We start from the raw sequence: 55,953 nt of genomic DNA on the forward strand, positions 1-55,953 counted from the left end.
ATCTGGCCCTGATGGGTGCGCATGTTGCGCGCCGAAAAGATGACTATCTCATACCCTCGCGCGCTATAGTCGCGCAGTCTTGCGATCACGTCTGCGCGCGGCAGCTTGGCCGCATAGTCGCTGTGCGAACCGTCATCGGTCAGCGTGTCATCGAGGTCGATGACGATGCGGGGCTTGGGTCCCGAAGGATCGAAGGCGCGCTGGTCCGGCACTGGGTAGGGCGTCCTCTAAATCATTGACTGTGCCGCGCTCTAGCCATGGGGGGCGAGGCGCGCAACCGCAGAGGGCAGGGCGCCTGGCGTGAGCCCCGGTCAGAGGCCGAGCTGATCGATCAGGCTGGCGTTGACCTTGTCCACCGCATATTTGCTCTCGGCCACACCCCGCGCTGCCGCGCCCATCGACGCACGCAAGCCAGGGTCGCGCGCGAGGCGGAGCATGGCATCGGCAAGTGGCGCTGCCTGTCCCACCGGCACCAGCAGCCCGTTGTGGCCATTCATTACAGTCTCCCGGCACCCCGGTGCATCGGTGGTGACGATCGGTCGACCCATGGCCATCGCCTCCAGCACCGTGCGCGGCGTCCCCTCGCGGTAGGAGGGAAGGACGTAGATGCTGCACGCCGACAGGGCAGGGCGCACGTCGCTGAGGCTTCCGAGATATTCGATGCCCTCGGCAATCCACGCGTCGAGATCGGCCTGGCTTGCGCCATCGGGGCCATCGTCGAGATAGCCGGCAATCTGCACGCGCGCGCCGGGCACGGCAGCGCGCACGGCGCGGGCCGCCTCGACATATTCGGCGATACCTTTCGTCCACAGCAGGCGTGCGATGAGCAGGAAGACCGGCGCGTCGGGCAAAGGGGCGGGTGCGTAGTGGCCGACATCCACGCCCGAGCCGTCGACCATCACCACCTTCGACGGATCGCCAAGACAGCCCCCGGCGATGAAATCGTCCCGGTCATCGGGGTTCTGGAAAACGATGTTGCCGTTGCAGCCGGTCGCCAGACGATAAAGGCTGCGGGCGATGCGCTGGACGATCCGTCGTTTCCAGCCTTCTCCGGGGATGAACGTATAGCCGAGCCCGGTGACCATCGAGGCCGAATCGATGCCCGCCGTGCGCGCGGCGAAGCTGCCCCAGATGTTGGGCTGGATCGTGTAGCCCAGCACATAATCGATGCGGTTGGCCTTGATGATGCGGTGGATGGAACGGGCGTAGGCGATGTTGCCGGCGATGCCCGTCTGCGCGCGGGCGAGCGGGACGTCGTGCGGCGTGGCGCCCAGCGCGCGCACCTTGTCCGCCCATTCGCCGGTGAGACCAGGAGAGGACGCATGGACAATATGCCCCCGCGCGACCAGCGCGGCGATCAACGGTCCCCTGAAAGCGATGACCGAGGAGGCGAGTGAGCCGTTGAGCAGGATGGTGCGGGGCATGGGGTTTCCCCAAGCTGTTTGCTGCCTCTGATACAAGTGAAATCCCGCACAATGTCATTCCCGCGAACGCGGGAATCCAGAGGCGGCGGGCGCTGTGCCATGACGCTCTGGATTCCCGCTTTCGCGGGAATGACAGACGTCGGCTTTGCCGCTATCGCCCGTCGCTCCCCCAATCGATTGAGACGGACACCGCCGATCATGCTCAACACCCAGCTCGCCCCCTGGCCCAGCTTCACCGAGGAGGAAGTGTCAGCGGTCGCCGATGTTGTGCGGTCGGGGCGGGTCAATTACTGGACCGGCCAGGAGTGTCGCCACTTCGAAAAGGAGTTCGCTACGCACTTCGGCTCGGCCTATGCCATTGCGCTGGCCAACGGCACCCTTGCCCTCGATCTCGCGCTCAAAGCGCTGGGTATCGGCCCGGGGGACGAGGTGATCGTGACGCCGCGCAGCTTCATCGCCTCGGTATCCAGCGTCATCACGGCGGGCGCCACGCCGGTGTTTGCCGATGTCGACCATGAATCAGGCAACATCTCCCCCGCCACCATCGCGGCGGCCATGACGGACAAGACCCGCGCGATCATCCCGGTGCATCTCGCCGGCTGGCCATGCGACATGGTGGGGATCATGGCACTTGCCGACGCGCACGGCATCAAGGTGATCGAGGATTGCGCGCAGGCGCATGGCGCGGACATCGGCGGCAAGCCTGTGGGAAGTTTCGGTCAGGTCGGGGCATGGTCCTTCTGCCAGGACAAGATCATGACCACCGGGGGCGAAGGCGGGATGGTCACCACCGACGATCATGCGCTGTGGTCGGCGATGTGGAGCTACAAGGACCATGGCAAAAGCTGGGAGGCGGTGTACGAACGCCAGCACCCGCCAGGCTTCCGCTGGCTGCACGAGAGTTTCGGCACCAATTGGCGGATGCTGGAGGTGCAGGCGGTGATCGGGCGCATCCAGTTGAAGCGCATGGCCGAATGGACGGCGCGGCGGACAGCGATTGCCGATGCTTATCGTGTGACGCTGGCGCAGTTTCCGGATGCGGTGCGCGTGCCGGTGCCCGGCCAGGGCATGACCCACGCCTATTACCGCCAATATGCGTATGTCCGGCCCGATGGCCTGCGCGATGGTTGGGACCGCGACCGCATTGTTGCCGATGTGACGGCCAAAGGCGTGCCGTTGCTGCAGGGAAGCTGCTCCGAAATCTGGCGGGAGAAGGCGTTCGACGGCACCGGGCTGCGCCCTGCCGAGCCGTTTCCCGTCGCGCGCGAGCTGGGCGAAACGAGTCTGATGATGCTGACACACCCGACGCTGACCGATTCCGACGTTGCGAGGGTATGCGCCGCACTGACTGAGGTGATGGGCGAGGCGGCCCGCTGACGGATCCAGTCCGCAGCGGCGACTTCAGCGGTTGCTGGTCAGCATCCGCGCCGGATTGCCAACCACCGTTGCGCCGTCGGGGACGTCTCCGAGCACCACCGCGCCCATGCCGATCACCGCGCCCGCGCCGATGCGCACGGGGCGTGCCGCAGTCCCCTGCCGTATTGCCGCACCGGCGCCGATATAGGCACCATCGCCGATGTGGATGGCGCCATTGCAGCGTACGCCCGGCGCAAAGGTGACGAAATCGCCGATCACGCAGTCATGTTCGACGATGCTGTGGATGTTTCCATGGAAATGGGCGCCGATGCGGATGTTGCTGGTGATGACCACGCCGGGGGAGAGCAGGGCGCCGGGGCCGATCTCCACATCGTCCATGATGACCACGCCGCTTGCGGTCACCGACAAAGGCGCCAACCCCGCATCGCCGCACTTGCCTGCAAGACGGCGCCGCGTCGCCGGGTCGGCCACGGCGACCGCGATTGCCTTTTCGGTAGCAGGCTCAGCGCAAAAGGCGTCGAACGGCAGGGTGGCGTGGCCGTTGACGATTTGGCCGGCCTTGCCGTCATCGACGAAAACCAGACGTATGTCGCGCCCGTCGAGCGCTGCCTGCGCGCGCGCCAGCGGCATGATGCCGCGACCGCAGCCGCCCGCGCCGAATATGCCCCACAGGATGCTCAGGATGGGTCACTCCCGGGGACAGGCGTGCCGGTGAAGCGGGGCATGGTGACATCGCCGGCATGGGCGATGTCCGCGCGGCGCAGCACCTTGAACACGGTCATGAACAGGATGCGGATGTCGAGCCACAGGCTGCGATTATCGACATACCACACATCGAGTGCAAATTTTTCCTCCCAGCTCAACGCGTTGCGGCCGTTGACCTGGGCCCAGCCAGTGATGCCCGGGCGCACATCGTGACGGCGCATCTGTTCGGGAGTGTAGAGGGGGAGGTAGGCCGGCAGCAGCGGGCGGGGCCCGACCAGGCTCATCTCGCCGCGCACGACATTGATCAGGCATGGCAGTTCGTCGAGGCTGGAAGCGCGCAGGAACTTGCCGAAGCCGGTAAGCCGCTCGGCATCGGGCAGCAGCGTGCCGGCTGCGTCACGCTCGTCGGTCATGCTGCGAAACTTGTATATGTTGAAGATTTGGCCACCGAGTCCCGGTCGTGCCTGTCTGAAAAGCACCGGGCTGCCGAGGCGCAGCCGGACCGCAATGGCAACCAGCGCCATCACGGGCAGGATCAGCGGCGCACTGATGGTGCAGAGGGCAAGGTCGAACAGTCGCTGCAATGGGTAAGCCTTCACTCTTTCGCTGCATTGCCCCCGCTGGCGCGCATACGCAACTCCTGCGGCCCGCGCGACAATCGTGGGCGCAGCGTTATCAGCCCAGGCTTCGGCACCCGGCCCGATCTTTGTCCCTTGCCATCGCGCTGTAGCGCCTGTTGACGGAACTCCTGGCCCATCGCGAGCATGATGCCGATCAGCACCCAGAAGAAGCTGAAGCGCAGGCCTTGGTGCGTTATTCCATAGAGGAGCGAGGGCACCAGATACCAGGACAAGGCCAGCGGCAGGCTGCGCAGCACATTCCACACAAACGTGCAAAAGAGCAGCAGGCCGATCACGCCGTAGCTGAACAGCATCGTTCCGAAAGAGCTGTGAATCTCGACTGCCAATACGTTAGCGGGCTCGAAACGCGTATAATATCCCTCGCCAGCGCCGAACAATGTATATTCGTAATATTCGACGATCCGGTCATAGTTGCGTTCTTCGAATGTGCTTGTGTCATGGTCGATACGATTGCGAAACTCGAAATCTTCCACCGTTGCGCTTTGGCTCAGAAAATTCTCGATATAGCCGGTTTGCGTTGCAACCAGCATGATCATCAGGCCGACCAGAGCGCCGAGCGCGCGCTTCATCGGCGTTTTCAAAATTATCCAGAACCACAGCGTCAGCAGCAGGAGCACGGCAATCGCGCCTGCGCGCGAAAGAGATGCGATCACGCAATAGGCGAGGATCAGCAGAAACGGCAGGTCCAGCCAATAGCTCTGGTTGCGCCGGATCAGCAGATACAGGCTGAGAATGACGATCCCCCAATAGGCAAGCTGGTTCGGATTCTGGAATGTGCCGAGGGGACGAAAATTGTCGTCGAGCATCAATGCGCCGAGCTGGAAAACGGCTGCGGCGCGGATGGCAAAGATTACATACCGGTCGAAAAGCTCTGCGTTGCGTGGGCGGACAGCATAAACAACCATCGCTACGACAGCATTGAACACATAATATAGTATCGGCGTTGCGATATTGAGTTTGCCGGTCAAGGCTACCCAGACGATGTTGACTGTCGCAATCCAGCCGAGCAGCACGAACAATATGATGTTGCGCTTGATGAAATCGAGAATCATGCGCGGCTTGGCGATCAGCAAACCGATTGCCGCCAGTCCGATGTCGGCGGGTTGGGCCAGCCCTTCATTGAAGACGTAGAACATCTTGAAGAAGACGTAATTGGCAACGACGAATGCGGACAGATGGCCGATGTCGAGCCCAGAGATATTCGACCAGACCGGGCGCTTGGCGATAGCGATGCCCTGTTTTTCGCGCTCCGGATGTGGAGACTGGTCAGGTACCACGCTCGCCAACGGTCGATTCCCTTCCCCAAGTCGGGAGGTTCCACCGACCATGGCCAAACTTATAGTGCACCGAACTGCAGTCTGCCAATTTAGAACAGCGCCTGACTAACGGCAATCGTCGATTGCTATGGTGGCGGCAGCAATCAGTCATGGGGCCAATCATCGCGTCGGCTTGTGTCTATGCATCAGGATGCGCAGATCCGGCCAGACGATATTCTTCATTCTCGCCCGGCTCCGACGCTACCTGCATACATGCGCAGCTCCTCAGGACCCCGCGCTGTCCGCGGGCGCAGAGGTGTGGCGCCCGGCCGGCGGGCTCCGCTGGTCTTGCCTGCATGCGTCAGTTTCAACCGATCCCGGTACTGAAGCTGCTCTCCCATCGCCAGCATCACGCCAATCAGCACCCAGAAGAAGCTGAAGCGCAAGCCTTGGTGTGTGATGCCATAAACCAGCGACGGTATAAGGTACCAACCAAGCGCCAGGGGCAGATTGCGGACTACGCGCCAAAGGAAGGCGCAAAACAGGGTAAAGCCAACGATACCGTAACTGAACAGCATCGTCCCGAACGAGCTGTGGATCTCGATGGCCGTGACGTTGCTCGGTTCGAACCGCGAATAATAGCCTTCGCCTGCTCCCAGCAGCGTATATTCGTAAAATTCGACGATCCGGTCATAGTTACGCTCTTCGGCCAGCGATGTATTGTCGCCTGCCTCACGTTGCTGGAAATTTTCTGCAGTGGCGGTGTTGCGCAGATAAGTCTCGACATAGCTGGATTGCGATCCGGCAATAATCAAAAGCAGGCCCACGAACACACCGACCGACCGCCGGAACGGCGTCTTGAGGATCATCCAGAACCAGACGCCAAGCAGCAGCAGCGCGGCGACCGACCCGGCCCGGGAGAGCGAGGCAACCACACAGTAGGTCAGAATGACGAGGAAGGGCAGGTCGCTCCAGTACGACTGGTTGCGCCTGATGACCAGATACAGACTGAGAACGACGATGCCCCAATAGGCGAGCTGATTAGGGTTCTGGAAGGTTCCGAGCGGACGGAAGCTGGGATCCAGCACCACGGCCACCAGCTGGACGACAGCTGCGATGCGGATGGCAAAAATCACGTACCGATCAAAGAGATCGGGGTTTCGCAAGCGAACCGCATAGGCCGTGATCGTAACCACGATGTTGAACAGATAATAGCTGATCGGAACCGCCATGTTCAGCTTGGCGGTAATGAGGGCCCAGGTAAAATTGACCGCTGCAATCCAGATCAGCAGCGCGAACAGCACCATATTGCTGCGTACGAACGACATTATGAGTTTCGGCGATGCAATCAGGGCGCCGATTGCCGCCAGCATGATGTCGGCAGGCTGCGCCAGGCCTTCGTTGAAGATGTAGAACATCTTGAAGAAGACGTAGAAGGCCATGACCAGCGCTGCGAACTGCCCGATATCGGCGATCGGCTTGCGGCGCGCAGGGCGTTGCATCCCATATTGGGTGCGCCGGGCGCCGACTGGCGATGCAGTCTGGTCAGGCAGGACGGTTGCCAAAATCTGGCTCCTTCAATTCTTTAGCGGCATCAGCCAGTCGCACTGCTGGCCGGATGCGGCTGTATAGCAGCTTTGCCGAACGTGTCAGCGCCCGACTTCGAGAAGCCAGCGGGCTTCGCTTTCGAGGCCGATGGCACTCAATTTCCCATCGGCTTGATAGGCCCCGGTGTCGATACCGATGCGGTTGGGCTGCTCGTCCACCTCGGCAGAGATGGTGTGACCATGCACCACCATCATGCCGTGATCGACGGAGGACTCGATGAATTCGCGGCGGATCCATGTAAAGTCGCGCGGATCCTGCGCCGACAGCGCCACGCCCGGGCGGATGCCGGCATGGACAAACAGATAATCGCCGATCTGCACATAATCCTGCAACCCGCGCAGGAATGCGATATGGCTTTCGGGAATCTTCTCTCGCAGCTCGGCCCGGAAAAAGGGGCCGCCCATCGCCACCGCCTTGTCGCCGATTGCATAGCTGGCCAGCGTCTCGCGGCCGCCGAACTTGCGCCATCCGGGCAAGTCTGTCTCGTCACCGTCGATTACCGCGAGAAAGGCATCCTCGTGATTGCCACGCAGAAAATGGCAGGTGGCAAAGGCCGGTGGATCGGTGGCCAGCCAGTCGACCACGTCCTTGGAGCGCGGCCCGCGGTCGATGAAATCGCCGAGGAATATCAGGTGGACCGCCGTTGCTGGCGGGCGCGATACCGTGTCCGCGGCAATGCGGTCGACCAGCGCGCGCGCCATCGCATATTCGCCATGAATGTCGCCTATGGCGTACACGCGCTCGCCAAGCGGGATTGCAGGTGGCTGCTGCGGCTGGGCAGCGGGGGCACCGAACCAGCGTTTAAGCATCGAAATCATGGTGGGCCCATGCAACAGACCGGTCGCGCTGCCAAGCTTTACCGCTTGAAACCGTTATGCATCTGCGGCAAATGGAGAAAAGTCCGAAGCCATAACTGTAACGAAACGAGCTTAATGTCCGGCGAGTGATACCGCCGATATGCACTTTGCCGCTCCTCCTACCAAAGGTCAGCCTACGAATATGCGCCGCTTTCTGTCGAAGAAGCTGACCAATCTGGCAGCGCGCGTTGCAGGACCATCGCCAGTCAGAGACGAAATTCCCGAAGTCGCCGATTGGCAGCGCCAGATGATCGACACGGTCCGACCCTATACCATGACCAGCTTGCCGGCGCTGTGGGCGACGATGCAGGCCGTCGATCATGTTGTGCGGCACGGTATCGATGGCGATTTTGTCGAGTGCGGCGTGTGGCGCGGCGGCAATGTAGTGCTGGCCGGCCTGATGCGGCAGCATCTGGGCGCGAAGTTTACCATCCGTGCCTATGACACATTCGCGGGCATGACCGCACCGACCGAGTTCGATGCAAAGCCCCTGACCGAACTCGATGTGCAGGCAAAGTTCGACCGGCTCGCGGCCGGCGACCATAACGAATGGTGCTATGCCAGCCTGGACGACGTGCTCGCTAACTACGCTCGTCATGTCGGGGACAATGCGCTGATTGCGATCAAGGGTTCGGTCCTCGATACGCTGCGTGAGCCCGCCAACCTGCCGGAGCGCATCTCGGTCCTGCGGCTGGACACCGACTTTTACGACAGCACGCTGGTCGAGCTAGAAGTATTGTGGCCGCGTCTTGTCACCGGCGGCATATTGATGATCGACGATTTCGGCGAATGGGCAGGGGCGCGCAAAGCTACCGAGGAATATTTTGCCGGGCGCAAGCTGTGGATGCACCGCGTGGACCGCTCGGTCCGTCTGGTCATCAAGGGCGACTGAGCCGGTCTGCCGGCTCCGCAGATAATGCGTTCTATCGCAGCGGCGCGAACAGCGCAGCGAGATCGGCGTGCAGCTTGTCCCGCGCTTTCCCGACGATTGCTTGTTGGCGCGATGCCTCACCCTGCTTGTCGGCGACGATGGTGCGGAGCCGATCTACGAGCGGACCTTCCCACCCTGGCGCGGGTTGTTCAGGGCGATCGATCAGACCGATCTGGTTAAACAGGCCGGTCAGCTTGAATGTGCCGGTTTCCACCGGAATGACGGGCGTGCCTGCTTCGATAGCCAGCACACAGGTGTGCAGCCGGCCGCTGACAACAGCATCGAAGCCACCGAGAAACCCGACATAATCCTCGATATCGAGGTTTTCGCCCTCCGCGGTAAAGCCATCGCTGGCTAGCCACGGGCTCCAGACCATCGCATCGTTGAACCATTCGTTGCTGATGAACACCGGCTCCAGCCCGGCCGCGCGGATGGCGCGGGCGAGGTCGAGCCAGTGGCCGGCCAGATTGGCCTTGGTGGTAGCCGGTCCGTTGAACGACAGGGCAATCCGGCCGGTAGCGGCTTGCGGCGCGCGAAGGGTGCCGTGGAGCATCGCCGCATCGGGCAGGACAACCGGGTCCACCTTGCCGCCGCCAGCACGATAATTGGCAGCACTGGCATGATCGCGGAACAACAGTATGTCTGCCTTGTCGAGCACATGCGCCGCAATTTTCCGAACCAGCGGATGTTCGACTTCGAAACTGGTGTTGACGAAGGCCGTGGGGATTCCGAGCAACTGTGCCGCCCGCATGTCGAGCAGATACTGGAGGGGTGTGTCGGTCAGCTTGGGCAGGAACTCGCCGGCGGCGTTCATCACATAGAGGCTGGCGGTGGCAACCTTGGCTTGGCGGCGCGCGCGCATGGCATCGAAGATGCCGAGCGCAGACAAGCGCTGGCGCAGTTGCAGCTTGTGCCTGAGGCCGGCAAAGCGGATGGGTTTCGTCGCGCTGCGATCGAGCACGATAGAATCGCCGCACCAATCGCTTGGCGGGGCGTTCCTGCCAGCCTCCGCCAAATCCTGCGCGGCAGCGTCAAACGCGGCGATCGGATCGGCTGCCTGGTCGAACTGGGCGAGGGTGTAGCGCTTTATGAATGGCGGAATGCGTTCCAGCACCGTCACTTGCCGGTCGGGGAACATCTCGGCCAGCAAATCGCGCCACACCCGCGACAGGGTAACATTGCCCTGATTACGCGTGGATGCGCGGGTAACCAGCACGACGGACCGTGCGGCGCTCACCGAAGAGTAGTCGCTAGGTGTCATTAGTAGGTGATTCCGCCTTGGCTGGTCTGCTTTGCGCAAACCAACGTTGCTACGGCATAGGAAGCGGTTGCTGTTTTGGCCAGCCGAAAATGGCTGATTTCAAACGCTTGATCGCGGCCGGCATTCAATTTGGCACACCCGGCCTCTGCCAGATGCGCGCGCGCCGTCGCGCCAGAGGTTCTCCGAGCCAGGCGGCCGGCAGCAGCACCGCGAGCAGCAGCAGGGCGCCGGCGCAGAGCAGGATGTTTGCGGCAGCCAGTATCATTGGTTCGGCTGCGAGCCAGGGGCGCAGAACAAGTTCGCCCACCGCCACGACCGACGCGCCTGTGCCGAGGCCGGGCAGCATTGCCATCAGGAAATGACGCGCCGGCCCAGCGGCTTCGCGCTCCTTGCGGCCCATGGCGAACAGCAACGACAGGTAGAGCGGCACCACGGTGCACAGGGCGACGGCCGATACCCCGCGTGCGGCAAAAAGGGCGAGCGCAGCCGCGATGAGGACCAGCAACAGGCCGTGACGCAACGCCATGCCGCGCACATCGCCAACCACGACCGCAACGCCATCAAAATAGAGCCGGGCGACGCGGGCAGGCAGGCCGGCGGCAAGGATCGCCATCGGAAGCGCAACCGCCGTCCACTGCGCGCCGAGCAGGATCGCGACGACCCATTCGCGCAGCAGGATGATGCCTGCTGCGACCAGCGCGGACAGGATGGTGAGGATGCGCAGGGCCATGATCATGTGCGGGCCTACGCCGCCGACCTGTCCCTTCGCGGTGGCGAATACCTGGCGCATGGTCTGGTCGATGGCGAGGAAGGGCTCCTTCGCCTGCACGCTGATATTGTAGGCGCGGCTGTAGATACCGGTCGCAAAAGCGCCGAGCGTGATGCTGACAGCCAGCGTATCGACATTGGTCCAGCCCCAGTTGAGCAGGCGGGAAAGGACGCCATAACCGCCAAGCTTCAACTGGCCGATCACCAGAGACAGGCGACGTGGCGGAGCGACGGGCAGACGCGCGAGGATGGCGAGAATGACGGCCGTGACAACATTGGATACGACCAGGCCGGAGATGACGGCGAACAGGTCGAAACCGGCCAGAGCAAGGCTGACCGACAGGCCCATGTAGAGCAGCACGGTGAACAACGACATGGCCGACGCCGCGGCGAAGCGGTGCTCGCGCCGCAGGATGCCCAGACCGGCGACGAAAAAGACCTGCGAGAGGAGAACGGGAATGATCGCGATCAGCGCGGTTCCCAGCCGGTTGAAATCCAGCGCCTGCTCGATCCACGGCGCCGCAATCGCTAGCAGCGCCGACATGACGACACTGAGCAGCAGACCCGCCCAGATCAGCCCGCGCAGCCGCTCGCGAGTCAGGTCGTCATCGCGGATAATCGGATAATCGATCACGGCTTCGAGCAGCACCAGCGACAAGACGGTAGGAATGGTGGCGAGCGCGAGTACGCCAAAATCCACCGGGGTCAGCAGGCGCGCCAGCACGATCATCCCGACGATCGTGACCGCCGTGCGCCCGACCCGACCGAGTATCAGCAGGCTGCTGCCGCGCACGATCGAGCGCCCGACGTCCGTGCCGCTGCCACGCGAGATGATCGGGCTGTCGTCCATCTTGGTGCCCCGGGGCGCCGGTTCAGGCGCCGTGATAGTCTTTGTACCAGCGCACGAAGTTGGGCACGCCGACGTCGATGCTGGTCGATGGCTGGTAGCCGAGATCGGACTGGATGGCGTCGATATCCGCGAAGGTTTCCTTCACGTCGCCTGCCTGCATCGGCAGCATGATCTTTTCCGCCTTGCGACCGCACTCGTCCTCGAGGATCTCGATGACCCGCATCAGGTCCTCGCTGCGGTGGTTGCCGATATTGTAGAGGCGGTGCGGCTTGATGCTGCCGCCGGCCTTGGGCAGGCCATCATCGGCGGGCGGATTGTCGACGCAGGCGACGATGCCGGAGACGATATCCTCCACATAGGTGAAGTCGCGGCGCATATCGCCATGGTTGAAGACCTGAATGGGTTCGCCCGCCAGAATCGCCTTGGTGAACAGCCACATCGCCATATCGGGACGGCCCCACGGGCCATAAACGGTAAAAAAGCGCAGGCCCGTCTGCGGCAGGCGGTAGAGATGCGCGTAAGTTTCGCTCATCAGCTCGTCGGCCTTTTTGGTGGCGGCGTAGAGCGAGAGCGGATGGTCGACACGGTCGGCGACGCTGAACGGCAGTGTCTGGTTGCCGCCATAGACCGAAGAGCTGGAGGCATAGACCAGATGTTCGCTCTGCCGATGGCGGGCGATTTCCATCATGTTGAGATGGCCGACCAGGTTCGACTGGACATATGCATGCGGGTTTTCGATCGAATAGCGGACCCCGGCCTGCGCACCGAGATGGACAATGCGCTGGAATTCCTTGCCCTTCAGCGCCGCGTCGAGGGCGGGAAAGTCCGCGAAGTCGACGTGGATGAACTCGAAATTATCGCCGCCCAGCTCCTTCAGCCGAGCGAGCCGGTCCTGCTTGAGCTGCACCGAATAATAGTCGTTGAGATTGTCGATGCCGATCACCCGGTCACCGCGTGCGAGCAGGCGGGTGGCCAGCGTCATGCCGATGAAGCCTGCAATGCCGGTGATGAGGATGTTCATGGGTTGGAGCTTTCGGGTAGAAAAAGAATAGGAAACAGAATCAGCGTCATTCCGGCGAAAGCGGGAATCCAGGGCGGCACAGCGCGGTGTCTGCCGCCCCTGGATTCCCGCTTTCGCGGGAATGACAAAGCGGAGGGAGCATCACAGTCGCCACAGCGCGACCGGGAATGACGCAGCCTTGTCGCCCAGGCCGTTCTTGAGATCGGCGAACAGGCCGCCATCGGCGACAAGCGCGGCGAGCGCGTCACTGCCCATTGCCAGATACTCCCGGTGTGCCACGGCGAGCAGGACGAGATCGTAGCGGCGTTCGAGCGCGTCTGCAGTCAGCGTCACACCATATTCGTGGGTCGCTTCTTCGCTGTCGGCATGCGGGTCGTGGATGGTGACGTCGTGGCCCTTGGCGGCCAGCGCCTTGATGACGTCAGCGACCTTGCTGTTCCTGAGATCGGGCACGTCTTCCTTGAAGGTCAGCCCCATCACCAGCACGCTGCCTGCCTTGCCGGCGCGGGCGCTGTGCAGGCGCTCGGCGACCCAGTCGGCCATGCCGTCGTTGATCGCTCGCCCGGCCAGAATGACGCGCGGGTCATGTCCCAGCTCCTCGGCGCGGTGGCTGAGGTAATAGGGGTCGACACCGATGCAGTGCCCACCGACCAGGCCGGGCGTGAAACGCAGGAAATTCCACTTGGTGTTGGCTGCCGCCAGCACATCCCACACGCTCAAGTCCATGCGGCCGAAAATCTGTGCAATCTCGTTCATGAACGCGATGTTGATGTCGCGCTGCGCATTTTCGATGACCTTGGCGGCCTCGGCTGCCCGGATCGACGCAGCGCGGAACACGCCGCCACTGGTGATGCTGTTGTAGAGGTCGGCGACCTGCTCCAGCACCTCGGGCGTCTGTCCGGAGACGACCTTGGTAATCTTGTCGATGGTATGTTCGCGGTCGCCCGGATTGATCCGCTCGGGGCTGTAGCCGAGGAAGAAATCGCTGCCACAAGCGAGGCCGGAGGCCTGTTCAAGCACAGGCGCGCAGATATCCTCGGTAACGCCGGGATAGACGGTGCTTTCGAAGACGACGATCGGCTTGCGCGACGCATCGAGCATGGTGCCGACGGTCTTCGATGCCTTCACCACCAGCGACAGATCGGGCCGGTTGGCTTCGTCGATCGGCGTCGGCACGGTGACAATGTAGAAATCCGCCGGCGGACAGGCGGCAGGATCGGCGGTCAGCTGCAGCGTCGAGGCGGCCAGGCGGTCAACATCGATTTCGCCAGTGCGATCGTGGTTCGCCTCCAGCTCGGCAATGCGCGCGGCGTTGACGTCGACGCCCCAGGTGTCGAATTGTTTTGCCAGTGCAACGGCCAGCGGCAAACCGACATATCCCAGTCCGATGACAACGACGCGGGGCTGGGGGGGCATGATTTTCCTCTGGCGCTTGGGGTAGGCGGTTTCGCGTCCTCATAGCGCCAAAGCGCGCCGGTTCAACCGGTTGTTGGTTGGTTCCTCCCCGGCACGGGGAGGGGGACCATTCGAAGAATGGTGGAGGGGCAGGTGCGGCGTAACGTGAGCTCACCGAACAACCGCGTGCCCCTCCACCACTTCGTGGTCCCCCTCCCCGTGCCGGGGAGGACCTTAATCACAGCACATATTTGCTGAGATCGGTGTTCCGCGCGATGCTCGAGAGCTGGCTTTCGACATAGGCAGCGTCAATGGTGATCTGCTCGCCCTTGCGGTCTTCCGCCTCGAAGCTGATCGTCTCCAGCAGCCGTTCCATAACCGTCTGCAGGCGCCGCGCGCCGATATTCTCGACGCTGGCGTTCACCTCCGCTGCGATTTTGGCGAGCGCGGCGATTGCCTCGGCGGTGATGTCGATGGTCACTTCCTCGGTCGCCAGCAGCGCGACATATTGCTGCGGCAGCGACGCCTTGGTGTCGGTAAGGATGCGGACGAAATCCTCTTCGGTCAGGCCCTTCAGCTCGACGCGAATGGGCAGGCGGCCCTGCAATTCGGGCAAGAGGTCGCTGGGCTTGGCGACATGGAATGCGCCCGAGGCGATGAACAGTATATGGTCGGTTTTGAGCGGGCCATATTTGGTTGCAACTGTCGTCCCTTCGATCAGCGGCAGCAGATCGCGCTGCACGCCTTCGCGGCTCACCGAACCGCCGCGCACATCGCTGACCGCGATCTTGTCGATCTCGTCGAGGAAGACGATGCCATTGGCCTCGGCATCGGCGAGCGCCACGCGCGCGACATCGTCCTGGTCGAGGCGCTTGTCCTGCTCCTCTTCGATCAGCCGGTTCCACGCCTCGCGCACCTTGAGCTTGCGGCGCTTCTTGGGCGGGCCATTGCCCATCGCCTTGCCGAACATCTCGGTGAGATTGATCATGCCGACGCTGCCGGGCTGGCCGGGCAGTTCGAACGGCATGGAGGGAGCCTCGCTGACCTCGATCTCGATTTCGGTCTGCTCCAGCGCCCCTTCCTCGAAGCGCTGGCGGAAGCTGGCGCGCGTCGCTTCGGACGATTCCTTGCCGGTCAGCGCGTCGAGCAGCCTTTCCATGGCGGCGGCGGTGGCGGCCTCGCGCACCGCCTCGCGGCGGCGCTCCTTTTCCAGCCGGACGGCTTCCTCGACGAGATCGCGGGCAATCTGCTCGACATCGCGACCGACATAGCCGACCTCGGTGAACTTGGTCGCCTCTACCTTGACGAAGGGCGCGTCGGCCAGCTTCGCCAGACGGCGGCTGATCTCGGTCTTGCCGCAGCCGGTGGGGCCGATCATCAGGATATTCTTGGGCGTGACCTCGTCGCGCAGATCGAGGCCGAGCTGCTGGCGACGCCAGCGGTTGCGCAATGCCACGGCAACCGCGCGCTTGGCGTCGGCCTGGCCGATGATGTGCTCGTCGAGCGCGGCCACGATGGTTTTGGGGGTGAGGGTGGGGTGCATGTTTTTTCCTTCTCCCCTCCGGCTTGCGGGAGGGGTCGGGGGTGGGTGCGTGAGAGGGCGGTGCTTGCGGACCGGCCCACCCTTAACCCCTCCCGCGAGCGGGAGGGGGATTAGGTCAGTTCGATGGTTTCCATCGTCAACTGATCGTTGGTGAAAACGCAGATGCTGCCGGCAATCGCCATCGCCCGCCTCGCCAGCTTCTCCGCATCCGGTTCATAATCGATCAGCGCCAGACCTGCTGAGAGCGCGAAGTTGCCGCCGGAACCGATGGCGGTGACGCCGTGCGCGGGCTCGAGCACGTCGCCGTTGCCGGTCAGCACTAGGGTGACATCCTTGTCAGCGACGATCATCATCGCTTCGAGGTTGCGCAGAAATTTGTCAGTGCGCCAATCCTTGGCCAGTTCGACAGCCGCACGCATCAACTGGCCGTTGTGTGCCTCGAGCTTCCTTTCGAGCCGCTCGAACAAAGTGAAGGCATCGGCCGTCGCACCGGCGAAGCCGGCGATGACACTGCCGTCATGCAGACGGCGCACCTTGCGCGCGTTTGGCTTCATGATGGTGTTGCCCATCGACACCTGCCCGTCGCCGACGATGACGACGCGGGTGGGGGTGCGAACGGAAAGGATGGTGGTGCCGTGCCAGGGTGACCCGGCATGCGCGGCGGAGCTGTGGTCGGTCATTGCCGGGGATATGGGAGGAGGCGGGGGAGGGTGCAAGATAGTCCTCTTTCGCCATTGCGAGCGCAGCGAAGCATTCCATTGCGGCGCTGCACTGCCCTGGATTGCTTCGCTGCGCTTGAAATGACGGAGTCGGCTATTTCAGCCGATCCACCAGCGCCTTGATGTCCTGCGCACGGTCACGCGGTATGACCAGCACGTCGCTGCCGGTGGCGATGACGATCAGGTCGTGGATACCGAGGGCGGCGATGCGCACGCCGGGCGCGGCGTGGAGCAGGGTGCCGCTGCTGTCGATGGCCAGCGTCTCGCCAAGGCTTGCGTTGTCGGCCCCGTCCTTTTCCGCAAGCTCGTGCAGCGCCGACCAGCTGCCGACGTCCGACCAGCCCGGATCGACGGGGACAGTGACGACATTGTCCGCTTTTTCCATCACCGCATAGTCGATCGACTCCGAAGGGGAGGCGGTGAAGGCGGCGGTGTCCGGACACAATGTGTCGCGCTCGCGCTGTGGGGCGGCCATTGCGGCCGCGCAGGCGTCAGCAATGGCGGGGGCGTTCGAGGCGAGCGCGGCGAGATAGGCGTCGGCGCGCATCAGGAAGATGCCGGCGTTCCAGACGTGCCCGCCTTGCGCCAGCATCGCGGTGGCGCGCGCCGCGTCAGGCTTCTCGACAAAGCGGTCGACACTGTAGACACCCACGGCACGCTGCTTTCCGCAGGCGATATAGCCATAGCCGGTGTGCGGGGAGGCAGGCGTGATGCCGAACGTGGCGAGCGCGCCCTGCGCGACCTCGGGAAGCGCCTTGTCGATGGCCGCGAGGAAGGCGGGCAAATCGGCGATGACGTGATCCGACGGCATGACCAGCAGCGTCGCACCGGGCCCGGCGGCATGCGCAGCGAGCGCAATGGCGGGCGCGGTGTTGCGTGCGGCGGGTTCGACGATGATCGTCGCGTCGTCCACGCTTGCGGCGGCGAGATCGGCGCGGACATGCACGACGTGGCCCGGGCCGCACACGATGATCGGCGCAGCGAAGCGGGCGCGATCTGCGGCGCGGGCGAGGGTCTGCGCGAACATCGAGGCGGTGCCGGTCAGTGCATGAAACTGCTTGGGGCGCTCAGCCGTCGAAAGCGGCCACAGTCGTGTTCCGGAGCCGCCGGAGAGGATGACGGGGGTGATCATGACGGCCAGGCTATCAGCGCGCGCGCACCCGGCGCCAGCGCAATTGCGGCGGCGTCTTGCGTCACGGCGCATTCCCCGAACGCAATCGCCTCGCCATCGACGCAGCAGCCCGCACCGAGGGGCGTAACCGTCAGCTCGATGGCGGGATAATCGGCGGGGTCGAGCGGACCTTGCGCGCGCACAAGATGGAATTTCGGTCCAGCGACCAGTGTCACCGACCCGTCCCCTGGCACGCGGCGATCGCGTTGATCGTCGTGCGGTTCCATCCGCGCAACCGCCAGCCCGGCATCGAGATGCAATTCGCGCGGGCGGCCATAGTCGAAAAGGCGGAAGGTGCAGTCGACATTTTGCTGCACCTCGATCACCGTCAGCCCCGGCCCGATGGCATGGATGGTGCCGGCGCTATTGTAGACGAAATCACCGACCTGCGCTGGACGCCAGTCGATCAACCGCTCGATGGTTCCGGCTTCGGCGGCGGTGCGCAGTTCATCGGCGCTGCTGGCGCACTTCAGGCCAACGCCGAGCTCGGCGTCCGGAGAGGCATCGAGCACCAGCCAGCATTCCTCCTTGCCCCGCGGATAGCCGAGCGCCTGCGCGGCGGCATCATCGGGGTGGACCTGGATGGACAGGCGTTCGGACGTGAACAGGAATTTGACCATCAGTGGCGCATCTTCGCCGGCTGGATGCTCGAACCATATCTCGCCGATCCGCCGCCCGCCGAAATCGCCGAAGGCGACGGGGATGTCTGTGCGGCCCCATGGCTTTTCGACAATGCGGGTGGGGAGTTTCATCGGTGGTGGGAACCGGCGGGTCAGGCCGTCAGGCCGCCCGCCGGACGCGGTTTCCCGCCGGGTCGGCTTTCGGCTGATCCGGCCACAGGCCGCGCGTGTCATAGACGAGCTTGTCCTCACGCTCCTCCAGCGGGATCGAGCGGAACATGTCGTGGTCGACGAGCACGATCAGCATCGTGCAATCGTTCAGTGCATCGTCGAGCTCGACCAGCTCGGCACCGGTTCCGGCGAACTCCATGGGCAGGGCACTGGCATAGGGCTCGACGAGCTGCACCACGCGACAGAACCGGCGAGCAAGCGCGGCGGCGACGGCGACGGCGGGGCTTTCGCGGAAATCGTCGATATTGGGTTTGAAGGCGAGGCCGAGACAGGCGACTTTTGCGGTTGGATCGGCTTCCAGCAGCGCCTCGACCTGGCGGATGGCGCGGCCGATGACGAAGTCGGTCTTGGCTTCGTTGACCTCGCGCGCGGTGCGGATGATGTGCGCGGTATCGGGCGCTCCGGCGACGAGGAACCAGGGATCGACGGCGATGCAATGGCCGCCGACACCGGGGCCGGGCTGGAGAATGTTGACGCGCGGGTGGCGGTTGGCGAGGCGGATCACCTCCCACACATCGACGCCCATCTCCTCGGCGATCATGCTGAGTTCGTTGGCAAAAGCGATGTTGACGTCGCGGTAGCTATTCTCGACCAGCTTGACCATTTCTGCGGCGCGCGCGGTGGTGGTCAGGCAGGCACCGCGCACGAAGCTGCGGTAAAAACCCATCGCCTTGCGCGCGCACCGCGGGGTAATGCCGCCGATGACGCGGTCGTTGTCGACCAGCTCGATGAGGATGCGGCCGGGCAGCACCCGCTCCGGGCAGTAGGCGATGTAGAGATCGGGCGTGCCGCTGCTATGGCCTGGTACTTTGAGATCGGGACGGGCGCTGGCAAGAAGCGCCGCGACCTGATCGGTCGTGCCGACTGGCGAGGTCGATTCGAGGATCACGAGATCGCCGCTCTTGAGCACCGGCGCGATGGTGCGGGCGGCGTCGAGCACGTAGCTCACGTCCGGGGCGTTGCCCTCGCGGATCGGCGTCGGCACGGCGATGACGAAGGCATCGGCCGTCTCAGGCGTCACGCTGGCGCGCAGACGGCCACGATCGACCACGCCCTGCACCAGCCCGTGCAGATCGACTTCCTCGATATGTACCCGGCCTTCGTTGACAGTATCCACGACATGCTGGTTGATGTCGAGCCCCAGCACGTGCGCGCCCGCGCGCGCAATCACTGCGGCGGTGGGCAGGCCGATGTAGCCGAGGCCGACGACGACGACCTTGAGTTCATTGTCCATGGGCATCGGCGACTATCCTTGCGATTCTCCTGGCCGCTTGTCCATCGCCATAAGGATTATGGGCGCGGGCCATCGCGGCATAGGCGGTGCTATCGTCGAGCAGGGTGAAGATTCCGGAAACGATGGTTTCCTCGTCGGTACCGACGAGGCGCGCGGTGCCCGCTGCGACGCCTTCCGGCCGCTCCGTGGCGTCGCGCATGACGAGCACCGGTTTGCCAAGGCTCGGGGCCTCTTCCTGCACGCCGCCGCTGTCGGTCAACACCAGCTCGCTCATCGCCATCAGGCGGACGAAGTGGGGATAGTCGAGCGGATCGATCAGCGCGACATTGGGCAGGGCGCCGAGCATCGCCTCCATCACCGGGCGGACGTTGGGATTGGGGTGGACAGGGAAAATCACGGCGACATCGGGTCGTGCGGCAATTCGCGCAATTGCTCGCGCAATGCTCGCCATGCCCTCGCCGAAATTCTCGCGGCGGTGACTGGTGACGGCGATGATGCGCCTGCCGTCGAAGCGCGCGGCGAGCGGGTCGAGGCTGGATGCGAGCGCGGGTTGGGCGTCGATGCGGGCGCGGGTGGCAAGCAGCGCGTCGATGACGGTGTTGCCGGTAATGTGGATACTGCTGCCAAGGACATTCTCGCGCGCCAGCGCAGCGGCGGCCGCCTCGGTCGGGGCGAAATGCAAGTCGGCGACTGCACCGGTGACCTTGCGGTTCACCTCCTCCGGCCAGGGCGAATAGATGTTGCCGCTGCGCAGGCCTGCTTCGACATGCCCGACGGGGATCTGGCGGAAATAGGCGCTGAGCGTTGCCATCATCGTCGTCAGCGTGTCGCCGTGGACAAGGATGCGGTCGGGCTTCTCATCGTCCAGCGCCGCACCGAACTGGGTGAGGATACGGGCAGACAGGGCATCGAGCGACTGGCCAGCCTGCATCAGGTCGAGATCGATGTCGGGCACGATGCCGGCGATGTCGAGCACCTGGTCGAGCAGCGCGCGATGCTGCGCCGTCACCGCCACGCGCGTCTCAAGCGCCGGATTGGCGCGCAGCGCGTGGACCACCGGGAACATCTTGATCGCCTCCGGCCGGGTACCGAAGACGACGAGGATGCGGGGTTTGCGGGGAGCGGGCAAAGTCATCGGCGCGCGCTATAGCATGCGCGGGTTAAGGGCAGGGAAATGGAAAAAGAGACCCCACTCCCGCCTGCGGGAGAGGGGGATTTCACCGCTTCCTAGTCAATTCCCGCATCGCATCGTCCAGCCCAGCCAGCGTCAGCGGGAACATGCGATTGTTCATCGCCTGCTGGATGATCTTGGTCGATTGCGAATAGCCCCAGTGGTTTTCCGGTACCGGATTGAGCCAGGCGGCAGCGGGATAGGTGTTGGTCAGGCGTTGCAGCCAGACGATCCCCGCTTCCTCGTTGAAATGCTCTACCGATCCGCCCGGATGCGTGATCTCGTAGGGGCTCATTGCCGCATCGCCGACGAAGATCAGCTTATAGTCGTGCCCATATTTGTGCAGCACGTCCCACATCGGCGTGCGCTCCGAAAAGCGGCGCTTGTTGTCCTTCCAAACGCCTTCGTAGGGGCAATTGTGGAAGTAGAAAAACTCCAGGTTTTTGAACTCGCTGGAGGCCGCACTGAACAATTCTTCGCAGAGCTTGATGAACGGATCCATCGATCCGCCGACGTCCAGGAACAGCAGCACCTTGATGGCATTGCGGCGCTCTGCGCGCATGTGGATGTCGAGCCAGCCCTGCTTCGCCGTGCCACGGATCGTCGCGTCGATATCGAGCTCGTCCTGCGCGCCTTCGCGGGCGAAGCGGCGCAGACGGCGGAGCGCAATCTTGATGTTGCGGGTGCCAAGTTCCTTGGTGTTGTCGAGATTGCGGAACTCGCGCTTGTCCCACACCTTCAACGCGCGCTTGTGCTTCGATTCTCCGCCGATGCGGACGCCTTCGGGATTATAGCCCGAATTGCCATAGGGGCTGGTGCCGCCGGTACCGATCCACTTGTTGCCGCCCTGATGGCGCTTTTCCTGCTCCTCCAGACGCTTCTTCAGCGTCTCCATGATCTCGTCCCAGCTGCCCAGCGACTTGATTTCTTCCATCTCTTCGGGCGTCAGGAATTTCTCGGCCACCGCCTTCAGCCAGTCGGAAGGTATCTCGGCATTCTGTTCGGCCCAGGTTTTTTCCAGCCCCTTGAACACCTTGGCAAAGACCTGGTCGAACCGGTCGAGCAGCCCTTCGTCCTTCACATAGGTGGCGCGGGCGAGATAGTAGAATTCCTCGGGCTTGCGCTCGATCACCTCGGCATCGAGCGCTTCGAGCATCAGCAGATGCTCCTTCAGGCTGGCGGGGATGCCGGCGCTGCGCATTTCGTCGAGAAACTGGAAAAACATGGCGCGGCTCCGCACAGGTGACGTTAACGTAAAGCATGAAGCGACGGGTATGCGCAAGCCCTTCACCCCAACCGCAGCCGGCCAAGGCGTTGACGCCACATTAACCGGTTTCTGTCACGAAGCGGTGAGGATCGGGCGCGTCCAAGCCCCAATGGCATTGCGTGGAGCAGAAGATGAAGCAGGATAGTCTGGCGGCAGAGCAGGCCGTAATCGACCCCCGGCTCGCGGCAGATACCGGCGAACTGGCGATCGGCTGCGCCGATGTCGGCGGGCGGATCGAGGAGGTCGCCAGCGAGCTTGAGCAGCAGGTCGACATGCTGTCCCGCCTCGAACGGGTTACTGCCGATCTCGAAGCCGACCAGGCGCAGGTGGCGCGCGCCACCGAGGAAGCCAAGGTTTTGTCGGCCAAGGCAGCGGAAAAGATCACCGCCAGCGCCAGCCATATCTCCGGCACGATCGCCGAATTCGGCCAGCTGACCAACCTCATCGAGCGGCTGGGCACCCATGTCACCAACTTTGCCGCGGCGATGGAGCAGGTGAAGGGCGTGTCGGCCAGCATCGAATCGATCGCCAAAACCACCAACATGCTCGCGCTCAATGCTGCCATCGAGGCCGAGCGGGCAGGGGACGCCGGCCGGACCTTTGCTGTCGTCGCGTCCGAAGTGAAGAAGTTGGCCAGCCATACCCGCGCTGCAACCGACGAGATCCGGCGTACGGTCGGCAGCCTGTCGAGCGAGGCGGAAGGTCTGGTGCGCGAGATCAAGGCGGGGGTCGAAGAGAGCCACCGCGCCGAGAAGGGCTTCGAAACCATTGCCGATGCGCTCGGCCGCGCGATCGATCTGGTTGGCCTGGTCGACGGGCAGAGCGATCAGATCGCGCGCAGTGCCTCGCTGATCCACGGGAACAGCCAGCAGGTGCGTGGAGCCCTGGAAGATTTCGGTCGCCGCGTGCGTGCCAGCACCGATCGGCTGACGGAGGCGCATGCCCATGTCGACCGGCTCGAGGGCCTGTCCAATCAGCTATTCCATGGCCTGGTCGTCTCGGGTGCATCGCCGGAGGACTGGAAGTTCGTCGCTTACGCGACCGAGCGGCGCGACGCGGTGCTGCGCGTTACCGAACGTGCTCTGGCCGACGGCTCGCTGACCATGGCCCAGCTGTTCGACACCGATTACCAGCTGATCCCCGGCAGCAAGCCCGAGCGGTTCCGCACCAGCCTGTGGGACTGGGCGCATGCCCATTGGCAACCGATGCTGGACGAGATCGGCCGCTTCGACGAGCGGGTGATCAGCACCGCCTGCACCAGCCGCGATGGCTATCTGCCGACCCACCTCTCCGCTTACTCGCGGCCACCGACCGGCGACGTGGCGCACGACACCCGCTTCTGCCGCAATGGCCGGCGGTTCTTCGATGCGATGGATGCCAAGGCCAAGGCGTCCGAAGAGCCCTTCTTCATGGCGGTCTATCGGCGCGAAGGCGACGGCAGCTATTATGACGTCGTGCGCAACGTCTATGTGCCGCTGCACTTCCGCGGGCAGCGCTGGGGCGACCTCGAAATCAGCTACATGCTGTAAGGCGGATCAGGCGGCGAGCGGGAGCAATTCGTCCTCGTCCGCGCGCGCTTCCTCGGATTCGACGGTTTGGGTGGCCTCCACCTGCTCCGACGGTGCAGCATCCACGCTGCCTGCAATTGCCAGTGCAGTCGGCGCCGGGAACAACCAGCGCGATACCGCGACGAGCACGCCCATCGCCAGATAGGCGACGATCACGGGCACGGGTGCAAAGAACAGCGCACCGGCCATCCCCAGCCGCAGCCAGTTGGCGTGAATGCCGAAATCTTCGCCCAGCGCCTCACAGACGCCAAGGAACGTATCGTCGCGGGTGAAGAGGTTGGGGGAGGCGGTGGTCATGGTCTCGATATCCTGTCTTGCCGGGGAGGGGAGGGCCGGCTCGTTTTTGGTTAAGCAGGAGGCGTGCCAATTGCTGAAATTGGCGCATTTGCGGGGATTGAGGCACGGTTGAGAGGGCGCCTGCCGGCGCCCATGCCGGACAATCTGCCAACAATTGGTATAATCCGTCCACAACAGGCGATGGGGCGAGCAGCTTGTGCCGCCCGCCCCATCACGCGGTGAAGGAATGTCAGGCCAGGCCTATTGGTCGAGGAACGAGCGCATCTTGCGCGACCGGCTCGGGTGCTTCAGCTTCCGCAGGGCCTTCGCCTCGATCTGCCGGATGCGTTCGCGGGTCACGCTGAACTGCTGGCCGACTTCCTCGAGCGTGTGATCGGTGTTCATGCCGATGCCGAAGCGCATGCGCAGCACGCGCTCCTCACGCGGGGTGAGCGAGGCGAGCACGCGGGTCACGGTTTCCTTGAGGTTGGCCTGCACCGCGGCGTCGACCGGGATGATGGCGTTCTTGTCCTCGATGAAATCGCCGAGGTGGCTGTCTTCCTCGTCGCCGATCGGCGTTTCGAGGGAGATCGGCTCCTTGGCGATCTTCATCACCTTGCGCACCTTTTCGAGCGGCATCGAAAGGCGTTCGGCCATTTCTTCCGGCGTCGGCTCGCGGCCCTGCTCGTGCAGGAACTGGCGGCTGCAGCGCACCAGCTTGTTGATCGTCTCGATCATGTGCACGGGGATGCGGATGGTGCGCGCCTGATCGGCGATCGACCGGGTAATCGCCTGGCGGATCCACCAGGTGGCATAGGTGCTGAACTTGTAACCGCGGCGATACTCGAACTTGTCGACCGCCTTCATCAAGCCGATGTTGCCTTCCTGGATCAGGTCGAGGAACTGCAGGCCGCGGTTGGTGTATTTCTTGGCGATGGAGATGACGAGGCGCAGGTTGGCCTCGACCATTTCTTTCTTGGCGATGCGCGCTTCACGCTCGCCCTTCTGCACCATGTTGACGACACGGCGGAACTCGCCCAGCGCCATGCCGGTCGACTGCGAGATTTCCGAGATTTCGGTGCGCACGCGATCGACCGCGCCGGCCTCGCGCTCGGCAAAGGCGGCCCACTTCTTGTCGAGGGTCGCAACGCTCTCCAGCCAGTTCTCGTCGAGCTCGGAGCCGATATAGCGATCGAGGAAGTCCTTGCGCGGCACCTTGTGGCGCTCGGCCAGGCGCAGCATCTGTCCGCCGAGTGCGGTCAGGCGCCGGTTGTAGCTGTAGAGCTGGTCGACCAGATATTCGATCTTGGCGTTGTGGAACTGGACACTCTCGACCTCGGCGGTCAGCTCGTCGCCCAGCTTCTGATACTTCTTTTCCTGCGCCGGCGGAAAATCATTGCCGACCGACAGCGCCGCAAGCCGGGCGCCCTGAAGCTTGGAATATTCCTTGTACAGCCGGGTGATCGCGGCGAACTTCTCGATCGCCTCGGGCTTCAGCTGCTCTTCCATCTGGGCGAGGCTGAGGGTGTTGTCTTCCTCTTCCTCCTCGAACGCCGGGCGCGCGCGGCGCTCGGTCATCGACTCCTCGTCGTCGTCGGAATCGGCCGATGCCTCTTCGGGCTCCTCCTCGTCCTTGAACGAGGGGCCGGCCGATTTTTCGGAAATTTCCCCGTCCTCGCCTTCGCCTTCCTCATCGAGGTTTTCGGGCACCGGGTCCTTGTTGAGCATCGCCTCGAGATCGAGAATCTCGCGCAGCTGCATCTCGCCGGCGTTGAGCGCGTTCGCCCATTCGATGATCGCGTGGAAGGTGATCGGGCTCTCGCACAGCCCCATGATCATCGTGTCGCGGCCGGCCTCGATGCGCTTGGCGATGGCGATTTCGCCCTCGCGGCTGAGCAGCTCGACCGCGCCCATCTCGCGCAGATACATGCGCACCGGGTCATCGGTGCGGTCGGCGACTTCCCGCTTCTTTTCGGGCGCAGCAGCCAGTGCCGAGGTGGCGCCGACCGGCTCCAGCTCGTCGTCTGCCTCGTCGGCCTCCGCTTCTTCCTCGGCGTCCTCGTCCTTTTCGACGATGTTGACGCCCATTTCGGAGATGGCGGACATGATGTCCTCGATCTGCTCGGAGGACATCTGGTCCTGCGGCAGGGCCTCGTTCAGCTCGTCATACGTCAGGTAACCGCGCTTCTTGGCCCGCGCGAGCAGCTTCTTCACCTTCGCGTCATTGAGGTCGATCAGCGGCTCGTCTCCGCCGGTCACTTCGATATCGTCGTCGCTCATGCTTGTTCCCGATGCCCTATGTGGGGCCAGATAAGATGTGCCGGCCGGTTTCTCAACCGGATGATTCGTTATTCTTCCACCCTATGGGCGGCTGCTTTCCCCCAGTCCGGCGAGCCTTTCGGCCAGTTCGGACCTTGTCCGCATCAGTCGCTGCTGATGCGCGAAGCTCTCCTCATCGAGCTGCAGCCGCATCGCGTCGGTTGCCGCAGCCAACGCCCGTTCCACTTCCGGCCATGCAATGATAGCGGCAATCGCCTCGTCGAGATCGCGGACCGCTGCCTGTTCGGCGGCGGCGCGGGCGCGCTGCCCCTCGGCATCGTCCGGAAATGAGAGGCGCCGGGTGAAAGAAAACTGGATGGTGTCGGCGCTGAGCAGTTCCTGCGCCTTATTATACACCGGCATAGGCGCCAATATGGCCATCACGCCATCGGTATCAAGGCTTTCTTGCGCTTCGAAGGCGATGTCGGTGATGGCGGCCAGCAATCGGCCGGTCGCCGGGTCGGCAACGGGGAGGGTCGCCAGCGCCTCCGCGTGTGTCGTGAGGCGAGCGGGATAGCGCAGCAGGCCGGCAAGCACGGCATCGGCCAGACGCGCATCGATCGCGGGAGCAATCTCGCGCAGGCTGGCGGTCGGTGCGCGTTCGGGCGGCGTGAAGCGTCCTGGCCCGGTTCGAGGCGTCGCTGCGAATGTCCGCTGCGGTCGCTGCCGGGGTGCAAAGAAGGCCGCGTCGAGCCGCTCCCTGAAGGCCTGCCTGTAGTGCGCGCCGACGTCCCGGTCCGCGATGCTGTCGGCCCAGTCGAACAGTTGCTTGCGCACCGCTGCGCGCGCTTCGGGCGTATCGTTGCTGCGCCCGTCGAACGCAGTCTGCCAGAGCATGTCGACCAGCGGGACGGGGGAGGCCGCCAGTGCATCGAACGCTGCCGCGCCGCCATTGCGGACGATATCGTCCGGGTCCTGACCGGCTGGAAGCGTCACGAAGGCAAGGCTGTGCCCCGGGCGGAGCAGGGGCAGGGCGCGGGTTGCGGCGCGCAGGGCCGCCCGCTGCCCGGCGGCATCGCCGTCGAACGCCAGGATCGGCACGGGCACCTGCCGCCAGGCGAGTTCGATCTGCGCTTCGGTCAGCGCAGTGCCAAGCGGGGCGACCGCCTCCTCGATGCCGGCCTGCGCCAGCGCGATGACGTCCATATAGCCTTCGACGACGATCAGCCGGTCGGTCTTGCGCGCCGCCGGTGCAGCGCGGTCCAGATTGTAGAGGATGCGCCCCTTGTCGAAGAGGGGGGTGTCGGGCGAGTTGAGATATTTTGGTTCGCCTTGTCCGAGTATTCGCCCGCCGAACGCGATCGTCCGCCCGCGCACGTCGCGGATGGGGATCATCAGCCGGCCACGAAAGCGATCGTACGGGTCCTTGCGCGATGCCGGCGCGTCATCGGGCGGCGCGATCAGCATGCCTGCCTCGATGGCGAGCCCGTCCCCGAACTTGGCCAGCACCTCGCGCAGCCGTCCACGCGCGTCCGGCGCATAGCCCAGGCCGAATGTCGTAATGGTTGCAGCGCTGAGGCCGCGCTTCGCCAGATAGGCGCGGGCCTCCGCTCCCTCGCCATCCGCCAGCCGTTCCCTGAACCAGTGCGCCGATGCCTCGGTCACGTCGCGCAGCGTCACCGCCTGCTCGGCCTTGGCGGCGGCGCGCGGATCGGGGGCAGGCACCTCCATCCCGGCCGATGCCGCCAGCTCCTTGACCGCCTCCATGAACGGCAGCCCGCGCTGATCGGTCATCCAACGGATGGCATCGCCATGCGCGCCGCAGCCGAAGCAATGGTAGAAGCCCTTGTCGTCGTTGATCGTGAAGCTGGGCGTCTTTTCGTTATGAAAAGGGCAGCACGCCTTATACTCGCGCCCTGCACGCGTGACCTTGATGGACTTGCCGATCAGTGTGGACAGCACGGTGCGCGCGCGCAGTTCGTCCAGCCATTGCGGGGTGAGGGTCATGGGATGTGGCCCCGTTGCGCGTAGTTCACATCACCCACCCCAGCCGCTCCCTCGGAAAGGGAGGGGCCTTGATTGTCACCCGGCCAGCGCAGCCTTCACCAGGCCGCTGGCCTTGCCCATGTCGAGCTGCGTGCCGTGGCGCGCCTTCAGTTCGGCAATCACCCGGCCCATGTCCTTCATCGACGTCGCGCCGAGCTCGGCCTTGATCGTCTCGATCGCCGCGGTGGTGGCCGCCTCGTCGAGCTGGGTGGGCAGGAAGCTCTCGATCACCGCGATTTCGGCAGCTTCGATTGCCGCCATCTCAGGCCGCCCGCCGCTTTCGTACATGGCAATCGATTCGCGGCGCTGCTTGACCATCTTCTGCATCACCTCGACGACAAGCGCATCGTCGTCGGGCTGGGCGCTGGCGGTCCGCAATTCGATATCGCGGTCCTTCACCTTGGCCAGGATCAGGCGGACGGCCCCCAGCCGCTCCTTGTCGCCTGCCTTCATCGCGGCAATCTGGGCAGCTTTCAGGTCATCGCGAATCATGGCGAAACGTCTCTCGTCGATTGGAAAGCGTGTAACCTAGCCGACATAAAGTTTTTTCGCCAGATTGTGCGCACAGGGGATCGGGCATAACTGTCTGGCCGTTTACCCGCATGATTCGCGGGACCCCAGATAGACGGAGCCCACCCGATATGGCGAAAGCCTCGCCCAACGCTGCGCCAGAAGGCGCGACCGGCGCGATTGTCCTCGCGGACGGCACGATCCTGTTCGGTCGCGGTTTCGGTCGCGTCGGCCATGGCGTGGGCGAACTATGCTTCAACACTGCGATGACCGGTTATCAGGAAGTGATGACCGACCCCAGTTATGCCGGGCAGATCATCACCTTCACCTTCCCGCATATCGGCAATGTCGGCGCGAACGGGGAGGATGTGGAGGCGGACAAACCGCACGCGGTCGGTTGCATCGTGCGCGAGGACGTGACCGCGCCGTCGAGTTTCCGCAGCGAGCAGCGGTTTGACGACTGGATGGCCGCGAGCGGCCTGATCGGCATTTCCGGCATCGATACCCGCGCGCTGACACGGCGCATCCGTGAGGCCGGCGCACCCAATGCGGTAATCGCCCATGCGCCCGATGGTGTGTTCGACATCGATGCCCTGCTCGCCGAGGCGCGGCGCTGGCCGGGGCTGGAGGGCATGGATCTCGCCAAGGTCGTCAGCCGCATGGAGCGGGCCGAGTGGGATGGCGGAGTCTGGTCGCTGGGGGCGGGGTATGCAGAAAAGCCCTCTCCCCTTCAGGGGAGAGGGTTGGGAGAGGGGGCAGGGCGAAGCGCAGCGAGCGTGGGTTCTGAACTCGCGACACAGCCCCTCTCCCCGACCCTCTCCCCTGAAGGGGAGAGGGACAAGAAGCCCCACGTCGTCGCCATCGATTATGGCGCAAAGCACAACATCTTCCGCAACCTGACCCACGCCGGCGCGCGCGTCACAGTGGTCGCGGCGGACAGCAGCGCCGAGGATATTCTCGCGCTCGCACCCGACGGCATCTTCCTCTCCAACGGCCCGGGCGATCCCGCCGCCACCGGTGTCTATGCCGTGCCAGTCATCCGGAAGCTGATGGACGCCGGCCTACCGATCTTCGGCATCTGCCTCGGCCACCAGTTGCTCGCGCTCGCGGTGGGCGGGCGGACGGTGAAAATGCACCAGGGCCACCGCGGCGCGAACCATCCGGTCAAGCGGCACGCGGACGGGGTGGTCGAAATCACCAGCATGAACCACGGCTTCGCGGTCGACGCAGCGAGCCTGCCGGAAGGCGCGGTGGTGACGCACACCAGCCTGTTCGACGGCAGCAACTGCGGCTTCGAAATGCCGGAAAAGCGCATCTTCTCGGTGCAGTATCACCCCGAAGCGAGCCCGGGGCCGCAGGATAGTTTCTATCTGTTCGAGCGGTTTGTGGGGGGGCTGCGGTGAGGGGGTTGTTCGGCTTTCTGACCTTTTTTTTAGCAAGCTCGGCAGTCGCTTCAATACCGACCTCGGAGAGGTTCGGTAGCTGGCACTTGTCCAGTATCACTAGCTTGTCTGGGGTTGCGGAGGATGATGCTGCTGCTGGATTGTCACAGGGGTATGGCTGCACACCAGAGGGCAGCAATTGCAGAGCGCTAACCATCCGATGGGTTGAGGGTTCGGATATCGTAGTGTCGATCGAAGTCGAAGGTTGTAACGGCGACGATGATTTTGATGCGTCATACAGGGTGCCTGTCGACCGGTGGCTAAACCAACGCCGCAATAGCGAAATGCTCGTCGAAGCAAGCTTCCGCACTTGGATCGATCAGGCAAGGGCTCAATGCCTCGATCCGACCCGCGCAGGGAGCTTTGATTTGGGCAGCTTGCGACCCGCTTTGCGTAATCTAACTCTTAGAATTGCGGGATTAGCACAATAATGCCCAAACGCACTGACATAGACTCCATCCTCATCGTTGGCGCTGGCCCGATCATCATCGGGCAGGCGTGCGAGTTCGATTATTCGGGGACGCAGGCGGTCAAGGCGCTGCGCGAGGAGGGCTATCGCATCGTCCTCGTCAACTCCAACCCCGCGACGATCATGACCGACCCGGAGCTGGTGGGGGAGGGCGGGGCGACCTATGTCGAGCCGATCACCCCGGCGGTGGTCGCCAAGATCATTGCCCGCGAACGCGCGGCGCATCCCGACGAGCGCATGGCGATCCTGCCGACCATGGGCGGGCAGACCGCGCTCAACACCGCGCTGGCGCTGCATAATGACGGGACGCTGGAGAAATATGGCGTCGAGATGATCGGCGCCAAGCCCGAAGCCATCGACAAGGCCGAGGACCGGCAGAAATTCCGCCTGGCGATGGACAAGATCGGGCTGGAAAGCGCACGCTCGGGCGTTGCGCACACGATGGACGAGGCGTTTGCGGTGCTGGAGAAGACGGGCCTGCCCGCCATCATCCGCCCCAGCTTCACCATGGGCGGTACCGGCGGCGGCATCGCCTATAATCGCGAAGAGTTCGAGACCATCGTGCGCGGCGGGCTCAACGCCTCCCCCACCACCGAGGTGCTGATCGAGGAATCGCTGCTCGGCTGGAAGGAATATGAGATGGAGGTGGTCCGCGACCGTGCGGACAACGCCATCATCATCTGCTCGATCGAGAATGTCGACCCGATGGGCATCCACACCGGGGATTCGATCACCGTCGCCCCGGCGCTGACGCTGACCGACAAGGAATATCAGATCATGCGCAACGCAAGCATCGCTTGCCTGCGCGAAATCGGCGTCGAAACAGGCGGTTCGAACGTACAGTTCGCGGTCAATCCCAAGGATGGCCGCCTGATCGTCATCGAGATGAACCCGCGCGTGTCGCGCTCCTCCGCGCTCGCGTCCAAGGCGACCGGTTTCCCGATTGCCAAGGTCGCCGCCAAGCTCGCTGTAGGTTACACGCTCGACGAGATCATGAACGACATCACCGGAGTGACCCCGGCGTCGTTCGAGCCGACCATCGACTATGTCGTGACCAAAATCCCGCGCTTCGCCTTTGAAAAATTCAAGGGCGCGGAGCCGCTGCTGACCACTGCGATGAAGAGCGTGGGTGAGGTGATGGCCATCGGCCGCTCGATCCACGAAAGCCTGCAAAAGGCGCTGCGCGGTCTGGAAACCGGGCTGTCGGGCTTCAATTTCGTCGATCATCTCGAAGGCGCCCCGCGCGATGCGATCATCGCCGAACTCGCCCGCCCGACGCCCGAACGGCTGCTGGTCGCCGCCCAGGCGCTGCGCGAGGGGCTCAGCGTCGCTGAAATCCACGCGATTGCCGGCTACGATCCCTGGTTCCTCGAGCGCATCAAGGAAATCGTCGACGCCGAGAATGAAGTGATGGCCAACGGCCTGCCGCGCGACGCAGCGGGGCTGCGGCGGTTGAAGGCGATGGGCTTCTCGGACAAGCGTCTCGGTTATCTCGGCCTGCGCTCGGTGCATGGCCGCCCGGATATGGCGCGCGCGACCGCCAAATCCTCCGGTCTGCTGCACGATGCGATGGTGGCGATGGCCGGCGCGGTCAACGAAAGCGAAGTGCGCGCAATGCGCCACAAGCTCGGCGTGCGCCCGGTGTTCAAGCGCATCGACAGCTGCGCGGCCGAGTTCGCGGCGGTGACGCCCTATATGTATTCGACCTACGAGGCACCGGCGTTCGGGGTGGCGGACAATGAGGCCGATCCGTCCGATGCGCGCAAGGTCGTCATTCTCGGCGGCGGGCCGAACCGCATCGGCCAGGGCATCGAATTCGACTATTGCTGCTGCCACGCCTGCTTCGCGCTCGACGAGGCGGGCTATGAGACGATCATGATCAACTGCAACCCGGAGACGGTGAGCACCGATTATGACACCAGCGACCGCCTTTATTTCGAACCGCTGACGGCTGAGGATGTGCTGGAAATCCTGCACGTCGAGCAGTCGAAGGGCACGCTCGCCGGCGTGATCGTCCAGTTCGGCGGGCAGACGCCGCTGAAGCTCGCCCAGGCGCTGGCCGATGCGGGCATCCCGATTCTCGGCACGTCGCCCGACGCCATCGATCTGGCTGAGGATCGGGAGCGGTTTGCCGCGCTGATCAACAAGCTCGGCCTCAAACAGCCCGAAAATGGCATCGCCCGCAGCCGTGAGGAAGCGATCGCGGTCGCTGCGCGCATCGGCTACCCGGTGCTGACTCGTCCCAGCTATGTGCTCGGCGGCCGCGCTATGGAGGTCGTCGACTCGGTCGAGCAGCTCGAGAGCTATATCGAGACTGCGGTGCGCGTGTCCGGCGATTCACCGGTGCTGATCGACCAGTATCTGCGCGATGCGATCGAGGTGGATGTCGACGCGATCTGCGACGGCACCGACGTCGTGGTGGCGGGCGTGCTTCAGCATATCGAGGAAGCCGGGGTCCACTCTGGCGACAGCGCCTGCTCGATCCCGCCCTACAGCCTGTCCGACGCCATCATCGCCGAGATCGAGCGGCAGACCGACATGCTCGCCCGCGCGCTCTCCGTTCGCGGGCTGATGAACGTCCAATATGCGGTCAAGGACGGACAGGTCTATCTGATCGAGGTCAACCCGCGCGCCAGCCGCACGGTGCCGTTCGTCGCCAAGGCCATCGGATCGCCGATCGCCAAGATTGCGGCGCGCGTGATGGCCGGCGAAAAGCTGGCGACCCTGCCGTCGATCGACAGGCACATCAGCCATGTCGCTGTGAAAGAAGCGGTCTTCCCGTTCGCGCGCTTCCCCGGTGTCGATCCGGTACTGTCGCCGGAAATGCGCTCGACCGGGGAGGTTATGGGCATCGATGCCGATTTCGCCACCGCCTTTGCCAAGGCGCAGCTCGGCGCGGGCGATGCGCTGCCCGAGACGGGAACGGTGTTCATCTCGGTCAAGAACAGCGACAAGGACCGCATTCTCGATGCGGCCCAGCGGCTGGCGGAGCATGGCTGGACGATCGTCGCTACCGGCGGCACGGCTGCCTTTCTGGCCGAGCGTGGCGTGCCGGTGGACCGGGTCAACAAGGTGGCCGAGGGGCGGCCGCACATTGTCGACCGGATCAAGGACGGCGGCATCCATCTGATCTTCAATACCACCGAAGGCTGGCAGTCGCTGCGCGACAGTGCATCGATCCGCGCCGCCGCGCTGGTCGGCAAGGTCCCCTCCTACACCACCGCGGCGGCGGCCGATGCCGCTGCCCTGGCGATAGCGACGACATCGGTCGCAAGGCTTGATGTGCAGCCGCTCCAATCCTATTATCGCGGGCTGCGCACCTGAGCTCCCGACAGGTTAGACGGTCCCGCGCAGGGACAGACGGCGAGGCAGGCAGCCTCGTCGGCGCAGCGGTTTTGACGAAGGAAGATTTGCGGAATGGCGAGTGTTGAAAAGGTCCCGATGCTGGCTGCCGGCTATGAGCAGCTCACTGCACAACTGCAGGCATTGAAGGCCGAGCGTCCCATCATCGTCGACGCCATCGAGGAAGCGCGCGCCCACGGCGACCTTTCCGAAAATGCCGAGTATCACTCTGCCAAGGAGCGTCAGGGCCAGGTCGAGGCTTCGATTGCCGACATCGAGGACAAGCTGTCGCGCGCCCAGATCATCGACCCGACCACTCTGTCCGGCGATCGTATCGTCTTCGGGGCGACCGTGACCTTGCTCGACGAGGATGACAAGCCGGTCAAATACCAGATCGTCGGCCAGACCGAGGCCGATGCGAAGGTCGGGCGTATCAGCTATAACTCGCCGCTGGGCCGGGCCCTGATCGGGCGCAAGGTTGATGACGAGATCGAGGTGACGGTGCCATCGGGCGATCGGTGGTATTCGGTGTCGCGGATCGAGTTCATCTGACCCGCTGGTACACAACGCGTCCGTCGCAGGCGGGCCGGGTGACCAATGGCATCGCCATTGTCACTGCAGCGTGCTGGCTGGCAACGCTGCTGTTGGGGCGCGTCGTCGATTTCGCGGCGCTCGGCGGCTTCATTCCGGCGCGCTTTGGCGGGGATCTTGCGATCGCCGGAGCGGTGCCCGCGTGGCTGACGCCGCTGACGGCGACGCTCATCCACGCCGATCTCTTTTATCTCGGCTTCAATCTGCTGATGCTGGTGTGGTGCGGCCGCCAGGTGGAGAGCGCCGTGGGGGGCTGGATGCTGGCCCTCATTTACCTGATAGGCGCCTATGCTGCAGCCTTCGCCGACTGGGCATTTGCTCCGGGCTCGATGAACCCGGCGATTGGCGCCAGCGGGTCGATTTCGGCAGTGCTTGCGGTCTATGCACTGGTTTTCTCGGAACAGCAGGTCAAACCGATTGCCGGACTGCCGCTACATGTGGTGCGGGCGCTATGGCTCGGTCTCGCCTGGATCGGTATCCAGGCGCTGATCGGACTGGCGCTGGGCGGCGCGATCGCCGTTGCCGCCCATGTCGGCGGATTCCTTGCCGGGCTGCTGTTGGCGCGCCCGTTGCTGCGCTGGCGGTTCCGCCAGCGCTAAGGCCGGTCAGCCCGCTGTGGGGCCGTCGACGTCCGGATTGAGCAGTCGGTGGAGGTGGACCACCACATATTTCATCTCGGCATCGTCCACGGTGCGCTGGGCTGCGGCGCGCCATGCTTTTTCCGCAGATTTATAGTCGGCGAACAGGCCGACGAAATCGATGGCCGACAAGTCGGTAAAGTCCAGAGTGCGCGGATCGCTGACACGTCCGCCGAAAACGAGATGAAGCTTGCTCATGACGACCTTGGGCAATGGGGAGGAAGATGCGCGCCCTTAGCAACGGCCATCCGCGCACGCAATCGACGGTCGCCAGCAGTGGCTTCAGCCGTAGATTTCCTCATCATCGACCGGTTCCGGCTCATCCGTGCCGCTGCTGACCAGACGATTGGCGAGGAACCCGAGCAGGATGCCGGCGGTGACGCCGATGGCGACGGCGGTAAGCGGACGCTCGGCGACCAGCCCGCGAGCAGAGAATGCCGCCTTCTCGGCTGCAGCGATGCCCTTTGCGGCAGCACGGCTGCTCGCCTCGATACCGGTACGGGCGATGTCCATGCTGCTATCGGCAAGCGCATCCGCGCGCTGGCGGGCCACGCCATAAGTCGAGCCGATGCGATTGCGCGCGGTTGCCACCGCTTCGCGGGCGCTTGCCGAAAGATGCTCCGCGCCTGCCTGCGCGGCATTGCGGGTGTCGGACAAGCGCGTCTTCCAATCCTGATCAGCCATGCTGTTCTACTCTCTTTCTTGACCATCTTCCGTCGGGGGTGCGGAAGCCTGGAGGGGATCTTGTTCCGTCGGCGTATCGGCTTCCTCGCTCGACTCAGCTTGCTGCGCGCTGAACGCCGGGTGGGTGCTTATGCGATCATAGGCCGAACGCAGGGCAGGCGGCCCATGTTCCAGTAGCTGGTCCCTGAACATCCACGCCAGCGCGACCAGCAGCCCGGTGCCAGCGGCCAGCGGATGCGACTTGACCTGATCGACCGCGACCCGAGCGCCCTGCTGAATGCGCCGTTCCACTTCCTGCTGCGCATCCCAGCGCAGCCGCGCGGGCGCGATGCGGGCCATGGTGGCATCGAGCCGCTGCGCAAGGCGCACCCGTTGCGCCTTGGCTGCGGCCTGAGCGGCGGCAAGGCTGATCTCGCGGCGGCTCATTCCAGCACCAGCTTGGTTGCTTCGCGCAGGATGAGAGCGTTGCGCCGCGCACGCGAACCCGCAAACAGGCCGACTGCAAGCAGCAATCCGCCGACGATCAGTGCCGCCGCCAACGGGCCGACCACTCCGGCGAGCGCGATCATCAGCCCGATGGACAGCGCCAGCAGGCCGACAAAGGCAAACAGCAGAGCGATGGTTCCCCACAGCGCCATGCGCTGCAGCGACTGCGAAGCGACATTGCCAATGGTCTTGGCGAGCGCAACTTCAGCGGACAGGCTGGCCTTGGCTTCTTCGATAAGCATCCGGACAGCGGCAATGGCCGATCCGCTATCGATAGCTGCTGTATCGATCACAGGTTCGTCGAGGGGCGCAGCCGGCTGGGGCTGGTGCAGCGGTTCCATGATCACTCCGCACTCCCAACCCAGCTACGAAACGCGACGATGCTCAGTTTTTCGACCGCAGCAGACGGGCGAGCATGAATCCGACGACCGCCGCACTGCCAATGGCGACCGCCGGGCTCTTGCGAACGAATTCGCGCGCCTCGCCCATCAGTTCCTCCAGATCCTTCTCGTCGAGGCTGCCGGCAAGGCCCGAAACAGTCTGCGCCGCAGAGCGGGCGAAATCGCCATATTGCTTGCCCAGCTTCTCGTCGACCTGGGTCGAGGAATCGGTGATCAGGGTAGCGAGGCTTTCAAGGCTCTCAGCCGCCTTGGACTTGCCCTTGGTCGCCAGTTCCTTGGCCTTTTCGCTCGCCTGACCAGTCAGCTTGCCGAATTCATCGCCGAGCTCCGAGGCTTTGCGCTGCGCTTCGGCCCGGATGGTGTCACGCGTGGCAACCAGCTGATCGGCTATCGGAGACCGCGGCGAGGCCACGGATGCTGCGGCCTGCTGATCTACAACGGACGTGGCTGCCACGGCGGCTGCCGCTTCCGCCGGCTTGCGCTTTGCAGAGCTGGCGCGCTTGGGTTTGGTGGCAGGGGTCTGGGATTCGGCCATGGGACATTCCTCCATCTGTTCGGTCCGGTATCGGATCCATGCCCACCCGCCGCGGCCGGCGGGGCGCATTAGGGTTCTTTGTCGTAACAAATAGCAATGCGTGGGGTTCCTTCAATGGGCGCGCGTAATTGCCTTTGCGCGCATGCTTACCTAAAGCCGCGATCACGCCAGCCGCGACGACCTCAGCAGGAGTGTAGCAACCCATGACCGCGATCATTGACATTCACGGACGCCAGATTCTTGACAGTCGCGGCAATCCGACGGTGGAAGTGGACGTGCTGCTGGAGGATGGCAGCTTTGGCCGGGCGATGGTGCCATCGGGCGCCTCGACCGGCGCGCATGAGGCGGTCGAGCTGCGCGACGGCGACAAGAGTCGCTGGCTGGGCAAGGGCGTGTCCAAAGCCGTTGAGTCGGTCAACACAGAGCTTGCCGAAGCAGTGATCGGACTCGACGCTGAAGACCAGCGCGACATCGACACGGCGATGATCGATGCGGACGGCACGCACAACAAGGGGCGGCTGGGTGCCAATGCCATTCTTGGCGTCAGCCTCGCCGCAGCGCGGGCGGCTGCGGAAGCGCGCGGCCTGCCGCTCTACCGCTATGTCGGCGGCACCGCCGCGCACGTGCTGCCGGTGCCGATGATGAACATCATCAATGGCGGCGAGCATGCCGACAACCCGATCGATTTCCAGGAATTCATGATCATGCCCGTGGGCGCCGACAGCCTGTTCGAGGCGGTGCGCTGGGGATCGGAGATTTTCCATACGTTGAAGAAGGCGCTTCACCAGAAGGGGCTCGCCACGGCCGTGGGTGACGAGGGCGGTTTCGCGCCGAATATCGCATCGACCCGTGCCGCGCTCGATTTCATCGCTGCGTCGGTCGAGCAGGCCGGGTTCAAGCTGGGCAGCGACATCGTGCTGGCGCTCGATTGTGCCGCCACCGAGTTCTTCAAGGACGGCAAATATGAGATCAGCGGAGAGGGGCTGAGCCTCTCGCCCGAAGCGATGGCCGATTATCTGGCCCGTCTGGTCGCCGACTATCCGATCCGCTCGATCGAAGACGGCATGGCCGAGGACGATTTCGCCGGCTGGAAAGCCGTTACCGACCTGATCGGTGACAAGTGCCAGCTGGTGGGTGACGATCTGTTCGTGACCAATCCGGTTCGGCTCCGCCAGGGTATCGCCGATGGGCTGGCCAATTCGCTGCTGGTCAAGGTCAACCAGATCGGGACGCTGACCGAGACGCTCGATGCCGTGTCGATGGCTCAGCGCGCCAGCTATACCGCCGTGATGTCGCACCGTTCGGGCGAGACCGAGGATTCGACGATTGCCGACCTCGCGGTTGCCACCAATTGCGGGCAGATCAAGACCGGCAGCCTTGCCCGGTCGGACCGTCTCGCGAAGTATAACCAGCTTATCCGCATCCAGGAGGAACTGGGCAGCGCGTCGCGATATGCCGGGCAGGACGTTTTTTCCCGCCTCAGCGTCTGATTTTTTTGCATGCATCGCCGGTCGTTGCGCCAACGCGGCTTGACCCCGCGAGTCGCGTGTGATTCAAGATGGTCATGGCAAGGGGTGTGACAGTCCGGAGAAACTGGCGGCAGTGGTGGCAACTGATCGCTGCCGGCAGCGGATTTTGCATCATCATCGCCTGGCTGCTGTTCGGATCGACGGGCCTGTTTGCGTGGAACGACTATAGCCGGGCGCTTGCCCAGCGCCAGGCGGAGCTGGCGCGGCTGGAGCATCAGCAGAAGCTGCTGGAAAACCACCTCCGCCTGCTCAATCCCCGTCATGTCGACCCGGATCTGGTCGAGGAACGCGTGCGCCGCGACCTCAATCTGATGCACCCGGACGATATCGTGGTGCCGCTGCCCAAGCGCTGAAGCGCACTGCCGCATTGCTATGCGGCGTTGCCAAGGCCGGCGCTGCACGCCTATACACCGGCTATCAATCGACGGATAAGGAAGCCCTGACTTGGCCGCCAAAGCGCCCCGCAAAGCACCGTCCAAGCCCGCCGCGCAGACGGGCGCGCCGCCGCCGACACCGAACCGTGAAAGACCCGCTCAGCACGGCCGCTACGCCGCCACGCTCGAGGAAATGCAGGCCTTTTACCGCGAGATGCTGCTGATCCGCCGGTTCGAGGAAAAGGCCGGACAACTTTACGGGCTTGGGCTGATCGGCGGCTTCTGTCACCTTTACATCGGGCAGGAAGCGGTCGCCGTGGGCCTGCAGAGCGCACTGGATGGCGATAAGGACAGCGTCATCACCGGCTATCGCGACCATGGCCATATGCTGGCCTATGGTATCGATCCCAAGGTGATCATGGCCGAGCTGACCGGACGCGCGGCAGGCATCAGCCGGGGCAAGGGCGGTTCGATGCACATGTTCAGCGTCGAGCATAAATTCTACGGCGGGCACGGTATCGTCGGCGCGCAGGTCGCGCTGGGCAATGGCCTTGCCTTCGCGCACAAATATCGCGGTGATGGCGGCGTGTGCATGGCCTATTTCGGCGATGGTGCCGCCAATCAGGGGCAGGTCTACGAAAGCTTCAACATGGCCGAGCTGTGGAAGCTGCCCATGATCTTCGTGATCGAGAACAATGGCTATGCCATGGGCACGTCGGTCAACCGCTCTTCGGCTGAAGACCAGATGTTCCGCCGTGGCGAGAGTTTCCGTGTCCCCGGCATTCAGGTCAACGGCATGGACGTGCTGGAAGTGCGCGCCGCCGCTGAAGTCGCGCTCGACTGGGTGCGCAGCGGCAAGGGGCCGGTGCTGATGGAGCTCAAGACCTATCGCTACCGTGGCCACTCCATGTCCGATCCCGCCAAATATCGCAGCCGGGAGGAAGTGCAGGCGGTGCGCGAAAAGAGCGATCCGATCGAAGGGCTGAAGGCCGATATGCTGGCGGCCGGCGCTACCGAAGATGCACTCAAGGCCATCGACCAGGAGATCCGCAAGATCGTCTCCGAAGCCGCCGACTTTGCGGAAAGCGCGCCCGAGCCTGATTCCGCAGAACTCTACACCGACGTGCTGGTGGAGCAATATTGATGGCCGTCGAACTGAAAATGCCTGCCCTGTCCCCCACCATGGAGGAAGGGACGCTGGCCAAATGGCTGGTCAAGGAAGGCGACGAGGTAAAATCCGGGGATATCATCGCCGAGATCGAGACCGACAAGGCGACGATGGAGTTCGAAGCGGTCGATGAAGGCGTCGTTTCCAAACTGCTGGTGGCAGAGGGCACCGAGGGCGTGAAGGTCGGCACGGTGATCGCGATGATCGGCGGTGATGCGGGAGAAGCCATAGCTGCCCCCGCCAGCGAGCCGGCAGCGCCCGCGCCCGCACCGAAGGCCGCCGCACCGGCCGCGGCAGCGCCCGTTTCCGCTCCGGCAAGGACGCAGGCAGCCGATCCGGCCGTTCCGCCCGGGACCGAAATGGTCAAGACCACGGTCCGTGAGGCGTTGCGCGACGCGATGGCCGAGGAAATGCGCCGCGACGACCGCGTTTTCGTGATGGGTGAGGAAGTCGCCGAATATCAGGGCGCCTACAAGGTCACACAGGGCCTGCTCGAGGAGTTCGGCGCGCGCCGGGTGATCGATACGCCGATCACCGAATATGGCTTTGCCGGGCTCGGTGCCGGGGCGGCGATGGGCGGCCTGAGGCCTGTCATCGAGTTCATGACCTTCAACTTCGCGATGCAGGCCATCGATCACATCATCAATTCCGCCGCCAAAACCAATTACATGTCTGGCGGCCAGATGCGCTGCCCGATCGTTTTCCGCGGGCCCAATGGCGCGGCGAGCCGGGTCGGCGCGCAGCACAGCCAGAATTACGGTCCATGGTATGCCAGTGTGCCGGGCCTGATCGTCATCGCGCCCTATGACAGCGCCGATGCCAAAGGCCTGCTCAAGGCGGCGATCCGGAGCGAAGACCCGGTCGTCTTTCTCGAGAACGAACTGGTCTATGGCCGCAGTTTCGACGTGCCGAAGCTGGACGACCATGTCCTGCCCATCGGCAAGGCGCGGGTCTGCCGCGAAGGTTCGGATCTGACCATTGTAAGCTATTCGATCGGCGTCGGCATCAGCCTCGATGCGGCCGAGCAGCTGGCAGGCGAGGGCATCGATGCGGAAGTCGTCGATCTGCGCACGTTGCGGCCGCTCGACACCGCAACCGTGCTCGCCAGCCTCAAGAAGACCAACCGGTTGATGGTGGTCGAGGAAGGCTGGCCGACCTGCTCGATCGCATCGGAAATCGCGGCCGTGGTAATGGAACAGGGCTTCGACGATCTGGATGCGCCGGTGCTGCGCGTGACCGACGAGGACGTGCCGCTGCCCTACGCTGCCAATCTCGAGAAGCTCGCGCTGATCGATGCGGCCAAAGTCGTGGCAACCGCGAAAAAGCTGCTGGGACGCTGAACGGCTGTCACTCGCGGCGGCAGCCCAGCTCCCATCGCCCGACGCAGACTGTCAGGGGTTCCCCGGATTGGTGGGGTCGATACCGCCGGCATCGTTGCCCCCGCCATTATTGCCATCGTCGGGCGGCGGCGCTGCGCCGCCGCAGCCTCGGACGGTTGCAGCGGGATTGGGATTGAAGATGTTCGATGTGTCGCGGGCATCGCGCACGGTGAACGCTGCCTGATATTCGATCCGCTTCGATCCGACGAAGCTGCCGAACAGAAATGGCTGATATTCGTAGAATATTTCGACGAACATCACCGGGTTGCCGACAGATGCCTTTACTTCCCGGCCGGTCGGCCCCATGCCGGCAAAGCCGGTTCCGGTCGCACCAACGCCTTCGGCTCCATAGCGCGACCCCCAGTTCTTCGCGCCGAAACAGCGCTGCCAGTGAATCCACTGCCCGCCATCGGGGTTGACTTCCAGGCTGGACAACACGATCCGCCCGTTGGTTTCAATATTGAGATTCCCGCCCTGCAGATTGGCGCCGGTGAAGACGTCGTTGACATCGACCTCACGCACCTGCGGCAGCGCCAGATTGCTGCCCGAGGCAATGCGGGATGCGTTATCTGCTGCCGCAAGCGCCACCCCGGAGATGCGGGTGTGGGTAATCATCAGATTGGCGATTTCGAGACCGCCCAGGCCGGCGGTCAACAGGACCGGCAGCGTGAAAGCGGTTTCGACGAAGGCGACAGCACGCACATCGCTGCGCAGCCGTGCGGCCACGGCGCGGAGGCGGGCGAGCGCGCCCGGTCGGCTCATGTGCATATCACAACTCCGGTGGATTGGGTGTCGAATGGCTGGTTCCGCAACACGGTGGTTACGGTAATGGTCTTGCTCTGCGGCTCGCCGAGCATCTTCCACAAGGGGAACAGGCGGTCGAAGGTCAGGCTGACCCGATAGACCACGACGTCGCTTGCACCGCCCTGTCCCGAACGCGCGGCATCGGTACTCCAAGAGCCATTGCCATTAACGTCGGTATAGCATTCCCCCGGATTGCGAACGCCGTCTCCGTTGCTATCGGTGAAGGGTTCTGGCTGATCGACCGAGCTGAAGTCGCGATAGTTCTGCCGGCTGAACGCGAGCGTTCCGTAGCGGGCGGCGCGCCCGACCTGATCGCGCACCGCCTGATCGACCGCGGACTGGCTGGTGTTATTGGTCTCGAGCGTGCTCAGCCGTGCGGCCTGCTCGACCGCACCGGCAAGCACTGATTTGGCATACATCTGCATGCCGATGTCGAAAATGCCCATCACCAGCATCAGGAATGCCGGCATGATCAGAGCGAACTCCATCATGTAGGCGCCGCGATCGTCGCGCAGCATGCCGCGGTTGTGGGCTCTGGGCGTAGCAAAGCGGGTCATTCGGAAAGCCTCAGACGCGTGATCTGCTGGGCGATGGCCTGGAACTGGGTTCGCAGCGCGGCATTGTTCGACGCCTGGTAGGCCTTGTCGCCGCTTGCGCAGGCGCGCATGTCGGCGCTCAGCGACGTGCCAAAGCTGACCACCCAGACGGTGATGTTTCGCGATTTTGCTGCGTCGCAAGCAGCGAGGAAGCGGCGATTGTGGCGCAGCGTCAGTTCGGCTGTGCTCGTCGAACCAACCCTACCATGATGATATTCGATGCCTTGGAAGCCGTAGATGCCTGGGTTTGGCGCCATCTGACCGTCAGTCATGAAGATGATGTGGCGGCTGATCGGCATGCCGTTGGTTGCTGTGGCATTTTCGGAAGCGAACAGGCCGGTCGGAGAGATCAGCCTGGTACCCCAGATCATCCCTACGTCATGGTAAGTACCGCCGATGGCGACCAAGCCATTTACATAGGACTGCAGCTCCGCGCGGTTTGCGCTGGTCAGAGCCGTCAGCTTCATCGCCTGACTGGGGCAGGCGTCCCAGCCGCCGGACGAATAGTTTGTGTAGGCCGGGAAATCTGACGTCGTGACAAGATCGGTCGGTGACGGCGATTGACTGTTGCTGGGATGGCTGGCCCGCGGATGCGCAAGGGCGGGCAGGAACACACGCCAGCGTGTCGCACTCGACGTGGGGACGAGATCGACATCGAGATCGAACGTGCCGGGAGGTATGGAAGCGGTATCGTCGAACGCGACGGTATCCCGTTCCATGATGCATCCGTTCCAGCTTGCCGAGACATTCGCCCCGAAAGCACCGCTGGCCGCACTCACCGTCCCGCCAGTCAACACCGGGGTCGTGTTGAAGGTGGTCATGCGGTAGGTGTAACGGAACTCGCGGGTGACCGTGGATGTCGTGGTGGACGAGCGGGTGCGCGTCCGGCGCTGTTCGCGGCACGCGCTCGACGACCAGACATTCTGGAAGGACGCCTCGGTCTGGGTCAGCGTAGACGTCGTCGTTGTCGTTTCCGGGTTGCTTCCGGCAACCGACGTGTTTGTCGTTGCGGTGCCGTTAGTCACCGTTGTCGCAGGCGCGGGCGCGCTGGAACAATTGCTGCTGGTCCGGCCCGACACCGTCACCCCTGTGTTGGCCCAGGCCGAATAGCTGCTCCAGCTCCCGAACGTGGTGGTCGGTCCGGTGGTGCCGGTCTGCACCCAGCTGCCCGTCCGCGACGGGATGCTCAAATTGGGTTCGATCCAACTGGTATTGGCGGCGTAGAGCAGGCGGCCGACGTTCACGTTCGACGAATAGGGCACCACGCCATAGCGGATGATCGAGTCACCCTGCTGCGCCGAGGCCACCGTGTCGAAGAAGGACATCACCTCGGTCTTCAACGCGGTGATCTTGTTGGTGGCGTCACCCGTGTTGGTGTCGGCCATCGAGCCCGTGGTATCGAGCACGAACATGATATCGGCGTTCGAGATTTCCAGCTTGGCGGCGCAGGTGACGACCAGGTTGAACTCTTCCTTGCCGAACATGCTCATTATGATGGTTTGAACAGTTGCCTTGGCTTCCCCGGTTACCTCGGCTGCACCGCGTTGGTCGGTGTCGAATGTGACGTTGGTGCTGTCATAGATGCCGGTCGGATAGTTGAAATTGAACATGTTGTTGGCAGCAGTGCGGGCATCGTCGCCATAGTTGCCGTCAGCCATGATCTTGCGCCCGGCGAGCACGCCGGCGTCGCATGCCTGCTGCAGGCGGGATTTGGCCATATACGCCTGGCCCAGATCCACGCCGGAACCGATGGTGGCGAAGATCGGCACGATCAGGCCGGCGGTGAGATACATGACGTTGCCGCGCTGGTCGCGCCGCAAACGCTGCAGGAAAGTTCCCTGATGTTTCATGATCCGCCTGAAGCCCCAATTTGGCCTGCCAGCAAAAGGCAGACCTATGTCATTACGCCCCGCATAGAAGGACAGGGTTTGCAGGCAGTTGCGGGCTTTGGTAACGACGCGGTTAAGCATGATTTGGCGTGTTGACGTCATTGCATCATCGGCAACCCGCTGACATCAGGTCTCCCTTTCCCATGCTGCGCCTTTCCGATCCGCTCGTCCTGCCGCTCGTTGCGCAGCCGTTGCGCGATGCAGTGCTGGCGCTGTGGTCGCTCGACGCGCGGCTGGCGGAGCAGGCCCGCGCCGGTCGCGAACCGACCTTGAGGATGATCCGCCTGACCTGGTGGTCGGAACAGTTGATGGCATTGCGGCCCGGCGCGGCGCCTGCGGAACCGTTGCTCCGCACTGTCGCCGAGCAGTTGCTGGCGCAGATCGAACCGGCAAGGCTGGCCGCGCTGGCCCGGGCTTGGATGGCCGAAGCGGGCGACGAGGCCGATGACGGGGAGCGGGGCGCGGCCTTGTTCTCGCTGACCGCACAGATCATTGGCGAGGACGATAAGCCTGCCGTTGCTGCCGCTGGCCGGGGCTGGGCCATGGTCGATCGGGCACTGGTGACGGAGCAGCCGGACTGGGCGGCCATCGCAGCCAAGTTCGATACGATGCGGCCGCACTGTCTGCCGCGGCCACTGGCGGCGATAACGGCAGTAGCGCAGCGGATTGCCCGTCATGGCGGCGTGCGTGCAGCGGGACGCGAACAATGGCTCTTGTTCCGGGTCGGGTTGCTCGGACGCTAGGCTTCACAATCGGTGCAGTACTGGTAGAATGGCGGCCTCTCGGGACATGGAGGTTCGGCATGAACAAAATCCTGTTCGGAGGACTGGCAGCCATTGCGCTGCTGACCGGCGGTTTCTTTCTGTGGCACGGCATCAGCGCTACGCCCGATCCCGCCGCAGAAGCGATCGCGCCGCCGCCGGCGCTGCCGGAAGCAGCCGCCGATGCGCAAGGCGATCCACCGCCCGAGCCGCCCGCCGCGCGGGCGGCGACCCGCGAGGAGCGCCGCTTCCAGCGCTACGACCGCAATCGCGACGGTATCGTCACTCGCATCGAAATGATGGCTTCGCGGACGAACGCCTTCAAACGGCTGGATACCGACGGCAATAATCTGTTGTCGTTCGAAGAATGGGCTGTTGCAACCAGTGACCGCTTTGCCGGGGCCGACGCCGACCGTTCGGGCGGGCTTAACGCTGCCGAATTTGCGACCACGGCGCCGCGACGCGAGGCACGGTCGCGCTGCCGCTGCTGAACGCGGCGGGCTGAGACGTCGATGACGTTACCCGCTCAGGCGGCGCTGCGCATCCATGCGGCCAGTGCTTCGCCTGCCCGGGCGGTCATCGCCAGCTTGCGGTCGGCCTTGCGGATGCTGTCCGGCATCGGCGGGAACAGGCCGAAATTGACGTTCATCGGCTGATAGCTATCGGCATCGGCCCCGCCGGTGATGTGCCCGAGCAGCGCACCGAGTGCGGTTTCCGCCGGGGGCGGGGGCAGGGTGCGGCCAGCCAGTTCTGCCGCGGCAAAGCGTGCCGCGATCAGCCCGATCGCAGCGCTTTCGACATAGCCTTCGCAGCCGGTGATCTGCCCGGCAAAGCGGATGTGCGGTGCGCTCTTCAGCCGCAATTGGCTGTCGAGCAGCTCAGGGGAACGGATGAAACTGTTGCGGTGCAGACCGCCCAGCCGCGCGAACTCGGCGTTCTCAAGACCGGGGATCGTGCGGAACAGTCGGACCTGTTCGGCGTGTTTCAGCTTGGTCTGGAAGCCGACCATGTTCCACAAGGTCCCCAGCGCATTGTCTTGCCGGAGCTGGACGACGGCATAAGGCCAGCGGCCGGTGCGGGGATTGTCGAGGCCGACGCCTTTCATCGGGCCGAAGCGCAGTGTTTCCAGCCCGCGTTCCGCCATGACTTCGATCGGCATGCAGCCATCGAAGTAGGGCGTGTCTTTCTCCCACTGCTTGAACTCGGTCTTCTCGCCATCGCGCAGCCCCTGCACGAAGCCGTGGTACTGGTCCTTGTCCATCGGGCAGTTGATATAGTCCTTGCCGTCGCCCATCGGCCCGACCTTGTCCCAGCGACTGGCCATCCAGCAGATGTCCATGTCGATGCTGTCGCGATAGACGATGGGCGCGATGGCGTCGAAGAAGGCCAGAGCGTCCTTTCCGGTGACCGCGCCGATGCTTTCCGCAAGGTCCATCGCGGTGAGCGGGCCGGTGGCGACGATGGTCAGGCCTGCGCTCGGCAGCGTGTCGATCCGTTCCCGGACGATAGTGACATTGGGGTGTGCTGCAAGCGCAGCGGTGACCCCGGCGGAGAAATGGTCGCGGTCGACCGCCAGGGCTGACCCCGCGGGCACCTTGGTCTTGTCCGCCTCACGCATGATCAGCGATTCCAGCGCGCGCATCTCGCGATGCAGCAGCCCGACCGCATTCTTGTCGCCATCATCCGAGCGGAAGCTGTTGGAACAGACCATCTCGGCAAGGCCATCGGTCTGGTGCGCGGGCGTCATCTCGCCCGATCCACGCATTTCGGAGAGCCGGACACGGAACCCGGCTTGCGCCAGTTGCCACGCAGCCTCGCTGCCAGCCAGGCCGCCACCGATGATGTGGATGTGATGATTTTGGGACATGGCGCGCTCTTGGCCAATCGGGCGCGATGGGGCAAGCACCTGCGAAAGGGGAGGCACAATGACGCGAGCAATCTGGTGGGCGGCGATTATGGCCGGAGTAAGCTACACGCTGCCGGTGCTGGGTGACTGGCAGGGACCGTGGGTGACGGCTTGGAAAGGAACGTCGATCGGTCTGCTGGCGTTGTGGGCAGCGATGCAGGCCCGCTCGAACGATGGTTGGCTGATCGCGACAGTGCTGGCGGCCGGCGCGACCGGGGATGTACTGCTCAACATTTATGGATTGAAGGTCGGTGCCATCGCCTTCGTCATCGGCCATCTGCTCGCGATTGCTCTCTATATCCGCAACCGCCGTCCGGCACCGACGGCATCGCAGCGCGCGCTGGCCTGGCTGTTGCCGCCATCGGTGGTGCTGAGCGCCTGGGCGATCACAGCACCGCACCCCGATTGGCCGATTGCCGTCGGATATGTTGCCATTGCCGCCATCATGGCGGCAACCGCATGGTCCAGTCGCTTCCCCCGCTACCGCACCGGCATCGGCGCGCTCCTGTTCGTTGTCAGTGATCTGGCGATTTTCGCCGGACAGGCGGAGCTGCTGCCGGTAGAACTCAGGCGTCTGTCGGTCTGGCCGCTCTATTTCGGCGGGCAGGCGCTGATCGCTTGGGGTGTGGTGCGGACGTTGACGGCGGACGCCAGCATGCCATCGCCCACGCCACAGGCCTGATCCGGGGCTTGGAGCCCCAAGTGACGCGAGGTGGCCAGTGGCTGAGGATTAGGGGCCGGGCGGCGACGGCGCAGGTGGCATTGCGGGACCCTGCTACTCTGCGGCCAACAGCGCAGCTTCCTCTTCTTCGCTGACCGTCCGAGCCCCCAGGCGTGCGCGCGCGGCCGCCAGCGTGCCATCGCTGTCGCGCACGTCGGAACGCGCCTCGCTCGCCCACTCACCATCGCGGCGGCAGACGATGCCGGTGCCTTCTATGCTGCCGGCAAGACTGTAGCTGCGGCACCAGCGATTGTCCGCGGCGCGAAAGCTGCTCGTGGGGGTGGAGGTCAATCGGCCCGGCAGGGGCTGCGATTGGCCGCTTGGCGTGCGATCCATCACCGTCTGGAATTCGGTGGATTCGATGAAATTGCCCTTGGGACCACGTGGGGCAAGGCCGATGACCACCGCGATCGCGACGAAAGCGGTGATTATGGCCGGGCCGATCCAGCGGCGGGGGGAGGGGGCGGTTTCCATTCGCTGTCTATGCGATGCACCACAACAGAAAGCCAGCCTAGTGCGCTGAATGCGCTTTTTGCCTGTCGCCCTGAGCCTGTCGAAAGGCCCATCGAATTAACGAGAAGCGCCGTTCGACTAGCTCAGGGTTTCGGGTTCTCCATCATGTCGCGCCAGTCATGGCCGCTTCTACCTCATGCAGCTTGTCCTTGCCGAACCACAATTCGCCATCGACCATGAAGCTGGGGATGCCGAAGGCGCCCTTGGCATAGGCATCGTCGGTATTGGCGACGAGCCGCGCCTTGATATCGGGTTCCTGCGCGCGGGCGAGCAGGGCGTCGGCGGGCAAGCCGGCCTCGGCGATGGTGGCGGCAAGCACGTCGATGTCGTCGAGCTTGCGCGGGTCTTCCCACATGTAATGGAACATTGCCTCGGTATAGGCCGGCAACAGCCCCTCGGCCTCGGCGGCAACGGCCGTGCGCATCAGCGCCAGTGTCATCACCGGGAAATGCGGGTTCATGCGAAATTCGGTCAGGCTATGCCGGGCGATGAAGCGCTCCATCTCCCGCCGCTCATAGGCCAGCTTGTTGGGGATACCGGCGAAGGCGATCATCGGCGCCTGGTTGCCGGTCAGCTTGAACAGGCCGCCAAGCAGGGTCGGCACATAGTGAAAGCGCGCGCCGGTCCGCGCCTCGATCCCCGGTATCACGCGGTGGGCGAGATAGGCATTAGGGCTGGCGAAATCGAACCAGAAAGTTGCGTTGGTCATGGCTGGTCTCCTTACCAAGTCTCTCCATAGGGTCGCAGATCGAGCTCATGCGTCCAGGCATCGCGTGGCTGGTTGTGCAGCATCCAGTAGGTATCGGCGATGGAGGAAGGGTTCATCAGCCGGTCGGGTGGCAGATCGTCCCCTGCACCGATGCGTGCACGCACCCACGCGGTGTCGACGCCCGAATCCACGACCAGATGGGCAACATGGATGCCCTTAGGGCCGAGTTCGCGCGCCATCGCCTGCGCAGTGGCGCGTAGCCCCGCCTTGGCCGAGGCAAAAGCGGCATAGCCCTTGCCACCGCGTACGCTCGCCGTGGCGCCAGTAAAGAAGATCGAGCCCTTGCCGCGTGGCAACATCAGCCGTGCAGCCTCGCGTCCGCTGAGGAAGCCTGCGTAACAGGCCATTTCCCAGACCTTGCGGAACACCCTTTCCGTGGTGTCGAGCAGGGGGAAGTTCACATTCGCGCCGACGTTGAAGATGCACAGGTCCAGCGGTGCATCCGCCTCCGCAGCAGCCAGGAAAGCGGCGATCTCGGCTTCGCTGCGGGCATCGAGCGTATGGCCAGTGAAACTGCCGCCTGCGGCGCCGATCTCCGCTACCAGCGGTGCCAGCTTCTCGCCACCGCGCCGCCCGCCATGCACCTTGTACCCTTCCGCCGCAAACCGGCGCGCAATCGCCGCGCCGATGAAATCGCCCGCACCGATAATGGCGACGCTGGCATTGCGCTGTTCCATCCGAGTCTCCCAGTCAGTCTGGTTTCAAGACTAATGAGTCTTGAAAAGGAACTGAGTCAATGGCAAATGCGCTGTGATGAAATGGAAGGAACTCTCCTCGGAACGATGCTCGCTTGCCCGGGCGCTGGCAGTGGTGGGCGACCGCTGGACGCTGCTGGTGCTGCGCGAGGCCTTCCTCAAGGTGCGCCGGTTCGAGGATTTCCAGACGCGGCTCTCCATCGCCCGACGTGTGTTGACCGAGCGATTGGCAGGTCTGGTCGCCGATGGCGTGCTGGAAAAAGTCGCCTACCAGCAGCGTCCGCTGCGCCATGAGTATCGGCTGACCGAGAAGGGTCTCGCGCTGTATCCGGTCATTCTGAGCTTGGTGCATTGGGGCGATGCGCATCTTGGCGACGCCGATGGCCCGCCGGTGATCCATCGCCACAAGGCATGCGGCCATGACTTCAGCTCGGTGCTCACCTGTTCCGAATGCGGCGAGGCGCTCGACGCGCGCGATGTCGAGGCGCGCGTCGCCTGACGGCCCCGGTCAGATGTTGATGCTGGTCGGTATCAGGCTGGGTTGAAGATAAGGGTAGGGCCACATCCGATCGCTGTTACGCTCGATGATGCGGGCTTCAACTTCGGCCAGCGTCTGCTGGAAGCGCGGCAGCGCGCAACCCGTCCCGACGATCTGGGGATCCTGGAACCACGGTTTGTAGGGATAATCGTTGCTGCGATAATCGCCGAGCGGACGGTAGTGGAGCGAGCCCAACAGCACCAATACGTTGAGTTGCTCGAGCGCAAGGCTGAGCGGCGGCATCTGACCCAGCCACTGCGTCTTGGCGTGGCCGGCCTGGCTGGTTGGCGCCTGCGACCATCCCGCCCCGGTCACCGCTGGCGCAAACGCCATGATATCTTTCTGCGGGAAGTTGACGGCGGCATGCTGGGCGCTGGCGGTAAAGATGATCATCGTGCACGCATCGACCAGCGCTGCACGGGTGGCGATGGGGCCGAAACCCTTGAGCTTGCCTTCGGTCTCTATGCAGGTCGTCCACGCCGCCAGTTCGGTGTCGGCGACAACGGCAGCGTCGTCCGCATAATAGATGTGCACATATTGCTGTGCCCATTGGTTGATGGCGTTCCACACCAGCAGCGCATCGTCGCGGTACGGATAATCGGGCAGCGCAGCGGCATCGGCGACATTGCGGGCGACGAGATTGGCAGGAAGACAGTGGCTGGGGAAATCGAAATCCAGCCGCGCGCCGCTCGCCGCAAGCTGGCTGGAGGTAATGGTGCCGCCGAAGATATGGTCGATCGGGCCGCCTTGCTTGATCAGCGAGGTTGCCGCCTGATCGTTGATGAACAGTGTGCCCTCGCAATGCGGCACCAGCAGCGCCCAGATCGGGTGCTGCGTCGCCAGATGACGGTGCGTCGCGACGGTCACCGCCTCGATCACCAGATGGGTGCGGGCAAGATGCGCGAACAGCTCGTGATAATTGCCGTCTGCGACCTGCACGATCAGCTTGGCCATTTCCCAGCCCCACGCCGCATCGGCGGAAACGGACGGGGTGAAGATCGGGCCGGTCGAGGGATCCTGGCCGCACTGGATCGCAACGGGCACAAGCGAGGCACCGCCCGGCGGCACGGCGAACAGCGCCATTGGCTGCCAGACATATTTGGGCATGCCGTCCCATTCGCCATCGACCAGCACCGAAAGCGGCGCGTAATCGCACAGGTAAATCCGGTTTTCAGCGAGCGCCGCGTCGAGCGTGTCGCCATTGACCACTGCCGCATAGTCGGCGTCGCTGAGCGGGAAATTGGCGGGCAGGGCGGAGATGCCTTCGATGAGGACGCTGTTGGGCCCGGCCACGCGCAGACGGGCAAAGGTGGCATCGTCGACGAATGTCCAGGCGATGGCGGGCAGGGGCAACGTGGCGAACAAGGCGCGATAATCGTCCAGCGTCGCGCCCATGTTGGCGCTGCTGCCGATCGCGCTTCGCTCCTCATCGCTCATCGTGACCATGTCCTTGAGCTCGCAAGCATGATCGCGAGCGCGGGCGAAATCGACTGCCGCTGCTGCATCGTCGGCTACGGCGACCAGATCGCCGACCAGGCCCGGCTTGGCCGCAGCGATGTGCGGGGCATGGCGGGCGGCCATCGCCGCGAGATCGGCCTCGATCGCATCGCAGCGTGCATGCTGCGCGGCGATGGTAGCCGGCGTCGTCGCCAGTTCGCCCTTGAGGCTGCTGTTCAATTTGACCGAAAGCTGGTTGCGGGCGAGGCCAAGCAGAATGCCACCGAGCTTCAAAAACCACTCCAGCGTCGGTTCGTCGGCCGTCGGGACGGCGGTGACGGCGGGTACATTGGGCAGTGTTGGGATTGCGTCGGTCCAGACGTAGATCTGCTGCGAAGAGGCGAGCTGCGCCTGTCGAGCGGCTTGCTGCTGCGGCGTATCATTCTGCGGCAGGCTGGGGTGGATGGGCGCTCTGGTCATCGCTCGGCTCCTGTCTCAATAGGATGCACAGCCGATACAGAGGGCAGGTTAATGTCGTGATAACCCTCTTGTTGTCTGAAAATTTGCTGAATAACCCGCTATTTACTTGTTTCGGATAGTCCCGCCGCATGACCGGGACCATATCGAAAATCCGCACCGCTCTTTATCCGCCGGTGCCCGCGGAAATTCGCGACGAATTTCTCCGCCTCACCGCGTCACGGATGCAGCATCAATCCCGGTTATTGTTTCTCACCCTGTTCCTGACGACGCCGACGGCGGCCTATGCCGCCAGCGACGGCGCGCCGCTGTGGGTGCGCATCGGATTGCCGCTGGCGATGGCGATCGCCTGTTTTGCGGGCTATCTGTCTCTGCGTCGCGAGCTTTACGTCGCCACCAGTACACGGCGTGCCGCGCACCTCATCAAGGAGTCGACTTGGGTGTCGAGCGTGATGGCCTGCGCCTGCTCGGGCTGGGCGGTGATGAGCTGGTTGGGTGCCCCCCATGGCGAAGGCATCTATTACGCGATGATAATGACGCTTGGCTCGCTGGCGACCGGCTATTGCCTGGCCAGCGTGCGCGTGGCGGCACTCGCCAACCTCGCCATCGGCATCATTCCGGTGACCGTGCTGCTGCTGACCTCGGGTGACCGCATGGACCTGGCGGCGGGCACCAGCTTGCTGGTGGCGACCGCCTTCCTGATGCGCATGATCGTTCAGCAACATGGGCAGCTCGTCGATCTGCTGCTGCTGCAACGCCAGATGCGGATATTGTCCGAAACCGATCCGCTCACCGGACTGCTCAACCGCCGCGGGCTCGACGAGCGACTGTCGGCCTTGGTCGGCAAGCGCAGTCCGGAAAGTTTCTGCGTCGCCTTGCTCGATCTCGACGGGTTCAAGCCGATCAACGATTGCTACGGGCACGGCGTCGGTGACTTGCTGCTCAAGGATGTCGCTCAGCGGCTGAGCGCGGCCGCCGGCGATGATGCCGTGGTCGCGCGGCTGGGCGGGGACGAATTCGCCATCCTGCTGCCGCCATCTTCCACGCTGACGGCCGAGGCTGTGGGCGGACACATGCTCAGCGCCCTGGCGCGACCGGGGATAATCGCCGGGCACAGCATCGCTATCGGCGCCAGCGTCGGCGTGGCACGCTGGCCGCACGACGGGGAGAGTATCGACGCGCTGTTCGCCGCTGCCGACCGGGCGCTGTACGATGCCAAGGCGCTCGCCCGTACAGGGGTTTCGTCGAAGGAACGGGTGGTCTTCGGTCAGGGGCTGGGCGCCAAGGCGGCCTGACCAAGGGGTCGCACCGCTTTTTTTGCCCGCAGCGCAGGTGACGGCCGATTGACTTCACTCCGCTGCGCGCCGATCCTGTCTCGGGAAGGGGTGCATGACCGACACATTATCCGACGCGGCGTTGATGGAGGCCAGCCTGGTTGCCGTGGCCGATGCGGTCGAAGCGGGTGCTCCCGATCTTCGGCTGGTGCTGTTCGACCGCTTCTTCGCCGCCTTTCCCGGTCGCCGGCCGACATTCTACAATCTCGAGGCCGCCGCACCGCGGATGACCAATGAGACCGTGCAGATGATGTTCGGTCTCGCCGCGGGAGAGAGCTGGGTGCAGGGGTTGGTCAACGAGCTGACCTTTACCCATCGCCAATATGGCCCCCTGCCTGCCGAGGAATATGACGCCTGGATCGACCTGACAGTCGACGTGATGCGCGATACAGCGGGTGCGGCCTGGACCGATGCGACCGACGCGGCTTGGCGCCGCGCGGCGGACCGCCTCAGGGCGATGGTGGCCGAAGCGCGGGCCGGCTGGGTCGCCGCAATGGCTCCGTCTTAGCCCGCCCAGGCTGCGATCGTCGTGCGGTGCAGCAGCCGGTCATGGCCTTCATATCCGCCGGTCGCGCGGTGCAGCACGGAGCGGTTGTCCCACATCACCAGCATGTCCGGTTCCCAGCGGTGGCGATAAACGAAGCGCTCGTCGCCCTGCCACGCCTGCAGCTCCATCAGCAGCGGCAACGCCTCCGCATCGGCCATGCCTTCGATGCCGATGATATAGCCCAGCGTCGAATAAAAGCCGCGCCGCCCGGTCTCGGGATGCGCTGGCACCAGCGGGTGCGTCTGCGTGGCCAGCGCAGCCTCGCTGGGGCGGATGTCCATGCTCCGCCCCTTGGCCTGATCACCCACGCCATAGCTGCCGTCCGGCGCATAGGGCAGCCGGGCGGAGTGGATGGCAATCAAATCGGCCAGTTGAGCCTTGCGCGCCTCCGGCAGCGCCTCCCAGGCGGCATGCTGATTGGCGAACAGCGTATCCCCGCCATGCGGCGGGATGGTTACGGCGCGCAGGCAGGTGCCCGCCGGCGGACGCGCCTGAAAGCTCCAGTCGGCATGCCAGTTCTCGGCAAAGATCGGCGTGGTCTCATCGGCATTGCGACGCACGGCGGCGATATGCGTGCGGCCCGGTATCGGCGCAAAGAACGGATCGTCACCGAACCCGCCCATCGCCAGCGTCAGCGCTTCCAGATCATCGTCGTCCATCGCCTGTCCGGGAAAGGACAGAACATGATGCTCGAGCCATGCGGCCCGGATCTGGGCGATCACGTCGGGGGAGATTGCTCGGGTCAGGTCGATTCCGGTTGCGGTCGCGCCGCAAGCTTGGCCGCTCGGGGATAGTGTCAGCGTCATCCGGTGAGAGTGCGGACTCTTGGCTGCATTCGTCAAGTCGCCTGATGCGCGCCCGTCCGTACGCTCCGACGCAGACCAGAATGTGGCCTAGCCAGCCTTCAGGCCTTGCGGTGACCGACCACTGCAGCCATCGGCAAAGGCGCATAGAGGTGCGGAAACAGCGCGCCGCCGCGCGACACTTCCCACTTCAGCTCATCGCCGAACAGCGACAGGTCGATTTCGGCAATGGTCAGATTGATCTGGCCTGCGAAGTGCTTGGCCAAAGTTCCTGCCAACTGATCTGAGGTAGACATGTGGATGTAGCCATCGGCGATGTCCACCGGCGCACCGTGAAACAGGCCGTCGCGCTGGAGGCTGGTCCACTGTTCGGCGGTCAGGATTTTGAACGCGGTCGCGGGATGGGGCATGACGTC

The 55,953-nt window shown here is 64.0% G+C and carries 54 protein-coding genes (1 of these 54 cut by a window edge); 17 read left to right on the top strand and 37 right to left on the bottom strand.

Annotated elements, in window-relative coordinates; genetic code table 11:
* Positions 1-212 carry the 5' portion of an HAD family hydrolase gene (locus tag AC0QC4_RS07065; protein ID WP_483659027.1) on the bottom strand. Its footprint begins 223 nt before the window's first position, so the window shows 212 of its 435 coding nt (coding positions 1-212); the start codon lies at positions 210-212; its stop codon lies off the left edge, out of view.
* 99 nt (positions 213-311) lie between these two features.
* The gene (locus tag AC0QC4_RS07070; protein WP_483659028.1) at positions 312-1,424 is read right to left on the bottom strand and encodes a glycosyltransferase family 4 protein; all 1,113 of its coding nucleotides are present in this window, start codon (positions 1,422-1,424) and stop codon (positions 312-314) included.
* Positions 1,425-1,553: 129 nt separating this feature from the next.
* Here AC0QC4_RS07070 and AC0QC4_RS07075 point away from each other — a divergent pair, with 129 nt between their 5' ends.
* On the top strand, positions 1,554-2,801 hold the full coding sequence (locus AC0QC4_RS07075; protein ID WP_483659029.1) for a DegT/DnrJ/EryC1/StrS family aminotransferase: 1,248 nt from the start codon (positions 1,554-1,556) through the stop codon (positions 2,799-2,801).
* A gap of 24 nt (positions 2,802-2,825) precedes the next feature.
* On the opposite strand, the gene AC0QC4_RS07080 is transcribed toward AC0QC4_RS07075, so the two are convergent.
* The 5 genes from AC0QC4_RS07080 to AC0QC4_RS07100 all read right to left on the bottom strand — a co-directional run bounded on the left by AC0QC4_RS07080 (position 2,826) and on the right by AC0QC4_RS07100 (position 7,829).
* The gene (locus AC0QC4_RS07080) at positions 2,826-3,485 is read right to left on the bottom strand and encodes a NeuD/PglB/VioB family sugar acetyltransferase (RefSeq protein WP_483659350.1); all 660 of its coding nucleotides are present in this window, start codon (positions 3,483-3,485) and stop codon (positions 2,826-2,828) included.
* A complete protein-coding gene (locus AC0QC4_RS07085; RefSeq protein WP_483659030.1) occupies positions 3,479-4,105 on the bottom strand; it encodes a sugar transferase in 627 nt (208 codons plus the stop codon). Before AC0QC4_RS07085 ends, AC0QC4_RS07080 begins: the two co-directional genes overlap by 7 nt.
* The gene (locus tag AC0QC4_RS07090) at positions 4,102-5,475 is read right to left on the bottom strand and encodes an O-antigen ligase family protein (protein WP_483659031.1); all 1,374 of its coding nucleotides are present in this window, start codon (positions 5,473-5,475) and stop codon (positions 4,102-4,104) included. The genes AC0QC4_RS07085 and AC0QC4_RS07090 overlap by 4 nt, the downstream gene beginning before the upstream one ends.
* Positions 5,476-5,642: 167 nt before the next feature.
* Entirely contained in the window at positions 5,643-6,968 is a 1,326-nt protein-coding gene (locus tag AC0QC4_RS07095) for an O-antigen ligase family protein (RefSeq protein ID WP_483659032.1), read from the bottom strand.
* An 84-nt stretch (positions 6,969-7,052) separates the two neighbouring features.
* Complete coding sequence (locus AC0QC4_RS07100; protein WP_483659033.1) at positions 7,053-7,829, bottom strand: metallophosphoesterase; 777 nt, start codon at positions 7,827-7,829, stop codon at positions 7,053-7,055.
* A 181-nt stretch (positions 7,830-8,010) separates the two neighbouring features.
* On the opposite strand from AC0QC4_RS07100, the gene AC0QC4_RS07105 reads away from it, so the two are divergent.
* Positions 8,011-8,760, top strand: coding sequence for a TylF/MycF/NovP-related O-methyltransferase (locus tag AC0QC4_RS07105; RefSeq protein ID WP_483659034.1), 750 nt, complete (start codon positions 8,011-8,013; stop codon positions 8,758-8,760).
* 31 nt (positions 8,761-8,791) lie between these two features.
* Here the strand turns inward: AC0QC4_RS07105 and AC0QC4_RS07110 are convergent, their stop codons facing one another.
* From AC0QC4_RS07110 to AC0QC4_RS07160, 11 genes are all read right to left on the bottom strand, one after another.
* Positions 8,792-10,036: a polysaccharide pyruvyl transferase family protein gene (locus tag AC0QC4_RS07110; protein WP_483659035.1), complete on the bottom strand. Its 1,245-nt coding sequence runs from the start codon at positions 10,034-10,036 to the stop codon at positions 8,792-8,794.
* Positions 10,037-10,184: 148 nt separating this feature from the next.
* The gene (locus AC0QC4_RS07115) at positions 10,185-11,678 is read right to left on the bottom strand and encodes an oligosaccharide flippase family protein (protein ID WP_483659036.1); all 1,494 of its coding nucleotides are present in this window, start codon (positions 11,676-11,678) and stop codon (positions 10,185-10,187) included.
* Positions 11,679-11,700: 22 nt separating this feature from the next.
* A complete protein-coding gene (locus tag AC0QC4_RS07120) occupies positions 11,701-12,699 on the bottom strand; it encodes an NAD-dependent epimerase (protein WP_483659037.1) in 999 nt (332 codons plus the stop codon).
* A 141-nt stretch (positions 12,700-12,840) separates the two neighbouring features.
* Positions 12,841-14,115, bottom strand: a complete 1,275-nt coding sequence (locus tag AC0QC4_RS07125) for a nucleotide sugar dehydrogenase (protein WP_483659038.1) — start codon at positions 14,113-14,115, stop codon at positions 12,841-12,843.
* Positions 14,116-14,332: 217 nt separating this feature from the next.
* Positions 14,333-15,637, bottom strand: coding sequence for an ATP-dependent protease ATPase subunit HslU (gene hslU, locus AC0QC4_RS07130; RefSeq protein WP_483659039.1), 1,305 nt, complete (start codon positions 15,635-15,637; stop codon positions 14,333-14,335).
* Between the two features lie 110 nt (positions 15,638-15,747).
* Positions 15,748-16,317 carry an ATP-dependent protease subunit HslV gene (hslV, locus tag AC0QC4_RS07135; protein ID WP_483659040.1) on the bottom strand — a complete coding sequence of 190 codons (570 nt, stop codon included), beginning with the start codon at positions 16,315-16,317 and terminating at the stop codon, positions 15,748-15,750.
* Positions 16,318-16,450: 133 nt separating this feature from the next.
* Positions 16,451-17,488, bottom strand: a complete 1,038-nt coding sequence (locus AC0QC4_RS07140; RefSeq protein ID WP_483659041.1) for a mannose-1-phosphate guanylyltransferase — start codon at positions 17,486-17,488, stop codon at positions 16,451-16,453.
* Positions 17,485-18,279: a class I mannose-6-phosphate isomerase gene (locus AC0QC4_RS07145; protein ID WP_483659042.1), complete on the bottom strand. Its 795-nt coding sequence runs from the start codon at positions 18,277-18,279 to the stop codon at positions 17,485-17,487. The genes AC0QC4_RS07140 and AC0QC4_RS07145 overlap by 4 nt, the downstream gene beginning before the upstream one ends.
* 28 nt (positions 18,280-18,307) lie before the next feature.
* Positions 18,308-19,618, bottom strand: a complete 1,311-nt coding sequence (wecC, locus tag AC0QC4_RS07150; protein WP_483659043.1) for a UDP-N-acetyl-D-mannosamine dehydrogenase — start codon at positions 19,616-19,618, stop codon at positions 18,308-18,310.
* Positions 19,602-20,747 carry a non-hydrolyzing UDP-N-acetylglucosamine 2-epimerase gene (gene wecB, locus AC0QC4_RS07155; protein WP_483659044.1) on the bottom strand — a complete coding sequence of 382 codons (1,146 nt, stop codon included), beginning with the start codon at positions 20,745-20,747 and terminating at the stop codon, positions 19,602-19,604. Before wecB ends, wecC begins: the two co-directional genes overlap by 17 nt.
* 82 nt (positions 20,748-20,829) lie before the next feature.
* Positions 20,830-22,008 (bottom strand): vWA domain-containing protein, encoded by a 1,179-nt coding sequence (locus AC0QC4_RS07160; RefSeq protein WP_483659045.1) that lies wholly within the window; start codon positions 22,006-22,008, stop codon positions 20,830-20,832.
* Between the two features lie 173 nt (positions 22,009-22,181).
* Here AC0QC4_RS07160 and AC0QC4_RS07165 point away from each other — a divergent pair, with 173 nt between their 5' ends.
* The gene (locus AC0QC4_RS07165) at positions 22,182-23,579 is read left to right on the top strand and encodes a methyl-accepting chemotaxis protein (protein ID WP_483659046.1); all 1,398 of its coding nucleotides are present in this window, start codon (positions 22,182-22,184) and stop codon (positions 23,577-23,579) included.
* A gap of 6 nt (positions 23,580-23,585) precedes the next feature.
* Here the strand turns inward: AC0QC4_RS07165 and AC0QC4_RS07170 are convergent, their stop codons facing one another.
* The 4 genes from AC0QC4_RS07170 to AC0QC4_RS07185 all read right to left on the bottom strand — a co-directional run bounded on the left by AC0QC4_RS07170 (position 23,586) and on the right by AC0QC4_RS07185 (position 28,691).
* Positions 23,586-23,915 carry a PspC domain-containing protein gene (locus AC0QC4_RS07170; RefSeq protein ID WP_483659047.1) on the bottom strand — a complete coding sequence of 110 codons (330 nt, stop codon included), beginning with the start codon at positions 23,913-23,915 and terminating at the stop codon, positions 23,586-23,588.
* Between the two features lie 240 nt (positions 23,916-24,155).
* On the bottom strand, positions 24,156-26,174 hold the full coding sequence (rpoD, locus tag AC0QC4_RS07175; protein WP_483659048.1) for an RNA polymerase sigma factor RpoD: 2,019 nt from the start codon (positions 26,172-26,174) through the stop codon (positions 24,156-24,158).
* A gap of 81 nt (positions 26,175-26,255) precedes the next feature.
* On the bottom strand, positions 26,256-28,160 hold the full coding sequence (gene dnaG, locus AC0QC4_RS07180; RefSeq protein ID WP_483659049.1) for a DNA primase: 1,905 nt from the start codon (positions 28,158-28,160) through the stop codon (positions 26,256-26,258).
* A gap of 75 nt (positions 28,161-28,235) precedes the next feature.
* Positions 28,236-28,691: a GatB/YqeY domain-containing protein gene (locus tag AC0QC4_RS07185; protein ID WP_483659050.1), complete on the bottom strand. Its 456-nt coding sequence runs from the start codon at positions 28,689-28,691 to the stop codon at positions 28,236-28,238.
* Between the two features lie 149 nt (positions 28,692-28,840).
* Here AC0QC4_RS07185 and carA point away from each other — a divergent pair, with 149 nt between their 5' ends.
* The 4 genes from carA (at position 28,841) to AC0QC4_RS07205 (ending at position 35,152) form a co-directional block, all read left to right on the top strand.
* On the top strand, positions 28,841-30,112 hold the full coding sequence (gene carA / locus AC0QC4_RS07190) for a glutamine-hydrolyzing carbamoyl-phosphate synthase small subunit (protein ID WP_483659051.1): 1,272 nt from the start codon (positions 28,841-28,843) through the stop codon (positions 30,110-30,112).
* 469 nt (positions 30,113-30,581) lie between these two features.
* Positions 30,582-33,944, top strand: coding sequence for a carbamoyl-phosphate synthase large subunit (gene carB, locus AC0QC4_RS07195; protein ID WP_483659052.1), 3,363 nt, complete (start codon positions 30,582-30,584; stop codon positions 33,942-33,944).
* Between the two features lie 93 nt (positions 33,945-34,037).
* Positions 34,038-34,514, top strand: coding sequence for a transcription elongation factor GreA (gene greA, locus AC0QC4_RS07200; protein ID WP_483659053.1), 477 nt, complete (start codon positions 34,038-34,040; stop codon positions 34,512-34,514).
* A 38-nt stretch (positions 34,515-34,552) separates the two neighbouring features.
* A complete protein-coding gene (locus AC0QC4_RS07205; protein WP_483659352.1) occupies positions 34,553-35,152 on the top strand; it encodes a rhomboid family intramembrane serine protease in 600 nt (199 codons plus the stop codon).
* A 6-nt stretch (positions 35,153-35,158) separates the two neighbouring features.
* Here the strand turns inward: AC0QC4_RS07205 and AC0QC4_RS07210 are convergent, their stop codons facing one another.
* The 5 genes from AC0QC4_RS07210 to AC0QC4_RS07230 form a co-directional block, all read right to left on the bottom strand.
* The gene (locus AC0QC4_RS07210; RefSeq protein ID WP_483659054.1) at positions 35,159-35,389 is read right to left on the bottom strand and encodes a DUF4170 domain-containing protein; all 231 of its coding nucleotides are present in this window, start codon (positions 35,387-35,389) and stop codon (positions 35,159-35,161) included.
* Between the two features lie 84 nt (positions 35,390-35,473).
* A complete protein-coding gene (locus tag AC0QC4_RS07215) occupies positions 35,474-35,875 on the bottom strand; it encodes a hypothetical protein (RefSeq protein WP_483659055.1) in 402 nt (133 codons plus the stop codon).
* Between the two features lie 6 nt (positions 35,876-35,881).
* The gene (locus tag AC0QC4_RS07220) at positions 35,882-36,301 is read right to left on the bottom strand and encodes a hypothetical protein (protein WP_483659056.1); all 420 of its coding nucleotides are present in this window, start codon (positions 36,299-36,301) and stop codon (positions 35,882-35,884) included.
* The gene (locus tag AC0QC4_RS07225; protein WP_483659057.1) at positions 36,298-36,702 is read right to left on the bottom strand and encodes a phage holin family protein; all 405 of its coding nucleotides are present in this window, start codon (positions 36,700-36,702) and stop codon (positions 36,298-36,300) included. The genes AC0QC4_RS07220 and AC0QC4_RS07225 overlap by 4 nt, the downstream gene beginning before the upstream one ends.
* 43 nt (positions 36,703-36,745) lie before the next feature.
* Positions 36,746-37,297 (bottom strand): hypothetical protein, encoded by a 552-nt coding sequence (locus tag AC0QC4_RS07230; RefSeq protein WP_483659058.1) that lies wholly within the window; start codon positions 37,295-37,297, stop codon positions 36,746-36,748.
* Positions 37,298-37,500: 203 nt separating this feature from the next.
* Between AC0QC4_RS07230 and eno the strand changes: the two genes are divergently transcribed.
* The 4 genes from eno to AC0QC4_RS07250 all read left to right on the top strand — a co-directional run bounded on the left by eno (position 37,501) and on the right by AC0QC4_RS07250 (position 41,708).
* Entirely contained in the window at positions 37,501-38,787 is a 1,287-nt protein-coding gene (gene eno / locus AC0QC4_RS07235) for a phosphopyruvate hydratase (RefSeq protein WP_483659059.1), read from the top strand.
* Positions 38,788-38,861: 74 nt separating this feature from the next.
* Positions 38,862-39,179 carry an FtsB family cell division protein gene (locus AC0QC4_RS07240; RefSeq protein WP_483659060.1) on the top strand — a complete coding sequence of 106 codons (318 nt, stop codon included), beginning with the start codon at positions 38,862-38,864 and terminating at the stop codon, positions 39,177-39,179.
* Positions 39,180-39,393: 214 nt separating this feature from the next.
* On the top strand, positions 39,394-40,344 hold the full coding sequence (pdhA, locus tag AC0QC4_RS07245; RefSeq protein WP_483659354.1) for a pyruvate dehydrogenase (acetyl-transferring) E1 component subunit alpha: 951 nt from the start codon (positions 39,394-39,396) through the stop codon (positions 40,342-40,344).
* Positions 40,344-41,708, top strand: a complete 1,365-nt coding sequence (locus tag AC0QC4_RS07250) for a pyruvate dehydrogenase complex E1 component subunit beta (RefSeq protein ID WP_483659061.1) — start codon at positions 40,344-40,346, stop codon at positions 41,706-41,708. Before pdhA ends, AC0QC4_RS07250 begins: the two co-directional genes overlap by 1 nt.
* A gap of 51 nt (positions 41,709-41,759) precedes the next feature.
* Here AC0QC4_RS07250 and AC0QC4_RS07255 read toward each other — a convergent pair whose 3' ends face one another.
* From AC0QC4_RS07255 to AC0QC4_RS07265, 3 genes are read right to left on the bottom strand one after another with little or no spacing between them, the layout of a single operon-like run.
* Complete coding sequence (locus AC0QC4_RS07255) at positions 41,760-42,509, bottom strand: TadE/TadG family type IV pilus assembly protein (RefSeq protein ID WP_483659062.1); 750 nt, start codon at positions 42,507-42,509, stop codon at positions 41,760-41,762.
* A complete protein-coding gene (locus AC0QC4_RS07260) occupies positions 42,506-43,108 on the bottom strand; it encodes a TadE/TadG family type IV pilus assembly protein (RefSeq protein WP_483659063.1) in 603 nt (200 codons plus the stop codon). Before AC0QC4_RS07260 ends, AC0QC4_RS07255 begins: the two co-directional genes overlap by 4 nt.
* Positions 43,105-45,117, bottom strand: a complete 2,013-nt coding sequence (locus AC0QC4_RS07265) for a TadE/TadG family type IV pilus assembly protein (protein WP_483659064.1) — start codon at positions 45,115-45,117, stop codon at positions 43,105-43,107. Before AC0QC4_RS07265 ends, AC0QC4_RS07260 begins: the two co-directional genes overlap by 4 nt.
* Positions 45,118-45,179: 62 nt before the next feature.
* On the opposite strand from AC0QC4_RS07265, the gene AC0QC4_RS07270 reads away from it, so the two are divergent.
* Both AC0QC4_RS07270 and AC0QC4_RS07275 read left to right on the top strand, forming a co-directional pair.
* On the top strand, positions 45,180-45,779 hold the full coding sequence (locus AC0QC4_RS07270; RefSeq protein ID WP_483659065.1) for a hypothetical protein: 600 nt from the start codon (positions 45,180-45,182) through the stop codon (positions 45,777-45,779).
* A gap of 59 nt (positions 45,780-45,838) precedes the next feature.
* The gene (locus AC0QC4_RS07275; protein ID WP_483659066.1) at positions 45,839-46,288 is read left to right on the top strand and encodes an EF-hand domain-containing protein; all 450 of its coding nucleotides are present in this window, start codon (positions 45,839-45,841) and stop codon (positions 46,286-46,288) included.
* Positions 46,289-46,323: 35 nt separating this feature from the next.
* Here the strand turns inward: AC0QC4_RS07275 and trmFO are convergent, their stop codons facing one another.
* Positions 46,324-47,664: a methylenetetrahydrofolate--tRNA-(uracil(54)-C(5))-methyltransferase (FADH(2)-oxidizing) TrmFO gene (gene trmFO, locus AC0QC4_RS07280; protein WP_483659067.1), complete on the bottom strand. Its 1,341-nt coding sequence runs from the start codon at positions 47,662-47,664 to the stop codon at positions 46,324-46,326.
* A 58-nt stretch (positions 47,665-47,722) separates the two neighbouring features.
* Between trmFO and AC0QC4_RS07285 the strand changes: the two genes are divergently transcribed.
* On the top strand, positions 47,723-48,385 hold the full coding sequence (locus AC0QC4_RS07285; protein ID WP_483659068.1) for a lysoplasmalogenase family protein: 663 nt from the start codon (positions 47,723-47,725) through the stop codon (positions 48,383-48,385).
* Positions 48,386-48,478: 93 nt separating this feature from the next.
* On the opposite strand, the gene AC0QC4_RS07290 is transcribed toward AC0QC4_RS07285, so the two are convergent.
* From AC0QC4_RS07290 to AC0QC4_RS07300, 3 genes are all read right to left on the bottom strand, one after another.
* Positions 48,479-48,898, bottom strand: a complete 420-nt coding sequence (locus AC0QC4_RS07290) for a hypothetical protein (protein ID WP_483659069.1) — start codon at positions 48,896-48,898, stop codon at positions 48,479-48,481.
* A gap of 142 nt (positions 48,899-49,040) precedes the next feature.
* A complete protein-coding gene (locus AC0QC4_RS07295) occupies positions 49,041-49,646 on the bottom strand; it encodes a DsbA family protein (protein ID WP_483659070.1) in 606 nt (201 codons plus the stop codon).
* An 11-nt stretch (positions 49,647-49,657) separates the two neighbouring features.
* On the bottom strand, positions 49,658-50,383 hold the full coding sequence (locus AC0QC4_RS07300) for an SDR family NAD(P)-dependent oxidoreductase (RefSeq protein WP_483659071.1): 726 nt from the start codon (positions 50,381-50,383) through the stop codon (positions 49,658-49,660).
* Positions 50,384-50,459: 76 nt separating this feature from the next.
* On the opposite strand from AC0QC4_RS07300, the gene AC0QC4_RS07305 reads away from it, so the two are divergent.
* A complete protein-coding gene (locus AC0QC4_RS07305) occupies positions 50,460-50,900 on the top strand; it encodes a winged helix-turn-helix transcriptional regulator (protein ID WP_483659072.1) in 441 nt (146 codons plus the stop codon).
* A gap of 9 nt (positions 50,901-50,909) precedes the next feature.
* Here AC0QC4_RS07305 and AC0QC4_RS07310 read toward each other — a convergent pair whose 3' ends face one another.
* Complete coding sequence (locus AC0QC4_RS07310) at positions 50,910-52,856, bottom strand: lipoxygenase family protein (protein WP_483659073.1); 1,947 nt, start codon at positions 52,854-52,856, stop codon at positions 50,910-50,912.
* A gap of 128 nt (positions 52,857-52,984) precedes the next feature.
* On the opposite strand from AC0QC4_RS07310, the gene AC0QC4_RS07315 reads away from it, so the two are divergent.
* Positions 52,985-54,148 carry a GGDEF domain-containing protein gene (locus AC0QC4_RS07315; protein WP_483659074.1) on the top strand — a complete coding sequence of 388 codons (1,164 nt, stop codon included), beginning with the start codon at positions 52,985-52,987 and terminating at the stop codon, positions 54,146-54,148.
* A 94-nt stretch (positions 54,149-54,242) separates the two neighbouring features.
* Positions 54,243-54,695 carry a hypothetical protein gene (locus AC0QC4_RS07320; RefSeq protein ID WP_483659075.1) on the top strand — a complete coding sequence of 151 codons (453 nt, stop codon included), beginning with the start codon at positions 54,243-54,245 and terminating at the stop codon, positions 54,693-54,695.
* On the opposite strand, the gene AC0QC4_RS07325 is transcribed toward AC0QC4_RS07320, so the two are convergent.
* Positions 54,692-55,540, bottom strand: a complete 849-nt coding sequence (locus tag AC0QC4_RS07325; protein WP_483659076.1) for a TauD/TfdA dioxygenase family protein — start codon at positions 55,538-55,540, stop codon at positions 54,692-54,694. The two genes, AC0QC4_RS07320 and AC0QC4_RS07325, sit on opposite strands and share 4 nt — an antisense overlap.
* Before the next feature lie 98 nt (positions 55,541-55,638).
* The gene (locus tag AC0QC4_RS07330) at positions 55,639-55,947 is read right to left on the bottom strand and encodes a DUF952 domain-containing protein (protein WP_483659078.1); all 309 of its coding nucleotides are present in this window, start codon (positions 55,945-55,947) and stop codon (positions 55,639-55,641) included.
* Positions 55,948-55,953: the final 6 nt, after the last annotated feature.

The organism is Sphingomonas sp. jy18 (genome assembly GCF_056931895.1).

Coding starts and splice junctions, on each gene's coding strand:
- AC0QC4_RS07070 (WP_483659028.1), bottom strand. CDS start 1,424: ATGCCCCGCACCATCCTGCTCAACGGCTCACTCGCCTCCTCGGTCATC.
- AC0QC4_RS07075 (WP_483659029.1), top strand. CDS start 1,554: ATGACAGACGTCGGCTTTGCCGCTATCGCCCGTCGCTCCCCCAATCGA.
- AC0QC4_RS07090 (WP_483659031.1), bottom strand. CDS start 5,475: ATGGTCGGTGGAACCTCCCGACTTGGGGAAGGGAATCGACCGTTGGCG.
- AC0QC4_RS07100 (WP_483659033.1), bottom strand. CDS start 7,829: ATGATTTCGATGCTTAAACGCTGGTTCGGTGCCCCCGCTGCCCAGCCG.
- AC0QC4_RS07105 (WP_483659034.1), top strand. CDS start 8,011: ATGCGCCGCTTTCTGTCGAAGAAGCTGACCAATCTGGCAGCGCGCGTT.
- AC0QC4_RS07115 (WP_483659036.1), bottom strand. CDS start 11,678: ATGGACGACAGCCCGATCATCTCGCGTGGCAGCGGCACGGACGTCGGG.
- AC0QC4_RS07120 (WP_483659037.1), bottom strand. CDS start 12,699: ATGAACATCCTCATCACCGGCATTGCAGGCTTCATCGGCATGACGCTG.
- AC0QC4_RS07125 (WP_483659038.1), bottom strand. CDS start 14,115: ATGCCCCCCCAGCCCCGCGTCGTTGTCATCGGACTGGGATATGTCGGT.
- hslU (WP_483659039.1), bottom strand. CDS start 15,637: ATGCACCCCACCCTCACCCCCAAAACCATCGTGGCCGCGCTCGACGAG.
- hslV (WP_483659040.1), bottom strand. CDS start 16,317: ATGACCGACCACAGCTCCGCCGCGCATGCCGGGTCACCCTGGCACGGC.
- AC0QC4_RS07140 (WP_483659041.1), bottom strand. CDS start 17,488: ATGATCACCCCCGTCATCCTCTCCGGCGGCTCCGGAACACGACTGTGG.
- AC0QC4_RS07145 (WP_483659042.1), bottom strand. CDS start 18,279: ATGAAACTCCCCACCCGCATTGTCGAAAAGCCATGGGGCCGCACAGAC.
- wecC (WP_483659043.1), bottom strand. CDS start 19,618: ATGCCCATGGACAATGAACTCAAGGTCGTCGTCGTCGGCCTCGGCTAC.
- wecB (WP_483659044.1), bottom strand. CDS start 20,747: ATGACTTTGCCCGCTCCCCGCAAACCCCGCATCCTCGTCGTCTTCGGT.
- AC0QC4_RS07160 (WP_483659045.1), bottom strand. CDS start 22,008: ATGTTTTTCCAGTTTCTCGACGAAATGCGCAGCGCCGGCATCCCCGCC.
- AC0QC4_RS07165 (WP_483659046.1), top strand. CDS start 22,182: ATGAAGCAGGATAGTCTGGCGGCAGAGCAGGCCGTAATCGACCCCCGG.
- AC0QC4_RS07170 (WP_483659047.1), bottom strand. CDS start 23,915: ATGACCACCGCCTCCCCCAACCTCTTCACCCGCGACGATACGTTCCTT.
- rpoD (WP_483659048.1), bottom strand. CDS start 26,174: ATGAGCGACGACGATATCGAAGTGACCGGCGGAGACGAGCCGCTGATC.
- dnaG (WP_483659049.1), bottom strand. CDS start 28,160: ATGACCCTCACCCCGCAATGGCTGGACGAACTGCGCGCGCGCACCGTG.
- AC0QC4_RS07185 (WP_483659050.1), bottom strand. CDS start 28,691: ATGATTCGCGATGACCTGAAAGCTGCCCAGATTGCCGCGATGAAGGCA.
- carA (WP_483659051.1), top strand. CDS start 28,841: ATGGCGAAAGCCTCGCCCAACGCTGCGCCAGAAGGCGCGACCGGCGCG.
- carB (WP_483659052.1), top strand. CDS start 30,582: ATGCCCAAACGCACTGACATAGACTCCATCCTCATCGTTGGCGCTGGC.
- greA (WP_483659053.1), top strand. CDS start 34,038: ATGGCGAGTGTTGAAAAGGTCCCGATGCTGGCTGCCGGCTATGAGCAG.
- AC0QC4_RS07210 (WP_483659054.1), bottom strand. CDS start 35,389: ATGAGCAAGCTTCATCTCGTTTTCGGCGGACGTGTCAGCGATCCGCGC.
- AC0QC4_RS07215 (WP_483659055.1), bottom strand. CDS start 35,875: ATGGCTGATCAGGATTGGAAGACGCGCTTGTCCGACACCCGCAATGCC.
- AC0QC4_RS07220 (WP_483659056.1), bottom strand. CDS start 36,301: ATGAGCCGCCGCGAGATCAGCCTTGCCGCCGCTCAGGCCGCAGCCAAG.
- AC0QC4_RS07225 (WP_483659057.1), bottom strand. CDS start 36,702: ATGGAACCGCTGCACCAGCCCCAGCCGGCTGCGCCCCTCGACGAACCT.
- AC0QC4_RS07230 (WP_483659058.1), bottom strand. CDS start 37,297: ATGGCCGAATCCCAGACCCCTGCCACCAAACCCAAGCGCGCCAGCTCT.
- eno (WP_483659059.1), top strand. CDS start 37,501: ATGACCGCGATCATTGACATTCACGGACGCCAGATTCTTGACAGTCGC.
- AC0QC4_RS07240 (WP_483659060.1), top strand. CDS start 38,862: ATGGCAAGGGGTGTGACAGTCCGGAGAAACTGGCGGCAGTGGTGGCAA.
- pdhA (WP_483659354.1), top strand. CDS start 39,394: ATGCAGGCCTTTTACCGCGAGATGCTGCTGATCCGCCGGTTCGAGGAA.
- AC0QC4_RS07250 (WP_483659061.1), top strand. CDS start 40,344: ATGGCCGTCGAACTGAAAATGCCTGCCCTGTCCCCCACCATGGAGGAA.
- AC0QC4_RS07255 (WP_483659062.1), bottom strand. CDS start 42,509: ATGAGCCGACCGGGCGCGCTCGCCCGCCTCCGCGCCGTGGCCGCACGG.
- AC0QC4_RS07260 (WP_483659063.1), bottom strand. CDS start 43,108: ATGACCCGCTTTGCTACGCCCAGAGCCCACAACCGCGGCATGCTGCGC.
- AC0QC4_RS07265 (WP_483659064.1), bottom strand. CDS start 45,117: ATGCTTAACCGCGTCGTTACCAAAGCCCGCAACTGCCTGCAAACCCTG.
- AC0QC4_RS07270 (WP_483659065.1), top strand. CDS start 45,180: ATGCTGCGCCTTTCCGATCCGCTCGTCCTGCCGCTCGTTGCGCAGCCG.
- AC0QC4_RS07275 (WP_483659066.1), top strand. CDS start 45,839: ATGAACAAAATCCTGTTCGGAGGACTGGCAGCCATTGCGCTGCTGACC.
- trmFO (WP_483659067.1), bottom strand. CDS start 47,664: ATGTCCCAAAATCATCACATCCACATCATCGGTGGCGGCCTGGCTGGC.
- AC0QC4_RS07285 (WP_483659068.1), top strand. CDS start 47,723: ATGACGCGAGCAATCTGGTGGGCGGCGATTATGGCCGGAGTAAGCTAC.
- AC0QC4_RS07290 (WP_483659069.1), bottom strand. CDS start 48,898: ATGGAAACCGCCCCCTCCCCCCGCCGCTGGATCGGCCCGGCCATAATC.
- AC0QC4_RS07295 (WP_483659070.1), bottom strand. CDS start 49,646: ATGACCAACGCAACTTTCTGGTTCGATTTCGCCAGCCCTAATGCCTAT.
- AC0QC4_RS07300 (WP_483659071.1), bottom strand. CDS start 50,383: ATGGAACAGCGCAATGCCAGCGTCGCCATTATCGGTGCGGGCGATTTC.
- AC0QC4_RS07305 (WP_483659072.1), top strand. CDS start 50,460: ATGAAATGGAAGGAACTCTCCTCGGAACGATGCTCGCTTGCCCGGGCG.
- AC0QC4_RS07310 (WP_483659073.1), bottom strand. CDS start 52,856: ATGACCAGAGCGCCCATCCACCCCAGCCTGCCGCAGAATGATACGCCG.
- AC0QC4_RS07315 (WP_483659074.1), top strand. CDS start 52,985: ATGACCGGGACCATATCGAAAATCCGCACCGCTCTTTATCCGCCGGTG.
- AC0QC4_RS07320 (WP_483659075.1), top strand. CDS start 54,243: ATGACCGACACATTATCCGACGCGGCGTTGATGGAGGCCAGCCTGGTT.
- AC0QC4_RS07325 (WP_483659076.1), bottom strand. CDS start 55,540: ATGACGCTGACACTATCCCCGAGCGGCCAAGCTTGCGGCGCGACCGCA.
- AC0QC4_RS07330 (WP_483659078.1), bottom strand. CDS start 55,947: ATGCCCCATCCCGCGACCGCGTTCAAAATCCTGACCGCCGAACAGTGG.